This window comes from Cupriavidus sp. 01L45 (assembly GCF_056399885.1).
In genome coordinates, this window is sequence record NZ_JBFTSG010000028.1 from 1 (window position 1) to 55,851 (window position 55,851).

The following is a 55,851-nucleotide window of genomic DNA, read 5'->3' on the forward strand; positions in this document are numbered from 1 at the left end:
GCCAGCAGTTCTGCTAGCTTCTGCCGGTACCAGCTTGCAGGGTCACGAATCTGCCAATTTCCGGGATTCGTGGTGCGACCCCCGGTAGCGGAATCCTTGCCCATTCGGCCATCTGCCGTTACCGGTGCGAAGCACCACGATACATCGCCTGCCAATGGTTTCGTGGTGGGGCGGGCGCGGTGATCAGGGTCTTGGGCATATCAACCCGGTGCCACCGCGCCCACGACGGAACCGGTGCGCCTGCAACTTCGTGGGCGGCCACTACGCGAGCGACAGACGGCTTGAAGCAAGTGATGTCTGCTACCGGGGGCCTCACCACGAATCCCGGAAGCTGGCAGGCTCGTGGTCAGTCAAGCCGGTACCGGCAGAAGCTAGCCGGCACTCTGGGCCGCACGACGAAACCATCGATATTCGAGAGCCTTATTGCTCTGCCCCCGGCAGGGTCGGCTTTCTTCTCGTTAGTCTTCTTTGCCGAAGCAAAGAAGAGTGACCGGCGTCCCCCGCAGGGGGATGTCGTACGCTTTTGGGTGCAAAAACCAACACCACCAAAATAAAGCCATCATCCCCCAAAAAACACACCGAAAAATAGAAACCCCCATCACTCCCCAGAAAACAACCCCATAAATAAAGGCCGAATAAACAAATCCCCAGCATTCCCCCCCGAAGCATCCGGCACCCACCGCTGCAACTCCACCGCCGCATTAATCATCCCATTCACCTGCAACGAAGCAATCGACTGATCCATCGGCCGGATCGACCCATCCTGCATCCCCTGCACCAGAAACCGCGTAAACCGTGCAGACAGCCGGCTCATCGTCAAYATCTTCTCCTTGCGCATCTCCTCCGGCAGCGCCCCATAGATGGTCAGCCGCAGCAGCGGCCCCTTGCTAGAGAACTGATAGCTCACCAGCGCACGCGAGATCGCGCACAACTTGTCCCAGCCCGTGCCCGGCCCTTCCTCCACCTTCGACTGCGCATCCCGGATGACCGCGAACATGCGGTCGAAGCAGGCGGAAATCAGGTCGTCCTTGTTCTCATTGTGGTGATAGAACGATCCCTTGGTGAGATTCAGCCGCGCGGAAATGCGATCCGCGGAGGCGCCGCGATAGCCCAGTTCGTTGAGTAACTCGGTAGCGGCGCGCAGGAAGGCTTCCTGAGTTGTCTCGGGTGTGTCGATCACCGGCAGCGGCGGCGAGGCGGGAGTGGTGTCGTCCCATTTCGAGGAAGGCGACGCAAAGCCGTTGAGCAGCAGATCCACGACCGTTTCCGCGACTTTCGGGTAGTCCTGCGGTTCGTAGCGCTCGACCCATGTCATCGCGCCGCTGGTGAGCGACAGCAGCAAGTGCGCTGCCGCGCTGAGCGCGCTGCGTTGCGCGGGGCTCCGCGGTGCTTCCGCACGCAGCAGCTTGCGGATACGCCGGAACATGTCGGTATACGCCTCGAAGGCAACGTCCGCGTGGGTGTCCGGCAGCGAGCGGATCTCGCGAAAGCTCATCAGCTCCGGGCGCTCTCCCGTTGCCGTCCTGGCCAGCCGCTCGAAGAACAGCGCGATAAACCGGCGCACCCGTGCCTCCGGGCCGGGCTCGTCGGCCGTGGCGTCGGCGATGCCCGCCATCTCGTCAATCGTGCGCATCAGGCAGGCCACCACAAGGTCTTCCTTCTTGCGGTAGTAGTAGGTGATGCTGTTGGTGCTGAGCCCGACTTCCTGCGCAACGTCCGAGAGCGTGGCGCCACGCAAGCCCTTCCGGTTGAACAGGCGGGCAGCCGCGTCGAGAATCGCGTCGCGTTTCTCCACATAACGGCGTGTGGGGCGGGCTTCCGCTGTTTCCTTGAGCATGGAGTGATGTATCTGCATTCGTTGGCCGGAGGCGCGGATCATTTGAGCGGGCGCATTGATCCGGGCGGTCTCGACGGGACTATAAGTGTACCGAACGGATTCACAGGATGGCTCCCGTTTGATGCCGCGCAAGGGCTCGCCAACGTGGCATCCGATCGCCCGGCGTCACGTGCGCTATTGCCTTCCTTCTCCGGCTGACAGCATAATGCAACTTTGTTGCATTATGCCTGGCGGCGCGAGGAGGGCATCGGATGGCCAGCAATACCAGCGGGATCGACCTGATCAACGCGGCGAACGGCACCAACGGCGATCCCGTCATCGACCTGCGGGGCATCGCGTTCACATGGCCCGGGCAGGCCGCGCCTTGCCTGCGGCTCGACCGGTTCCGGCTGGACGCGGGCGAGCAGGTATTCGTCTGTGGCCAGAGCGGCAGCGGCAAGAGCACCTTGCTGTCGGTGCTGGCCGGGGTGCTGGCGCCCCAGCGGGGCAGCCTGCGCGTGCTGGGCACGGCGCCGGATGCGCTTAGCGCGCCGCGGCGCGACCGCTTCCGGGCCGACCATATCGGCCTCATCTTCCAGCAGTTCAACCTGCTGCCCTATCTTTCCGTCGTGGACAACGTGCTGCTGCCGTGCCGCTTCTCGCGCAGCCGTCGCGAGCGCAGCGCGGCGCAGGGCGCGACGCCGCAAGCCGCCGCGCATGCGCTGCTTGCGCAGCTCGACCTGCCGCGTGCGCTGTGGCAGCGTGCCGTGACCCGGCTTTCCGTCGGCCAGCAGCAGCGCGTGGCGGCGGCCCGAGCGCTGATCGGCCGGCCGCGCCTCGTGCTTGCCGATGAACCCACTTCCGCGCTGGACGCGCCGCGACAGCAGGCTTTCATGGACTTGCTGCAGCGGGAATGCGGAATTGCCGGCGCCAGCCTGGTGTTTGTCAGCCATGACGAACGCCTGGCCACGCGCTTCCAGCGGCGGTTGTCGTTGCCGGCGGCCCATGCGCCGCATGCGGCGGGGCCGGCGTGATGCTGATGCTCGCGATGGCCGCGCGCAGCGCATGGAACCGCCGCTTCAACCTGCTGCTGATGCTGCTGGCGATTGCCATGTCCACCGCCATGCTGCTGGGCGTGGAGCGCATCCGGCACCAGGTACGGGCGAGTTTTGCGCAATCGGTGTCCGGCACCGACCTGGTGGTGGGCGCGCGCACCAGCCCGGTCCAGTTGATGCTGTACACCGTGTTCCACCTTGGCGGCACGACCAACAATATGAGCTGGGACAGCGCCCGGCGGCTGGCAGGCCATCCGGCCGTGGCGTGGACCATTCCGCTTTCGCTGGGCGACTCGCACCGCGGCTTCCCGGTGCTGGCGACCACCCCCGGCTACTTCGTGCATTACCGCTACGGCGACCGGCAACCGCTGGTCCTCGCGCAGGGCAAGCCGTTCGCGGCGCTGTTCGATGCCGTGCTCGGCGCCGAGGTGGCAAACCGGCTGGGCTATCGCGTGGGCGACCGCATTGTATTGAGCCACGGGGATGGCGATGGCGACGGGCCGGCGCACGCAGGCCATGCCGGGCATGAGGACAGGCCCTTCGTCGTGAGCGGCATCCTGGCGCGCACCGGCACGCCGGTGGACCGCACCGTGCATATCGGGCTGGAAGCGCTGCAGGCCATCCACCTTGGCTGGGAGGGCGGCATGCCGCTGCCGGGCCTTGCCATCCTCCCGGAGCAGGTACGCAAGTTCGACCTGACGCCCCATAGCGTGACCGGCGTGCTGGTCGGACTGAAGCTCAGGTCGCAAGTCTTCACCGTGCAGCGGGAGATTGCCGAAGACCCGCATGAGCCGCTGATGGCGGTGCTGCCGGGCGTGGCGCTGGATGAGCTATGGCGCGTGACCGGTGTCGCCGAGCGCGCGTTGCTGGTGGTGTCGGGGCTGGTGGTGGTGGTCGGGCTGGCGGGGCTGGTATCGTCCATTCTTGCCGCGCTGGGCGAGCGGCGGCGCGAACTCGCCATCCTGCGCTCGGTCGGCGCACGGCCGGGCGACCTGTTGGCGATGCTGGCGCTGGAAGGGCTGGTGGTGATGCTGGCGGGCGCGCTCCTTGGCCTCGCGCTGGTGACGGTGCTGGCGGCGGTGTCCGGCCCTTACCTGCAATCCGCCTTCGGCGTAACGGTGCCCGCAGCCTGGCCCACGCCCGGCGAATGGCCGCTGCTGGCCGCCACGGTGGGCGCCGGCTTCTGCGTGAGCCTGCTGCCTGGATGGCGCGCCTATCGCCTGAGCCTGGCCGACGGGCTGATGCCGACGACATGAAGACGAGGACGCCAATGCCTGCCCGCTTCCGGCGCACGTTGATTGCGCTCACTGTCATCGCGCTGGCCGGCGGAGGCGCGGCATATTTCTTCCGGCCGCTGTCCGAGCCCGAATCCGGCGCCACTGCGGGCGCCGCCGCGCACGCATCCGCCTATGCAGTAGGCGAGGCGTTGCGCCCTGCCGTCGCGCCTTCCACGCCTGACCCCGCCTTCCGCGAGATAGCGTGGCGAGATCTGCTGCCAAAGGGCTGGGACCCGCTGGCGCCGTTCAAGGGCCTGAAGCTCGACGAGCTCGACGACGCCGATCCCCGCGCGCAGATTGCCCTGTACAAGGCACGGCAGTACTGGAAGAACGCGCCCGTTGAACCCGCGCTGGCTGGCGCGGCGGTACGTCTTGCCGGTTTTGTGGTTTCGCTCGACGCAGAAGGCGAGGCGATTCGCGAGTTCTTGCTGGTGCCGTACTTCGGCGCGTGCATCCACGTGCCACCGCCGCCCGCCAACCAGGTCATCCACGTCCGCACGGACAAGCCGTTGCCGGGGCTGCGCACCATGGACACCGTGTGGATCGGCGGCGCGATGCGGGTCGAGCGGGCAGACACCATGATGGGCTACGCCGGCTATGCCATGGACGGGGCGCGGGTGGAGCCCTATCTCCCGCCCGCGCGGCAATAGCGGAGGCAGCGCGCGCTCCATTCTTGCTCCGGAATCAAGTATCTTCTGCGCGGGACATGGTTTTTCTCGCGGCGGGCAGCGCGGATACTCGGGGCATGTTCGCTGTGAAGGCAAGCAAGGCTTGCGTTGCGGCAAGCCATGGCCCCATCGGCCAGATACAACCCCGAATCAGGAAACAACAATGCCCATTCCCGCCCTTGGCCTCGGTACCTTCCGCCTGCAAGGCCAGACTGTCATCGATTCCGTGCGCAACGGCCTCGACGTTGGCTACCGCGCGATCGACACCGCGCAGATCTACGGCAACGAGGCCGAAGTCGGCCAGGCCATCGCCGAGAGCGGCGTCGCCCGTGCCGACCTGTTCGTGACGACCAAGATCTGGGTCGAGAATCTCTCACGCGACAGACTGGTGCCCAGTCTGAAGGAGAGTCTCGCCAGGCTGCGCACCGACCATGTCGACCTGACCTTGATCCATTGGCCGTCGCCGGACAACACGGTCCCGGTCGCCGAATGCATGACGGCGCTGGCCGAGGCCCGCGAGCAAGGGCTTACCCGTCAGATCGGTGTATCCAACTTCACCGTCGACCTGATGCGGCAGGCGATCGATGCCGTTGGCGCCGGAGCGATCGCCACCAACCAGATCGAGTTGCATCCCTTCCTGCAGAACCGCAAGGTCGCGGACTTCGCGCGCAGCCAGGGCATTCACATTACGTCGTATATGACGCTGGCCTACGGCAAGGCGCTGCAGGACCCGGTGATCCGGGAGATCGCGCAGCGGCACGGCGCCACGCCTGCGCAGGTGGTGCTGGCCTGGGCCATGCGGCTTGGCTATGCGGTGATTCCGTCTTCGACCAAGCGGGCTAACCTGAAGAGTAATCTGGGGGCCGTTGATGTGCGCTTGTCGGAGGCAGAGATGGCAGGGATTGCCGGGTTGGAGAGGGGCGGGAGGCTGACTAGTCCGGAGGGGTTGGCGCCGGTTTGGGATTGAGGCGCCACGGATGGGATGTTACCGAAGCCGGCGCGGCAGCCGTCGCTCAGCCAATCATGTGCGGGCTCGGCCGTTGCCGCCTGGCACCGGTTTCATCCAGGCGATAACCGTGGCCATACACGACCATGATGACCAGGCCATTCCGGGGATGCAGCTCCAGGGTCGCGCGCAGGCGCGACACCAGGCTGGCCAGCGCGCGCGACCGCGGCGGCAGCGCATAGCCCCAGATCGCGCATTCGATGTAGGCGTGGGACAAGACGCGGCCGACGCTGGAAAACAGCAGCGAAGCAAGATCGAACTCCTTGGGGGTCAGGGGCATGCGGCGCCCCTGAAACACGGCCTGGTGCGACTGGCAATCCAGTGAATAGTGGCCGACCGTGATGTCCGGGCTCGGGGCTTGCTGGTGCGAGGCCGCGCGGCGCTGCAGCGCGTGCAGGCGGGCCACCAGTTCGCGCAAGCGCAGGGGGTGGATCATATAGTCGTCGGCCCCGGCTTGCAGGGTATTGACGACCGAGTCCTCGTCACGGCGGTTGGAAACCACCAGCACCGGCACCTTGCAGCGCCCGGCGCTGCGCAGCGCGCACACAGCCTCAACCGCGGGCAGGTCGGCCAGTTCGTGGTCAACCAGCAGGACATCGTAACCGGACTGGTCGATGCCGCGAAAGAACTCGCGGCTTGCGTGGTAGGTGTGGCAATACACCCCGGCGCGGGAGAGGGCCTCTGCCATGATCCTGGCCTTAAGCGACAGATCCGCGAGCAGTGCAATCTTCATAGAATTGTCCAACGGGCATTAGTGCGGTTCGCGGGCCGGCGCGCGCATCGACTGCGATACCTCCGCATTGCGCTGCCGCAGCGTAGCGTCCCGTTCGGGCAGCAACCCGGCGCGCGCGCGCCTCAGCGCCTGCAGGGCGTGGATGTCGGAGGGAAGGGGGGCGGCAGCGGAAGGCATGCCGCCAGTTTACTGGCGGCATGCTGGCAATGAAATCGGACACGTCCTAAATGGTACGAATCCGGTGTGTTTGCTGGCTTCGTTGTACGTCTGGCCTCCGATCCGTGCCGCCAGGTGCTTGGCAGCCCGGTGGCGATATCGCTTTTGTTGACATCCACGGGCGCCTTCTACGCTGCCGACGCCAGTTGCACGGCGCGGGCCGCTTCATCGCCCGTTTCATGAAAGCACGGCAGCGCACCGGCAGCGGCTCAGGCCGCGGCCTTGGTTTCGCTCTCGCCCTGCGGCGTAAATCTCGGGTAATCGGTGTATCCCGCGGCACCGCCGCCGAAATACTTCGAGCGGTCGCCGGCATTGAGCGGCAGATCGTGCTGCAGCCGGTAGGGCAGATCAGGGTTGGCGATAAACGGGCGCCCGAAGCCGATCAGGTCGGCCCAGTCTTTAGTGAGCGCTTCTTCCGCGCGTGCCCTGCTGTAGTTGCCCGAGTAGACCAGCGTGCCGGGATAGATGGCGCGCAGCGCTTCCTTGAACGTGGCTGGCATCACGGGTGCGTCTTCCCAGTCTGCTTCGGCGATATGGATATAGCCCACGCCGATCTGGCCGAGCGCGTGTGCCGCGGCAAGGTAAGTCGCTTCGGGCGTATCGTCGACCGCGCCTTGCAGCGTGGTGAGCGGCGCCAGGCGCACGCCGATGCGGTCCTTGCCGACTACGTCGGTCACCGCTTGCGCGACTTCCTTGAGGAAGCGCAACCGGTTGGCGAGCGAGCCGCCGTATTCGTCGCCGCGGGTATTGGCCTGCGAGTCGATGAACTGGTTGATCAGGTAGCCATTGGCGCCATGCAGTTCGACCCCGTCGAAGCCGGCTGCCAGCGCGTTGCGCGCCGCTTGCGCGTAGTCGGCCACGATGCCGGGGATCTCGTCAATGTTCAGCGCGCGCGGGGCGGAATGCTGGATCATCTCGCCGACACCGCCCTGCGGGCCCTGGCCGGTGGCATCGACAAACACCTTGACGCCCTCGGCGACCAGCGCCGACGACGATACTGGCGCGGTGTTACCCGGCTGCAGCGTGGTATGCGACACGCGGCCGACGTGCCAGAGCTGCGCGAAGATCTTGCCGCCGGCGGCGTGCACTGCGTCGGTGACCTTGCGCCATGCTGTGACCTGTCCGGGGCTGTAGATGCCAGGCGTCCAGGCATAGCCCTGGCCTTGCCGGCTGATCTGCGTGCCTTCCGAGATGATCAGGCCAGCAGTGGCGCGCTGACTGTAATACTCGGCCATCAGGTCCGTTGCCACGTCGCCGGCGGCGGCACGCGAACGGGTCATGGGCGGCATCACGATGCGGTTGCGGGTGGTGATATGGCCGAAGGTGTAGGGGGTGAACAGCATGGTTTCTCTCGCTCGTCGGTTTGGCCAGGCAAGAAGCGGCCACAGGGGGCCGGCCCTGGATGGACCTGGGGCCCGGGCCGCCCGGCGGTATTGCCGGGATGATGTATGGATTATCGGGACGGGCCGCTTTTGCAAAAACCCTGTAACAGGCAAATGATTCTTGCGGCGGGCTCAAGGATGGCCAACTGCCCGTAGTGATACAGGCATCACGCGGTGGCCCCCGGGGCCGTCCTCGGGCAGTTCATGCCGATTTTGCATAAGCGCCCGCCGGGGCTTATGGAACAATGCGTCAACCGACGGATTCCGCTTCCGTCCTTTACCGCTCTCCCCACCCTGGCGCTACCCAACATGAACGACGAAATCGTCTACCTCAACGGCGAACTCACGCCTTTGTCAGAAGCCCGCATCCCCGTGCTGGACCGCGGTTTTATCTTTGGCGACGGCGTGTATGAAGTCGTCCCCATCTATGGCGCCAAGCCCTTCCGCCTGCACCAGCACCTGGCCCGCCTGGCGCGCAGCCTGGCAACCATCGGCATTCCCAACCCGCACGCCGAGCCGGAGTGGATGGCGCTGATCGACCGCGTGGTGCGCGCCAACGGCCTGAGCGACCAGATGGTCTACATTCAGGTCACGCGCGGCGTGGCACGGCGCACCCATGCCTTCCCCAAGGAGGTGACGCCGACGGTGCTGATCATGACCAACCCCATGTCGCTGCCGTCGGCGGACATGCGCGAGAAGGGCGTGGCCTGCGTGACGGCCGAGGACAAGCGCTGGCTGCACTGCCAGGTCAAGTCGACCTCCCTGCTGGGCAATGTGCTGGCGGCGCAGAACGCGGCGGAGCATGGTGTCACCGAGACCATCCAGTTCCGCGACGGCGCGCTGACCGAAGCCTCGGCGTCGAATGTCTGGGTGGTCGGCAAGGGCCGGGTCTCGGCGCCGCCGAAGGACAACCTGATCCTGGAAGGCATCCGCTACGGCTGGATGGAGGAGTTGTGCGCGGCGCTGGATATCTCGCTGGAAGCGCGCCGGATTTCGCAGGACGAGGTAATGGCTGCCGACGAGGTACTGCTGACGTCGGCCAGCAAGGAGATCCTCTCGGTGGTGACCATCGACGGCAAGACCATCGGCAGCGGCGAGCCCGGCCCTGTGTTCAAGAAGCTCTACGCTRCGTACCAGGCAGCCAAGGTGGCGCCGTAGTACGAGAACGGTGTGGCTGGTTGCCCGGCGTGACCGAGCGACTGGCGTTGCCCGTCCGGCCGGCAGAGCAGCAGCGTGCCGGCGGCGGTATCCAGTTCCAGGGCGGCTGCGGCGATCATGCTGCGGCCGTCAGCGCCTGCTGCGCGGTATTCCGGCTCTCCCTGCGCCTGGCGGCCTGCGGACGGGCCTGCCAGTAGGCGTCGTCGGGCGCGGCAGTCAGGGATTGCCCCGCTGCTTCCAGTTTCAGCTCCCCCTGCGTCGACGCGGCCTCTTCCCTGCCTTGCCATGTGCCAGCGCGGGCAGGCCAGACCAATCCCGGCATGGCCTGCGCCTCGCGCTCGCGAGCGAGTGATTCCGGATATGCAAACGCGAAATCCGCACAGCCGGCGCGAAGCGGGGGAGGGCCGCAGCGCACGCGATGGCGGTCGGGATTCGCATTCGCATATACACCCCACGCATCTATGCAAAGACGAATTTCGTCCTTCGGCGGCTTGCTGTGCTGCGCTATCGTGAGGGACTTGTAAGCGACCGCTTGAGACGGACAAAGCCTGCGGACAACGGCGCTGTCGCAAGCGCGGCACCGGGCAGGCATTGCAATGCGCGAATCCAGGACCAATCGATATCGACAGGAGGTTTTTCCAATGGCTACACCGCTGAAAGTGGTCGCCGTCAACGGCAGTACGCAACAGCCCTCGCGCACGCTCGCGTTGGTGCGGGCGTTGCTTGGCGAGCTCGATGGCAAGCTGCTGCTGCACAGCCATATCGTCAACCTGGGCGAGATCGCCCGCCCACTGGGCGCCGCGCTGACGCGCGCCGAACTGCCGCCGGAGATTGAAAACGAGCTGCTTGCGATCGAGTCCGCCGACCTGCTGGTGGTGGCGGCGCCTGTCTATCGCGGGTCCTATCCCGGCCATTTCAAGCATCTGTTCGACCTGGTGGGGCAGGAGGCGCTGGCCGGCAAGCCCGTGCTGCTGGCGGCCACGGGTGGCAGCGACCGGCACGCGCTGGTGCTGGAGCATCAGCTGCGGCCCTTGTTCGGATTCCTGCAGGCGCTGACGCTACCGATCGGCGTGTATGGCAGCCCCGGCGATTTCCAGAACCACCAGGTCAGCAGCGATGCGCTGGCCGAGCGCATCCGCCTGGCCGCCGACCGCGCCGCGCCGTTGTTCGGCGCCAGCCGCAGATCGCCGCTGCAGCGTGCCGCCTGAGGGGAGCGCCGCAGCCGGGATGTCTTCATCCCGGCTTTCGGCAAGCGTTCGTTGCCACGCCGTGTCCTTGGTTCCGGTCCGTCATTGCCTGCTCATGCGCGGTCGGGCCCGATTGTCACGGGCGTAATCTATGCTTGTGAGCGAAAGCCCGCCTCGGCTCCCCCGCCGGCGCGCCGCCCAATTCCTCCAAAGGACAAGCATATGGAAATCCGAGCAGCCAATCAGATCCCCGCCACCCTGATCCCCGGCGACGGCATCGGGCCGGAAGTGGTGGAGGCCACCGTCAAGGTGCTGGACGCGCTGGGCGCGCCATTCTCCTGGGACGTACAGCAGGCCGGCATGGCGGGCATCGCCCAGGGCGGCGACCCGTTGCCCGAGGCTACCCTCGACAGCATTCGCCGTACCGGCCTGGCGCTGAAAGGCCCGCTGACCACGCCCGTCGGCGGCGGCTTCCGTTCGGTCAACGTGCGCCTGCGCGAAGCCTTCAATCTCTATGCCAATGTGCGGCCCGCCCGCACGCTGGTGCCGGGACGCTTCGAGAACATCGACCTGGTGCTGGTGCGCGAGAACGTGGGCGGCTTCTACGTGGCCCACGACTATTACATCCCCGTGGGCGACGACCCGCATGCCGTGGCGGTCTCCACCGGCACCAATACGCGCGACGCCTGCCGGCGCATCGCCCGCTTCGCCTTCGAGTACGCGGTCAGGAACCAGCGCAAGAAAATCACCGTGGTGCACAAGGCCAATATCCTCAAGGCACTGACCGGGATCTTCCTGGAAGCCGCGCGCGAGGTGGCGCAGGACTATGCGGGCCGCGTGGAGATGGACGACCGCATCGTCGATGCCTGCGCCATGCAGCTCGTTCTCAACCCCTGGCAGTTCGACATGCTGCTCTGTACCAACCTCTTCGGCGATATCCTGTCCGACCAGATTGCCGGCCTGGTGGGCGGGCTGGGCATGGCGCCGGGGGCCAATATCGGCGATACCGCCGCCATTTTCGAGGCCGTGCACGGCTCGGCTCCCGATATCGCCGGCAAGGGCATTGCCAATCCGATTTCGCTGATGCTGGCCGCCGGCCTGATGCTCGAACATGCAGGCCGGCAGGACCTGGCGTTGCGGCTGCGCAAGGCGATCGACCTGGCGCTCAATGAGGACCAGGTCAGGACCGGCGACCTGAAGGGCTCGGCGTCCACGCTGCAATTTGCCGACGCGGTGGTGAAGCGGCTGGGTTGACGCACCGGCACATGCTGGGCGCCGCCGACAGGACCAACCCGGATAGTCCCGCCACGCGCTCTTGCGTACCATGGTTGCGCCGCTACCGTCACTCCCGACACAAGCCGGCGCTAACCGAGGGCTTGGCATGCAGACATCGGAACCGTACTTCCACTTCCGTCTCGATTCCAACGACGACCACAAGATCGAGGTCCATCGCTGGCAGGGAGGCGCGGCGCCGCGCGCCGTGGTGCAGATCGCGCATGGCATGGGCGAGCATGCGCTGCGCTACCGGCCGCTGGCCGAAGCGCTGGTGGGCGCGGGCTACGTGGTCTATGCCAGCGAGCACCGGGGGCATGGCGCCGATGCGGCCGCCCAGGATAAGCTTGGTGACTTCGGGCCGCGTGGCTTTGCAGCACTGGCGGACGACATGGCCGTGCTCAGCCGGCACTCGCGGGCGCAGCATCCCGGCCTGCCGCTGATCCTGTTCGGCCACAGCATGGGGTCGTTCGCCACGCAGTGCTACCTGGCCGAGCACAGCGAGTTGCTCGCCGGCGCGGCGCTGTCGGGCACCACCGCGGTGGACCTGATGCTGGAGGCGGCGCGGGCGGGTTTCAAGCTCGAGGATATGAATGCCGGGGTGCCGGACAGCCGCACGCCCTTCGACTGGCTCAGCCGCGACCCGGCACAGGTGGATGCGTATATCGCCGATCCGCTGTGCGGTTTCACCGTCACGCCGGCGTCGCGTGCCTCGATGTTCGCCGAATGCGCGCGCCTGGCCGAGCCGGATACGCTGCGCCGCATCCGTCCGGGGCTGCCCATCTACCTGTTCACCGGCGACCGTGATCCGGTCAATAATCACCTCGCCTGGTTCGAGCCGCTGGTCAGCCGCTATCGCGCGGCGGGGCAGACCGATGTGTCGTCCCACGTATTCGGCGGCGCACGCCATGAGACGTTGAACGAGACCAACCGTGCGGAGGTGATTGCCATCCTCGCCGCGTGGATCGGGCGGGTGGTGTCCGGCCGCTGACGGGCGTCAGGGCAGGAGGCGCGCCTCGGTCACCGCCTGCAGCGCTTCCAGTGTGATGCCTTCCGCCATTGCCTCCACCCGCAAGCCGTCGGGCGTCACGCGCATTACTGCCAGGTCCGTATAGATGCGGCAGACCACGCCGCGTGCGGTCAACGGCAGCGTGCAGCGGCGCAGCAGGCGCGGGCGGCCGTCGCGCGTGGTGTGTTCCATCAGCACCCAGACCTCGCGGGCGCCAAAGGCGAGTTCCATCGCGCCGCCCACGGCCGGCGGGGTGTTGGGATCGCCCCGGGTCCAGTTGGCCAGGTCGCCGTTTTCCGCCACTTCATAGGCGCCCAGGATGGCCAGGTCCAGATGGCCACCGCGCATCATGGCAAAGCTCAGCGCGGAATCGAAGATCGCCGCGCCGGGACGCAGCGTCACCGGCTGCTTGCTGGCGTTGATCAGTTCCGGGTTTTCCTCGCCTGGCGGCGGGCGCGGCCCGAGATGCAGGATGCCGTTCTCGCTATGCAGGAAGACCTCCCGCTCCGGGGGGATCATGTCCCCGACCAGCGTCGGCAGGCCGATGCCCAGGTTGACATAGGATCCCGTGCGGATGTCCTGCGCCGCGCGCCGGGCGATCTGCTCCCTGTTCCATCGCATCATTGTTCGCTCCTGGCGGATTGGCCGTCGGTGGTGACGAGGCGATGGACAAAGATGCCCGGCGTCACGATATGTTCGGGGTTCATGGCGCCGGCCTCGACCATCGTGTCGACCTCCGCCACCACCACGCGCGCGGCGGTCGCCATCACGGGATTGAAGTTGCGCCCGGCCAGGTGATAGTCCAGGTTGCCGAGGCGATCCGCGGTGCGCGCGCGGATCAGCGCGAAATCCGCATGCAGCGGCAGTTCCAGCACGTGCTGCACGCCGTTGATCTCGCGCGTGTCCTTGCCCTCGGCAAGAATGGTCCCGGCGGTGATGGGGCAGTAAAAGCCGCCCAGCCCGGCCCCGGCGCAGCGGATGCGCTCCACCAGCGTGCCTTGGGCCACCAGTTCCAGCTCGACTTCGCCGCGCCGGTAGGCGTCGCGAAAGGCCGTGGCCCCGGCCGTCAGCGGATACGAGCAGACCAGCTTGCGCACGCGCCCGGCTTCGATCAGGCTCGCCACGCCCTCGCCGTCGTAGCCGGCGTTGTTGGAGATCACCATCAGATCCCTGGCGCCATGCGCCAGCACCGCGGCGATCAGGCCGCCGGGCAGGCCGGCGCTGCCGAAGCCGCCCACCATCACGGTGGCGCCGTCGCGCAGATCGGCGATGGCCTCGCCGCAGCTTGCTACCCGTTTGTTGACCAATTCCATGCCCGACACGCTCCCGTTCCGCGGCTTCGCCGCCGCCAAGCCATGCATCATGCGGCGTCCGGATCGATAGGTTCAAGTACAAGAGGCTTAATTATTGATAAGCTAGGCTTATATTGCGCGCACTGGCCATCCCGATGAACCTGGAACTCCGACACTATCGATACTTCGCCGCGCTGGCGGAGGAACTGCACTTTGGCCGCGCGGCGGAGCGCCTCGGCATTTCGCAGCCGGCGCTGAGCCAGCAGTTCAGGTGGATCGAGCAGGAGGCGGGTGCGCCGTTGCTTTCGCGCAGCAAGCGCCGGCTGGCGCTGACGGAGGTTGGCGCTGTCTTCCAAGAGGAAGCGCTGGGCGTCCTGCGGCAGGTCCGGCACGCCGAACTGGCCACCGCCAGCGCGAGCCGTGGCGATGTCGGCAGCGCGTCCATTGGCTACGTGGCATCCGCCGCGCTCTCGGGTTTGCTGCCGAGGCTTGTCTATCGCTTCCGCCAGGACTATCCGGCCGTGCGGCTCGCCATGCGCGAGATGGACATGCCGGCCCAGCTCGACGCGGTTGCGCGCGGCGCGCTCGATATCGGCTTTATCCGCCCGCCGTTGCAAGCCTTGCCAGAGGGGCTGGCCTTGTTCGATATCGCCGCGGAAGCGGTCGTGGTCGCGCTGCATGCCACGCACGCGCTGGCAAGCCGTGCGCGCATCGATGTGGCCATGCTGCGCGACGAGACGTTTATCTGCACGCACACCGAACACGGCACCGGCTTCTACGCCATCACCCTTGCCATCTGCGGCAATGCCGGCTTCCAGCCGCGCGTGGAGGCATTGTCGAGCCAGATGGCCACCATCATCAGCATGGTGGCGGCCGGGTTCGGCGTGGCGCTGATCCCGGCTTCGATGCGCGCGTTCGCGCCGCCCGACGTGGTATTCAAGCCGCTGGCGCGCAACGAGGTGACGTCGCAGCTTGCCGTGGTACATCGCAAGAACGAACGCTCGCCCACGGTGCTGCGGTTGATCGAGCGGTGCAGGCAGGGGAGGGGGCGGCAGCCGAAGTGAATCACACAGGACCGACACTTGCGATCGTTGTGACGACTGTTGCCAAATGGTGGTGGTTGCTGTGATCGGTCGCCTGTTTCTCCTTGAGCGACGAGTCCGATCAGTAACCCGGCGTTCCGGTCATTGTGCATCCGCCTCCAGCCTTCCACTGGTGTCGCCGGCGCGATTCTCTAGCCTCGCCTTCGATAGCGCGACCGCTTCATGGAGCTTTTGCTCCAGCAGTTGCCGGGGCGGAAGCTCGGTCAAGTACTCGGCGACATGAATGCCAGTTTGATCCAGTTCCAGCAGTTCGATGTGCTCGCGTTTCTTGCCAGTGCAGAGGATGATGCCTAGCGGTGGTGCTTCCCCAGGCTCTTGCTCGTGCTTGGCGAGCCAGCGCAAGTAGAGTTCCATCTGTCCCTTATCGGCGGCCTTGAACTCACCCAGTTTYAGCTCGATTGCCACCAGACGCTTGAGGCGGCGATTGTAGAACAGCAGATCGATATAGAAATCGTCGTTGTCGATCTGCAGCCGCTTCTGACGGGCAACAAAGGTGAAGCCTGCACCCAGTTCGAGTAAAAAGTGCTCCAACTCGCGCAGGATGGCATCCTCAAGGTCGCGCTCCAGATAGCGATCCTGCAGGCCCAGGAAGTCGAGGACATAGGGGTCTTTGAGTACCAGGCTGGGGGTCAGTTCGCCCCTTTCTCGCAGCGCCGTGAGTTCTTCGGTTAAAAGCTCATCCGCCTTGCGAGACAACGCGGTGCGCTCGAACAGCAGCGAGTCCAGGCGGTCCTGCAGGGTGCGGGTGCTCCACCCCTCATCGCGGCACATCTGCAGGTAGAACTCGCGCTTTAGCGGGTCATCAATGTAAATCAGGCTGCGGAGGTGGGTCCAACTCAATTGTCTACTCAGTGCGTAGACAATGTCCTCGCTCGGAAAAACCTCAGCGAAGCGCAGCATGTGCCGCAAATTCTTGGCGCTGAAGCCACGACCATGCTCCGCCTCCAACTGCCGCGACAGGGAAACGACGATCTGCTCGCCGTACCCGGCGCGCTCGCCGCGAAGCACCTCCGAGCCGATGCGCTGGCCGACGCGCCAATATAGTATCGTCAACGCGGCGTTGACCGTGACGGCAAGCCCCGTGCGGGCCTCGCAAATCAGGCGACGTATGTCGCCGACAAGCGCCTCGGCGTTGACCTCCTCGCCGGGCGGAGGGGCAGGCGTTGCAGTTCGCTTGCGCGTCATTGTGAACGGCCTACCCGCTGCGTTTCCAGCATCGATATGCGGGGAGTGATCCGCAAGAATTGCATTCGATCCATCGTCCCTTCTCCTCAGCCGTTGATTTGCGCCCAAGCTACGGCGGGGTAGCGTGACCAGTCACCAATGCAGTGGCACACCACGGCAGATGCTGCGGCACCTAGATCGTTTCAGCTACACGGTCGAATTCATCTTGCGGGATTCTATCAGTGCGCGCTTTCGTCAGGATGGCCGTTGGGTTTTGGCTAGAGGAGCCGCGTTTGCAGAAGACGTTCGCGCAGGTCGGGGATACCGGTTTGCAGTCGAACTCGACTGGCGTTGTATCTTGACCGGGCGACTGCAGCCGCCCCGACGTCGAACAGGACAGAATATCGGATTGAGTGCAGGGCATTGCAGGCAGGCTGCTGCGCCGATTGCAATGCCCCGCCGCTCAGGCTCAGGCCTTCAACTGGTCCCGGACCGGCAACGCGCGGATGCGCTTGCCCGTAGCCGCGAAGATCGCATTGCACAGCGCGGGTGCAATGGTCGGCACGGCCGGTTCGCCGACGCCGCCGAGCGGTGCGTCGAACTTGCCCGGCACCAGGTGCACGTGGATCTGGCGCGGCGCCGACGGCGCGCGCATTACCTCGTACTGGTGGAAGTTGTCCTGCTGGGCGCGTCCGTCCTTGAAGGTGATCTCGCCCGTGGTGGCCAGGCTGATGCCCATGATGCAGGCGCCTTCCACCTGCGAGCGGATGCGGTCCGGGTTGACCTGCGCGCCGCAGTCCACCGCCATGTCGATGCGGGGGATGCTGATGCCGCCATCGTCGCCGACCACCACCTCGATCACCGCCGCTACGTAGGTCACGAAGCTGTAGCAGACTGCCAGTCCCAGCCCGTGTCCCTTCGGCAGCTTCCTGCCCCACCCGGCTTCGCGCGTGGCCAGTTCGATCACGCCGCGCAGGCGGCCGGTATCGAGCGGATACTGCTGCGGCGATTCGCCGTAGTTCCAGGCGTCGGACAACTGGGTCGGGTCGATGCGGCGGTCCGGGCCCAGCAGCGCCAGCAGGTAGTCGCGATGATCGCGCCCCGCAGCCGTGGCCAGTTCCGCCGCGAACGACTGGACCGCGAACGCGTGGGGGATATTGGACACCGAGCGGAACCAGCCGATGCGGGTGTGCGCTTCCACCTCCGGATTCTCCACGCGCACGTTGGGGATGTCGAACGGCATGTTCACCGCGGACATGCCGAGCTCGAAGGCGGCTTCGTTCTTTGCGCCGGCCACGAAGGTGGAGGTGATGGTGGATGCGGCGGTGCGGTGCAGCCAGGCCTGCGCGCGGCCGTCGGCGCCGAGCATCGCCTCCATGTGCTCAACCGAAACGGTGTGGAAGTAATCGTGATGCAGGTCGTCGTCGCGCGTCCAGGTCACCTTGACCGGCTTGCCACCCATGGCCTTTGACAGCAGCGCGGCCTCGGCGGCGAAGTCCGGCTTGGACTTGCGGCCAAATCCGCCGCCCAGCAGCGTCACGTGCACCGTGACGTCCTCGGGCTTCAGGCCCAGATGCCCTGCGACCGTTTCACGCGTGGCCTGCGGCGCCTGCACCGATGCCCAGACCTCGCATTTGCCGCCGGCGACGCGCGCGGTGGCAACCGGCGGCTCCATGGTGGCGTGCGCGATGTGCGGCAGGTAATACTGCGCCGTGATCCGCTTGCCGGGACCGGCCAGCGCGGCCATGGTGTCGCCCTGGTTCCGCACCACCTTGCCGGGCTGGTTCGCGGCCTTTTCCATCGTCGCCCGGAACGCGCCAGACTCGTAGCTGGCATTGGGGCCATCGTCCCAGCGCAGTTTCAGCGCCTCGCGGCCCTTGATGGCCGACCAGGTATTGCTGGCGATCACCGCCACGCCGCCCAGCGGATGGAACATCGCAGGCGCGGGGCTGCCGGTCAGTTCGACCACCTTGATCACACCGGGCACTTTCATGGCCTGCGCGGCATCGACGCTGGCCAGCTTGCCGCCGAACACCGGCGGGCGCGCGATCACGGCGTAGAGCATGCCGTCCAGCCGCACGTCGATGCCGTACTGCGCGCGGCCCGTGGCGATGGCGTGACCATCGATATTGCGCGTGCTGTTCTTGCCGATATAGCGGAACTGGGCGGGATCCTTCAGCTTGAGGCTGGCGGGGGCGGGTACCGGCAGGCGCGAGGCGTCCTTCGCCAGCGCGCCATAGCCGAGGCTCTTGCCGCTGGGCATGTGGACCACGGCATGGTTGCGGGCCTGCACTTCGTTCACTGGCACGCCCAAGCGCGCGGCGGCGGCGGCCTCCAGCATCGTCCGGGCGCTGGCGCCGACGCGCCGCATGGGCTCGAAGAAATGCCGCACGCTGCGCGAGCCGTCGGTGTTCTGGTTGCCGTAGCGGATCTCGTCGCCCGGGGCCTGCACCACCAGCACCTGCGCCCAGTCGGCCTCGAGTTCGTCAGCCACCACCATCGGCAGGCTGGTGCGCACGCCCTGTCCCATCTCCGAACGGTGGCACACGATGCTCACCTTGCCGTCCTCGCCGATGGAGAGGAAGACCAGCGGGCTGTCCACCGCGCCGCCGGGCATGCCGTCGCGGCCGTATTTTTTGGGTTCGTCGGCCGCCAGCACGATGCCGTCCAGGCCCACGGTGAGCGTGAGCCCGGCAACGGCGCCCATGCCCTTGAGCCAGCGGCGGCGCCCGGCGGATTGCGGGCTGCCGGCGTGGTCCGGCTGGGCCTGTGCCACGGCGAGAACGTTTCGTTCGCTCATTTTGCGCTCCTCTTGCCAGCTGGCTGGGCAACCGGTTTCGCGGCCACGTTCGATCTGGCGACGTGCTGGATGGCGGCGCGGATGCGCGTATAGGTGCCGCAGCGGCAGATGTTGCCGCTCATGGCGCCGTCGATGTCTTCCTCGCTCGGGTGCGGGTTCGCGTGCAGCAGCGCAGTGGCCGACATCAACTGGCCGGCCTGGCAGTAGCCGCACTGCGGCACGCCGAATTCCTCCCAGGCTGCCTGCAAGGCCTGCCCGATCTTGTCGGCCGACAAGCCTTCGATGGTGGTGATCTTCTTGCCCGCTACGGCCGAGATCGGCGTCACGCACGAGCGGATCGGCTGTCCATCCATATGCATGGTGCAGGCGCCGCACAGCGCCATGCCGCAGCCGAACTTGGTGCCGGTCAGGCCGATGTGATCGCGCACGGCCCACAGCAGCGGAGCATCGTCGGGCAGGTCGATCTTTTGCGGCACACCGTTGATCGTGATTGTTCTCATGTGTATTTTTGCGGGGAAGGTGCAACGGGGAAGAGGGCTGGCGTGCGGGCCAGTGCCTGCGCATTCCTGCGCTGCCGCGTGTGTGAGGGCGGGGGAGTGGTTCGTGTGGTGAGAGTGGACCGCCCGGCCGGGCGCCATGCCGCTGCGGCAGCGTTGCGCAACGCGCATTGTGATCCCGGCCGTTGATTCACGGAATGGCGGAGTCGGGATTTCTTAATTCCAGAAAATGGAATTGTGGTGGTGGGGGCGAAGCGGGGAGGGGGGGAGGGGAGTGTTCTTGCGCGGCGGCATCCAATGCCGCGGCACCAGGTCACATGGTGCCGCGGCGGGATACCAACTGCGGGTACTGCATCAGGCGTTGGCGCCGTCGGTGAAGGTATCCAGCTTGCCGGTGCGGGCGCCATCGGTGTAGGCATCGAAGGCGCGGGCCGGGAAGGCCGAGACACCGGTGCGGTCCAGGCCAGCGATGCGGGCGCCTTCGGTGAAGGTATCCAGCTTGCCGGTGCGGGCGCCGTCGGTGTAGGCATCGAAGCCGCGGGCCGGAGAGGCCGAGACACCCGTGCGATCCAGGCCGGCGATGCGGGCGCCGTCGGTGAAGGTATCCAGCTTGCCGCTGCGGGCACCGTCGGTAAAGGCGTCGTGGGTGCGGAAGTCGTAGCCATACTTGTCGGCGGGCACCGTGGTGCGGAACGCATAGCCGTACTTGTCGCCGGGGAGCAGGTCCTTGGCGGTCGCGGCGTGGGCGGCGCCGATGGCGGCGAACGACAGCACGAGGGTGGAAGCAAGCTTGAGGGCGATGGTCTTGGTCATGATGTTCTCCGGTTTCTTAAAATTCGTTGAATTTCATTGATTATTCGTTGCATCTGCCAGAACGTTGCTTTGTTTGCTGCGCGCCGTTCATGTAACGAACTATAGGAGAGCCATCGGTGGCTATGACTTGGTTTCTCAGGATGGATTGTTCAATATTTTTGAATTAAGGGGGCAGGCGCGTTGCGCGCTCGCCTCAAGCCCCGGGCTGTGCTACCCGGCTGGCGGCGATCAGCGCCGGCGCGACCATCTGTGCCAGCAGCCGCAAAGTCGCAACTTCCCCCTCCGTCCATGCGCCGCGCGCCGCGAGGAAGTTAAAGGTGCCCACGCAGCGGCCGTCCTCGCACACCGGCACATTGACTACCGCCGACAGGCCAAGGCCGCGGATGACGGCGATGTCGTCGAACACCGCCTCAAGCGCGGCGTCGCCTTCGCCCACGAAGACCTCGCCCTGATGCAGCACCCATCGCGTCCATGGCGTATCGGCCTTGCGCTTGCTGCCGCCCACGGGATAGGCGGCCTTGTCCGAGGACCACAGCCGCACCACTTCCGAACTGGCGCGCCGGTAGGCATTGATGGTGAGCAGGCCGGGGCCGAGCAGTGCGGCGGTGGCGTTGCCAATCGCATCGAAGGCACTGGCGGGGCTGGTTGCGCGGGCCAGCGCGCCGCACAGCGAGGCGAGCAGTGGCGCAGGCAGCGACACAGTAGCGTGAGCGGGGGCGGCGGCAAGGTCAGGAACATGATCGGTCACAGCTTCACTCCCCCTTGATGCCGAGGTCGTGGATCAGCTTGCCGTAGCGGTCGGCATCGCGGCGCAGGATGGCGCCGAACTGCTGGGGCGTGGAGGTGGCGGTTTCCACGCCGATGGCGTTCATCTTCTCCTTCACTTCCGGCATCGACATGATCCTGTTGATCTCCTGGTTCAGACGCGTCACCAGAGCGGGCGGCATGCCAGCGGGGCCGAAGGCACCGTACCAGACGGACAGCTCATAGCCAGGCACGGTTTCCGCCACGGTCGGCACATTGGGCAGCAGCGGCGAGCGCTTGCTCTCGGTCACGGCGAGCAGGCGCAGTTTGCTGGCTTTGACGTGTGGCAGGGTTTGCGTGCCGGCGGAGAACAGCAATTGCGTCTGCCCGGCCACGGTATCGACCACGGCAGGCGCACCGCCCTTGTACGGCACGTGCAGCATCTGCACGCCGGCCATCTTCTCGAACAGTACTGCGCTCAGGTGGTTGGTGGACCCGGGGCCGGCGCTCGCGTAGGCGAGCTTGCCGGGATTGGCGCGCGCGTAAGCGATCAGCTCCTTGACGTTGTGCGCCGGCACCGATGGGTTGACCACCATGGTGTTGGTCACGTAGGCGAGCAGGCCCAGTGGCGTGAAGTCTTCCACGCCGCGAAACGGCATGTTGGGCATCAGCGCGGGGTTCATCGCGTGCGTGCTCATGGAGCCGACCAGCAGGGTGTAGCCGTCGGGCTTGGCGCGCGCGACCATGGCCGAGCCGATGTTGCCAGATGCGCCGGGCTTGTTGTCGACAATTACCGGCTGGCCGAGGGAGCGGGTCAGGTGTTCGGAGAGTACGCGTGCCAGGATGTCGGTGGAGCCGCCGGCGGCCCACGGCACGATCAGGGTGATGGGCTTTTGCGGATAGGGATCGGCCGCGCCGGCCCCGGAGGCGGCGCAGAACAGCGAGAACGTGGCAAGGCCCAGCAGGCAGCGCTTCAAAACGGTTTTCATCTCTTTCCTTCTCCGATTGCTATGCGAACCGCCTGATGCGATCCGGTTTGATTCGATTACTGCTTGCCTTGCCGGACCGCTGGTCTGCTCCGACGGCCCTCAACGCTCTCAACGCCCCACCGCATATCCCTGCATGCCCCGTGCATTGGCGCCGGCACGCAGCACCAGCCGGCCCTGCGCATCGCGCTCTCTGGTGCAGGCGGACATGCGGCCCTCCGACCATGGCTCTCCCACCTTCACCTCATGCCCGCGCGCGCGCAGCGCCGCGATGGTGTCTTCAGGCAGCCGCGATTCCACGCTGAGCCGGTTGAGGACCACCGAGCGTGGCCAGAAGGACCCGGGAAAATGATCGATATGCCAGGCGGGCGCGTCGATGGCTTCCTGCAGGTTCATGCCGTGCACGGCGTGGCGCAGGAAGAAGGCGACGGACCATTGGTCCTGCTGGTCGCCGCCGGGCGTGCCGAACACCATGTAGGGCTCGCCGTCGCGCAGTGCCAGCGAAGGCGAGAGCGTGGTGCAGGGGCGCTTGCCCGGCGCCAGCGTATTGGGCAGGCCCGGTTCGAGCCAGGTCATCTGCAGGCGGGTGTTGAGCGCGAAGCCAAGCTCGGGAATCACCGGGCTGGACGACAGCCAGCCGCCCGACGGCGTGGCGGCGACCATATTGCCGTGGCGGTCGATCACGTCGATGTGGCAGGTGTCGCCGACAAAGATCTCGCGCTCGGCCCACTCCGCTACCGGGGGCATTGCCGCGAAAGTGGGCTCGCCCACGCCGAAGCGCACATCGGCTTGCCGCAGCGTGCGTTCCGCCGCGCCGAGATCGGGCAGGCGGGGCGTGCGGCCCCCGACGATGCCGGGCAGGATGTCGGGCGAGGCGCGCTCGCCAATCTGGCGCGCGCGCGCGGCCAGGTAGGCGGGATCGAGCAGGCCGGCCAGCGGCGCGTCGCCAAAGCGGGGATCGCCGTACCACGCCAGGCGGTCGGCCATGGCCAGCTTGGCCGCCTCGGCGATGCGGTGGACGAACTCGGGCGAGGTGGGCGCGTGGGCGGCAAGGTCGGCGTGGCGCAGCATGCCGATCTGCTGCAGGAAGGCGGGGCCCTGGCTCCAGATGCCGCACTTGGCCACCGTATAGCGGCCGAAATCCAGCGTTGCGGGTGCTTCCACGGTAGGCGTCCAGTCAGCCATGTCTTCATGGCGGAGCAGGCCCTTGTGGCGCTCGCCGGTGGTGTCGCGCACGGCCTGCGTGCGACAGAAGCTGTCGATTTCCCTGGCGACGAAGCCGCGGTACCAGCAATCCAGCGCGGCGTCGATCTGCTGCTCGCGGGTGCCGCCGGCGGCCTCGGCCGTTTCCACAATGCGCGTATAGGTCCGGGCTACGCCAGGCGTCGCATGCAGGCTGCCGGGGCGCGGCACGCGGCCATCCGGCAGCCAGACGTTGGCCGAACTGTGCCACTCGTTCTGGAACAACTCGCGCACCGCCAGGATGGCTTGCGAGATGCGCGGCACCAGCGGGAAGCCGTCGCGCGCATAGGCAATGGCGGGCGCCAGCACATCCGCCAGCGTCCAGGTGCCGTAGTCGCGCAGCATGGTGAGCCATGCGCCGAAGGCGCCAGGCACGGTGGCGGGCAGCAGGCCGATGCCGGGCACCAGGTCCAGCCCCCTGGCGCGCATTGCGGCCGGGTCGGCCAGTGCCGGCGCGGGACCTTGGCCGCAGACGGAGCGCACCGCGCGTTCGCGCTCRCTCCACAGCAGGATCGGCACTTCGCCGCCCGGGCCGTTCAGGTGCGGCTCCACCACCTGCAGTACAAAGCCGCCGGCCACCGCCGCGTCGAAGGCATTGCCGCCGCGCTCGAGCACGCTCATGGCGGTTTGCGAGGCCAGCCAGTGGGTGGACGAGACCACGCCAAAGGTACCGACGATTTCCGGGCGGGTGGTGAACATGGAGGCTCCGTGGGGTCCGGGCAGGGCGGCGAAGGCAGCGCAAGCCGAAGGGGGTGGTTGCCTTGAAGTATAGGGTTATTGGATAACCGTTTGTCGCGTATTTCTTATTGTTGTATGAGAAATTGGTTATGCATAAAAATCCCCCGATCCTGCTGGAATGCAGATTCCGACGCTAAGCCGGTCCCCTCGTCCGCCAGCTGCGGCACGATCTGCCGCGCCGCCAAGTTGACCATGCCCATCTTTACTACACTCAGGACAGCGGCCCCTGTCATTCGACGCACTGCCGGAAGCCTTGTTTGGCGGGTATCCATTAGCGCTGCGCTGGTAGCCGCCGAGCAAACGCCTGGAGAAGCGCGGGTTACGATACTTCGCGCAATGCCTACGGAAGTTGATACCCGGCGGGCACGCTCCCGTGCGCACCACCAAGGAGCTTCAGGATGGCTGGGGATCTCCGTAAGCAGACCGATAACGGTGAACAAAAGCCCATTGCACTTGCATTGCAGGGTGGCGGCATGCACGGCGCGTTCACGTGGGGAGTCCTCGACCGGCTGCTCGAGGATCAGAGATTTACCATCGAAGGCGTCAGTGCAACGAGCGCGGGGGCGATGAATGCCGCCGTGCTCGCCCATGGCTTGCTGCAAGGCGGGCACGGGCAGGCGCGCCAGGCGCTCCACGATTTCTGGCTAGCGATCGCGCAATCGGCAGCGCGGTACAGCCCGGCGCGCTGGGTGCCGTGGCTGAAAGGGACACATAGCTTTGGGCTGAATCACTCGCCCTTGTACGCGATGGCGGATATCGTTCTTCGTATCCTGTCGCCATACCAGTTCAATCCCAATAACTCGAATCCGCTCCGGGACGTGCTGGAGAAGCAGGTCGATTTTGCGGCATTGCGCAAGCATTGCCCGATACAGATTTATCTGTGTGCGACCAATGTCGAGACTAGCAGGATACGCATCTTTTCAAGCGAGGACATTTGCATTGAGGGCGTGCTGGCTTCGGCCTGTCCGCCAACCCTGTTCCAGGCCGTGTCCATCGATGGCGAGTACTTTTGGGATGGCGGCTATGTGGGTAACCCGGCAATTTTCCCGCTGATCTATCACTGCAATACAAGCGATGTCGTGATTGTCCATATCAATCCGATCGTACGCCGTGGCGTGCCGACCACTGCCGCCGACATCCTCAATCGCGTCAATGAGGTAAGTTTCAACTCGTCGCTCATGCGAGAAATGCGCGCGATAGCCTTCGTGACTTCGCTCATCCAGCAAGGCAAGGTTGATCGGAGCGAAATGAAGGAAATGCTGATCCACTCCATCCGTTCCGATGAGACGATGAGCGCCCTCGGCGCGTCGAGCAAGTACAACGCCGACTGGGACTTCCTTTGCTTCCTGCGTGACAAGGGGAGGGCTGCGGCCGAGGCATGGATCACGGAAAACTACGACAATGTTGGCCAGCGCTCTAGCATTGACATCAAAAAGGAATTCCTTTGAGGATGACGGCCGGGCAACCGGGAAGCGCTATCGCTTCAGGTCGGATCGTCCAGTAGTGCCTTGGCTTGCTGCCAGTCAGCCGTGTCGAAGCCCTCACTGAAGGTTCCATGGATCGGGGCAAGGGTCTGGCGCGCGGCGCTCATCTTTCCCTGCCTTCGCCATAGCTGGGCAAGGCTCAGCGCGGCCTGCAGCTCCAGTGACCTGGAACCCTGATCGCGGGCGACGGCGATTGCCTTGTGAAAGCAGGCCTCGGCTTCGTCGTGGCCAGTGAGTGCGCGGGATTGGAGTATCAACTCTCCCTTGAGCCGATGCAGCGTCGCTTCGTCAAGCAGCTCTCCCGTGTCTTGCGTCAAGGCTAGCGCCTCGGCCAGCACGTCCAGCCCGGCCTGGAAGTCCCCGGCTCTCCCAAGCGCTTCAGCGAGCAGGGCCAGAAAGTTCGGCCTGCCCAGTGCCGCGCCAGTTGCCTCGTAAGCGGCGAGGCCCTGGTGTATTTCGGCAATCCCCTCTTCCAAACGGCCTTGTTCCGTCAGCGCCCAGCCTTGCAGAACGGTTCCCCACGCCAGATAGATGGGAAAGCCCTCCTCGCCCGAGATCGCGATCGCGGCCTCTGCGTACTCGCGGGTCAATTGCACCTCACGCCGACATTGGTGCACTTCGGCTGCGAAGACGAAGCAAAGCGCGAGGTTAAAGGCGTCGGGGCGCTTCCTGGCCAGAACCAATGCGTCCTGGCAGCGCGTGCGAGCCAGATCCGGCAGGCCCAGGTACCACAGGATCCAACCCAGCGTGCTTGTGGCATGTACGGCCGGGTCTCGCCCGTAACCCAGAAGAAAATCGTATGCCGACGGGTCCGGCCGTTGCAGTGACAGCACCTCTTCCATATGGGTGCGGGCCACGCCGGGCTGGCCCAGGCGGAACGTGGTGGCGCCGAGTACACGATGCGCCTCCGCGAGCTGCCCAGGCTTCTGCGTGTCCAGAGCCATGGCAAGCAGCCGTTCCCCAAGCGGCTGCGCAACCGTGTACTGCGCCCGCAATTGGTAGAACGCCCACAGTCCTAGCTGCGCCGAGAAGAAACTGGGCGTTTGCCCACCCTGTTCGCACAATGCCAGTGCGCGCCTGTAAGTTGCCTCCACCTCGGGAGCGGCCTGACCCCGCGTGGCTATCAAGGCCGGTCCTAGCGTTAGTAGCAGTGTGAGTTCCTCGCGTGCGCGCTCGGGCGTGTCGGGCAGCCGCTCGAGCAGTTCCACGGCCGTGCCCAGGTGACGGATTGCTTCCATCTGGGCAGAACGCTGCAGGGCCTGCTCGCCGGCGCAGTGCAGGTACTTGACTGCCTTCGGGATGTTGCCGCTGTGGCTGTAATGATGTGCCAGCTCGCTGCAGTAGTCCTTTAACCGACTCTGGAACAGTGTCTCGATGGCCTCCGCGGTGCGCTCGTGCAGCGCGCTGCGCTGCTCGGTAAGCAGCGAGTTGCCGGCAACTTCCTGGGTGAGCGCGTGCTTGAAGGCGTACTCCACCTCCGGGAATACAGGTCGTTCGTAAATGAAATCGCCCGCCTGCAGGGCGGCCAGAAGCGGGCGCAATTCGTCGTCAGCCAGCGCAGTGACATGCCGGATGAGACTCAATGGGAACTCCTTGCCGATCACGGCCAGGCTTTGCAGCAGTTCCTTCTGGACGAGGGGGAGCCGGTCGATGCGGGCGGCGAGCACGCCCTGGACGGTGGTGGGGATATGCAGCGAAGTCGGCGCTCTCTCGATGCGGTAGCAGCCAGGCTGGCCAACCAGGGCATTCTCCTCAACCAGGGTCTGGACCACTTCCTCCATAAAGAACGGGTTGCCTTCCGTCTTGTCCAGGATCAGCCGTTTCAGCGGCGCGAGAGCGCGATCCTCGCCCAGCAGCGCGGTGAGCAGCCCCTGGGCTTCGGCCGGGCCCAGCGGCTCAAGATGCAGCTGGACGCAGTAACTCCGGGAGCTCCAGTCATGGGAGTACTCCGGGCGGTAGTTGACGAGCAGGGCGATCCTCGCACCCGGCACATAGTCCAGGAGGATATTGAGGAAGGCCTCGGTTTCGCTGTCCAGCCATTGCAGGTCTTCGAACAGGAGCTCGAGAGGCTGGTTGAGGCTTTCGCGGACCAGCAGGCGTGCAACCGCTTCAAACGTGCGCTGCCGCCGGATGGCAGCGTCCATGGTCGGCAGTGCCGAGCCGGGCTCGACGGAGCCGAGCAGGTAGAGCAAATAGGGCAAATGGTCTTCCAGCGTCCTGTCGAGGGTAAGCAGTCTGCCCGTGACCTTCTCGCGGCAGCTTCGGTCGTTGTCCTGCGGGGTGATCTGAAAATAGTTCCTCAGGAGCTCGATCAGCGGGAGATAGGCGAAGGCCTTGCCGTGCGAAACCGAGAAGGTCTCCAGCACCATGCAGCCTTGCTGTGATCGTGCCTTGAACTCGTGGAACAGCCGCGATTTTCCTACCCCGGCCTCTCCCATCACTTCGGCGACCTGCCCATGCCCCGCCTTGGCCAGTTCCAGGACCTTGTGCAACGCCTCCATTTCGGCCTGGCGTCCCACAAAGCGCGCCAGGCCGCGATGCGCCGCCACTTGCAGGCGAGTGCGCAATGCGCCGAGGCCCAGCACCTCATACACCGCAAGCGGATCCCGGACGCCTTTTACGTGGGTCGTCCCCAGCGGCTTGAATTCGAAATACCCTTCGGCGAGCCTATGGGTCGACTCGCTGACAAGGATGGACGCCGGTGTGGCAACGCCTTCCATGCGCGAGGCGATGTGGATTGTGTGCCCCACGGGATCGTAGTCCGTGTGCAGATCGTCCTTGCGGATCGAGCGCACCAACACCTCACCCGTGTGGATTCCGACGCGGATCTGAAGCGGTATGCCCTGATCCAGACGCACCCGGTCACTGTGGCGACGCATTGCCTCCTGCATGCGCAGCGCCGCATACAAAGCCCGCAGGGCATGATCTTCATGGGCAATGGGAGCGCCGAACAGAGCGAGAATGCCGTCTCCCAGGAACTTGGCTACGTAGCCCTCATAGTGGTGCACGGCATCCATCATCAGCGTCACCACGGGGTCGATCAGGTGACGCGCCTCTTCCGGGTCCAGGTCCTGGATCAACGCCGTCGAACCAGCCATATCGGCGAACAGCGCCGTGATGGTCTTGCGCTCGCCGGCCGTTCCGCCCCTGGCTTCCATGGCTGCCTGCTCCGCCCGGATGCGCTCGGCCAGATGGGGCGGCGTGTAGTGGACAGGGGCCGAAGCGGCCGTCGCAGGTCCTGGAAGCGATGCTGACGGGGCGTCATCCAGGGGCGAGCCACATCCGCGGCAGAACTTCGCCGCAGGGCCGGACTCCTCGCCACAGCGCGGGCAGATCCGCGCAAGCCTGGCCCCGCACTGCTCGCAGAAGTTGGCCTGCGCGAGGTTCGCGAACCCGCAATTTGTGCAGCGCATCACCCCTCCTGACTGCCATCGCCTGCCTCGGATCATTAGACGCGCCATTGGCCGCCTTAGCAAGTTCAGGGCGCGTCGTGGCGGCGCTAGTAGAATCAACGTCTTGCTAGACGATCAGGTCCAGGACTCCAATTGCCGTCCCCAGTCGACAAACTTCAGCACAACCTCATCTCCCGCCTGCGCCTCAAGCATCTGGCGCTGCTGCTGGCGCTGGACCGTCAGCGCTCGGTGTCGCGCGTCGCGGCCGAGATGGACCTGACCCAGCCCGCCGTGACCAAGGCGCTGCGGGAGATCGAGGAGATCTTCATGGTGCCGCTGTTCGCGCGCTCGCGGCGCGGGCTGGAGCCTACCGGGACCGGCGCGGCCGTGCTGGCGCATGCGCGGCTGGCGATGGCGGATACGGAGGCGCTCGGGCGGGAACTGGCGGTGATCGGCGCCGGCCTGCACGGGCGGCTGCGCATCGGCGTGATTCCGTATGTGGCGCCTGTGGTACTGGATGCAGCCTGCTCGCACGGCTTGCAACAGCAGCCGCGCGTGGCGGTGCTGGTGCGCGAGGGCACCACGGACGAACTGGTGGCGGCGCTGCGCGCGCACGAACTGGATTGCGTGATCGCGCGGTCTTTCTACGCGCCGGGCGACGACATCGTGCAGACGCCGCTTTACCGCGAGGAACCCGCGCTGGTGGTGCCAGTGGCCGCCGCGGCGCGGCTGGCGCGCGGCAAGCTGGACTGGCCGCGCCTGGCCGCGCTGGACTGGATTTTGCCGCCCTCGCATACGCCGATCCGGCGCACCATCAATACGTTGTTCGCTACCGCCGGCGCAGTGCCACCGACGCCGATGGTGGAGACGTATTCGATCAAGACCATCGCCACACTGATGCGCAACCAGCCGCGCGCCATCACCATCGTGCCGCGCGCGGTGGCTGCCGAACTGGCTGCCAGCGGCAGCGCCGCGGTCTTGCCGCATACGTTGACGTGGGACCTGCCGGCGGTGGGGGCAATGTGGCTGCGCCGTACGGAGCACAGCGAGCCGCTGCTGACGCTGGTGCACGCGTTGCAGCAGGCGGTGGGGGTGAAGGGATGAGGCCGGACCTGAAACGCAAGCGGCCGGCTGCGCCCTTCTAAGAGCGCAACCGGCACAGCCAGGCGGGTTGCGGGCCGTTGCGGCCTTCTTATTCGATGATCTCGAACTCCCCGAAGTACTCCTCGTTGAGCGTCAGCCCCAGCCCCGGCAGATTGTCGTCAAGCTGCAGGTACCCCTTGTCCGGCGCCGGGTCGCCCTTGAAGATGTAGTAGAACAGCTCGTTGCCCACCTCCACGTCGTGCACCGGGAAGTACTCGGACATCGGCGATGCGGTCGAGGCCATGGTGAGGTGGTAGTTGTGCATCTGGCCCGCATGCGGGATCACGGGCACCGACCAGGCTTCCGCCATGGCATTGATCTTCTGCGCGGCGGTGATGCCGCCCACGCGGTTGGTGTCGTACTGGATCACGTCCACCGCGCGGCGTTCCAGCAGGTCCTTGAAACCGTAGGAGGTGAATTCGTGCTCGCCGCCGGAGATGGGGAACGGGCTCATCTTCTTCAGCTCGGCATAGCCTTCGATGTCGTCGGCGATCACCGGTTCTTCCAGCCAGCGCGGATTGAATTCGGCCAGGCGCGGCAGCATGCGGCGCGCGTATTCGAGCGTCCAGCCCATATAGCATTCCAGCATGATGTCGACGCTGTCGCCCACCAGTTCGCGCAGCAGGCGCACCTGCTCGATGTTCTTCCGCATGCCGGCGGGGCCGTCCTTGGGACCGTAGCCGAAGCGCATCTTCATCGCGGTGAAGCCCTGGTCGAGATAGCTCTGCGCCTCGGCCAGGAAGGCGTCGCGGTCATCGTTGTTGTAGAGCTTGGAGGCGTAGCACCAGATCTTTTCCTTGGTGCGCCCGCCCAGCAGCTTGAACACCGGCTTGCCCACCGCCTTGCCCATCAGGTCCCACAGCGCGATGTCTACCGCCGAAATTGCTGCCATGCCGATGCCCTTGCGGCCCCAGGCGTGGGTGCGGCGGTACATCTTCTGCCACAGGTACTCGTTGTCGAACGGGTCCTGGCCGATCACGATCGGGGCCAGGTACTGGTCGACGATTTCCTTGGCCACGCGCGGTGCGAGCGCGCAGTTGCCGATGCCGACCAGGCCGGTATCGGTTTCCACTTCCACCACCAGCCAGCCGTGGAAGCGGAACGAGCCCATGGCGTCGCCACGCTCGAACAGGATGTCGGTGGCATTGGTGCAGAAGTGCGCTTGCGGGGGCACGGTCTTGCCCTTCCATTCAAAGACGCGGGCGCGGACGTTGGTGATTTTCAAGATAGTCTCCGTTGGATAGTGGCCGGTGGCGGGCGGCAGGTTCAGGGGGCTGCGCGCTGGCTGCCCATCTGGCAGGCGATGCGGAAGGCTTGCAGCGTGGCGCCGAGGTCGGCGCGGCCTTGCTGCGTGATGTCGAAAGCGGTGCCGTGGGCCGGCGTGGTGATCGGCACGGGCAGGCCGCCCTGCACGGTGACGCCGCGCGAGAAGCCCATCAGCTTGATGCCGATCTGGCCCTGGTCGTGATACATCGTGACGATGGCATCGAACTGCCTTTGCTCCGGGCTGCCCTGCACCTTGAGGAAGATGGTGTCGGCGGGGAAGGGGCCATCCGCCGCCACGCCGCGTGCCCGCGCATCGGCGACCGCCGGTGCGATGAAGTCGATCTCCTCGCGGCCGAAGGCGCCGTTGTCGCCGTTGTGCGGGTTGAGGCCGCACACGGCAATGCGCGGGCGAGCCATGCCGGCCCTGCGCAGGGCCTGGTCGATCAGGTCGATGGCGGCGCCCACGCTGTCGCGGTTGATCATGGCGGGCACGTCCTTGAGCGCAACGTGGGACGTCACGCGGGAGGTCCACAGGCCGTCGAGCACATTGAACTCGCAGAAAGCGCCGTCGTAGCCGAGCTTCTCGGCGAACCAGTGCAGCTCATCGTTGTGCCCCATGCCGGCGGCGTGCAGCGAGCTTTTGTTGAGCGGGCCGAACAGGATGGCGTCGGCCTTGCCAGCCTGCGCCAGCTCCAGCGCCACGGCCAGGGTGCCGAGGCTGTAGCGGCCGCCTTCCGCGCTGGCCACGCCGCGCCGGTAGGCGGGTTTGCCGTCGAGCTGCCAGTGGAACAGGCGCGGGGCGCTGGCGCTATCGCCGCCAGCGAACGCGAGCGAATCGGTTTCGCGCAGCGCGATATCCACGCCGGCCACCTGCATGCCGTGGCGCCATTCGTCGCGGTCGGCAATCAGCAGGATGTCGGCCTGCGCCGCGGTGGCAGGGTCGGCCAGCAGCCTGGCGATCAGCTCGGGGCCGATGCCGGCGGGGTCGCCGAGCACCATGGCGATTCGGGGTCGTTGGGTCATGGGAGTCTTGAGGGAAAGGGGTTCAGTCCAGCTTGACGCCGAGTTCGGCGATCAGCTTGCCGTAGCGCGCATATTCGGCGCGCGAGAAGGCATCGAACTGGGTGGCGGTGAGCGTGCCCGGCAACGCGCCCACATCATTGAGACGGCGCAYGGTGTCGGGATCCTTGAGTATGGTGGCCAGCGCCGCGCTCAGCTTCTGCAGCGTGGCGGGCGGCGTGCCGGCCGGGGCGTAGACGCCGTACCAGGCATTCATCTGGATGCCGGGCACGCCGGCTTCGGCCAGCGTGGGTACGTTAGGCAGCAGCGCCGAGCGCTGGTCGGCGGTGACCGCCAGCGCGCGCAGCTTGCCGGCCTTGATGTGGTTGATGACGGAGGGCATGGTCTCGAAGCTCATGTCGACCTGGCCGCCCATCAGGTCCACCAGCGCGCTGCTGCTGCTCTTGTATGGCACGTGCAGCAGCTTGCCGTGGATCTGGCGGGCAAACGCCGCACCGGCCAGGTGCTGGGTGCTGCCGACGCCGGAGGAGCTGTAGCGGAATTTGTCGGGGTTGGCCTGGATCTGCGCCACCAGCGCTTTTACGTCTTGCGCCGGCACCTGGTTGTTGACCACCAGCACATTGGGCACCGACGACACCAGGGCCACCGGCGCCAGGTCCTTGAGCGGGTTGAACTGCAGCTTGAGCAGGTGGGGCGCGATGGCCTGGGAGGTGACCACGCCCATCAGCAGCGTGTTGCCATCCGGCGCTGCCTTGGCGGTGATGTCGGCGGCGATGGTGTTGGAGGCGCCAGGCCGGTTGTCCACCACGACCGGCTGCTTGAGGATGGCGGCCAGCTTGTCGGAGACGATGCGCGCCATCACGTCGGTGCCGCCGCCCGGCGCCGCGCCTACCATCATCCGTACAGGGCGGGTGTCCTGCGCGTGGACGCCGGTTGCCATGGCGGTTGCCAGTCCAATCACGCCGGCAAAGGCGCCGGTCATCCATCGTTTCATTGTTGTCTCCATGTCTTGTTATGGGCCTGCGCCGGAGCGCGGATGGGGCAACTATAAGGATGGGAGCGATGCGTGACTACTGACGTTTATTGAATGGGTGATTACTTTAAGGAATACCTCGCAACGGATGCCAGGCGCCGCTCAGACTTCCGCCTGCCCGGCGCGGAGCAGCTTGATCAACTGGCCCGCGGCGGCGGAAAGCGTGCCCCCGCGCCGGGTCACGACCCCAAAGGTCTGCTGCCGGGACCGCATCGTCACCGGCAGGATGCGAAGCATCTTTTGCCGGGCGAACAGTTCGGCCACGCTGGTCGGCAGCAGCGAGACCAGTTTCGCGCTGCGCTGCAGCAAGGCCACGGTGACGAAGCTGGAGGAGGTGGTGATCGCATTCGCCGGCATGCCCACGCCGACCATGTCCAACTCGCGCTGCAACAACTCGTGCATCGGCATCTGGCCGGGATAGACGATCCACCGGTAGCCGGCCAGGTCGGCAAAGGTGAGCGTCCTGGCGCGCGGCGCGGCATGGCTGTAGCCCACCACTGCCGAGATCGGTTCGTCGCCAATCGCCTGGTAGTGGTACCTGGCGGGCTGGTCGCTTACCAGCGCGCGCCCGATGACGAGGTCCAGGCGCCCGTCGTCCAGCAGCGTGAGCATGCGCAGGCTGGTGTCTTCGACGATTTCGATGGACAGGTTCGGTTGTTCGTCCTGCATGGTCTCCAGCGCCGGCACCAGCACATCCGGGACCGCGCCCATGATGGCGCCGACGGCCAGGTGGCCGCCCTTGCCGGAACGGATCTCGGCCATGTCCTGGCATAAGGCGGTGAGATCCGTCGCCAGCAGCCGCGCATAGCGGATCACGCAGTGGCCGAACTGGTTTGGCCGCATGCCGGTCTTGGAGCGCTCGAACAGCGGCGCGTCCAGCATGCCTTCCAGCTCCTGCAAGGCCTTGCTGGCCGCCGACTGCGTCATGGCCATGGCCGACGCAGCCTGGTGCAGGGATTTGTGGTCGTCCAGCGCAATCAGCAATTGCAGTTGCTTCATGCGCAGGCGGGACATCAGAACGTCAAGCGTGGCCTTCATGGGAACCCGGGGCGAAAGCTACGTGAGTCGCAAAAGCGATCACGAGATGGAAAGGTTTCAATATACATCGCGGCCTGGCGCACCGTATATTGCATCCCTGTCACAAGCCCCCTCGACGTGGGGCTCCGGCCGGACCCGGCGCCGCCGGCAAGAACAAGGAGGAGAGACCATGAACATGCCCAAAGCCAATGCCGTCTACCGTGGTGTATTCCCGGTGGCACCCACCATCTTCGACGAACAAGGTGGCCTTGACCTCGACGGCCAGCGCCGCTGCATCGATTTCATGATCGACGCCGGCTCCGACGGCATCTGCATCCTGGCGAATTTCTCCGAGCAGTTCGTGCTGACCGATGACGAGCGCAGCCTGCTGATGACGACCGTGCTGGATCACGTGGCCGGCCGCGTCCCGGTGATCGTCACTACCACGCACTTCAGCTCGCGCATCTGCGCCGCGCGCAGCCGCGCCGCGCAGGACGCGGGCGCCGCCATGGTGATGGTGATGCCGCCGTATCACGGCGCCACCATCCGCGTGCCGGAGCGCGCCATCCACGAATTCTTCACCACGGTGTCCGGCGCGATCGATATTCCCATCATGATCCAGGATGCGCCCGTGAGCGGCACCACGCTGTCGGCCGCGTTCCTGGCGCGCATGGCGAAGGAGATCGCCAACGTCTCGTACTTCAAGATCGAAGTGCCGCAGTCCGCTGCCAAGCTGCGCGAACTGATCGAGCTCGGCGGCGATGCCATCGTGGGCCCGTGGGATGGCGAAGAGGCCATCACGCTGATGGCCGACCTCGATGCGGGCGCCACCGGCGCGATGACCGGCGCGGGTTTCCCCGATGGCATCCGCAAGATCGTGGATGCCTACCAGGCCGGCGACTCGGAGCTCGCCGCGCAGCACTACCAGCAATGGCTGCCGCTGATCAACTACGAGAACCGGCAAGGCTGGCTGGCGACGGCCAAGGTGCTGATGAAGGAGGGTGGCGTGATTGCTTCCGACGCCGTGCGCCACCCCTTGCAGCCGATGCACCCGGCCACGCGCGCCGGTTTGCTGAAGATCGCGCGCAGGCTCGATCCGGTGGTGCTGCGCTGGGGCAGGTGAGCGGCTGGCAAGCATTGGACAACTGGCGGCGCTGCTAACGCGCCGCCTTTTCATTTCAAGGACAGAGCATGAATATCTCAGGCGAATTGCTGATCGGGCGCCAGTCTGTGCGCGGCACTCACGGCGAGATCCGGGCTGTCGATCCGGCGACAGGGGAAACGCTGGGGCCGGCCTTCGGCGGCGCCACGCCGCAGCAACTGGAGCAGGCTTGCGCGCTGGCCGCGCAGGCCTTCGATGTCTACCGCGAAACCTCGCTCGAACAACGCGCCGCGTTCCTGGAGAAGATTGCCGCCAACATCCTTGATCTTGGCGACGCGCTGATCGAGCGTTGCGTCAGCGAGAGTGGCCTGCCGCGTGCCCGGATAGAAGGCGAGCGCGGGCGCACCGTGGGCCAGCTCCGCTTGTTTGCCGCTGTGGTGCGGCAGGGGGATTTCCTCGACCTGCGCATCGATCCCGCGCAGCCGGAGCGCAAGCCGCTGCCGCGTGTGGACCTGCGCCTGCGCAATATCGCGCTGGGGCCGGTGGCCGTGTTCGGCGCCAGCAATTTCCCGCTGGCGTTCTCGGTGGCCGGTGGCGATACCGCATCGGCGCTGGCAGCCGGCTGCCCGGTTATCGTCAAGGCGCATCCGGCCCATCCCGGCACATCGGAGCTGGTTGGCCGCGCAATCCGGAAGGCCGTGGACGAGTCGGGTTTGCCCGAGGGAACGTTCTCCCTGCTGTTCGATTCCGGCCTGCGGATCGGCCAGGGGCTGGTGAGCGATCATCGTATCAAGGCGGTCGGCTTCACCGGCTCGCGCGCCGGTGGCACCGCGTTGATGCAACTGGCCGCGGCCCGCGCCGAGCCGATCCCGGTCTACGCGGAAATGAGCAGTATCAACCCGGTGCTGTTGTTCCCGCACGCGCTGGGCAGCCGTGCCGACGCCATCGGCAAGGCCTTCGCCGCCTCGCTGATGCTCGGCGCGGGCCAGTTCTGCACCAATCCGGGCCTGGTGCTGGCGGTGGAGGGGCCGGATCTCGATCGTTTCCTGGCGGCGGCCGAAGCGGCGATCGCGCAAGCCCCGGCGTCGACCATGCTGACTCCGGGCATCCACCGGGCATACGGCGCCGGCGTCGAAGGCCTTGGTTGCCATCCGCAGGTCAGCACCATTGCGCGTGGCCAGGCCGGCGCGCAATACCAGGGGCGGGCGGCGCTGTTCTCGACCACCGCCGAGGCCTTCCTCGCGCACGAAGCACTGCGCGCGGAAATCTTCGGCGCGGCGTCGCTAGTGGTGCGGTGCCCCGACCTGGCCGCCATGCAGCGTGTGGTGGAAGCCCTGGAGGGGCAACTGACCGCGGCCATCCATATCGATGAGGCCGACTACGATGCCGCGCGCGGCTTCCTGCCCGCGCTGGAGCGCCGCGTTGGCCGGATCCTCGTCAATGGCTTTGGCACGGGGGTGGAGGTGAGTCATGCGATGGTGCATGGCGGACCGTATCCTTCCACCTCGGACGGCCGCTCCACGTCGGTCGGGAGCCTGGCCATCGCGCGCTTCCTCCGGCCCGTGTGCTACCAGGACATGCCGGCCGCCCTGCTGCCGCAGGCGCTGCGCACCGGTAATCCGCTCGGGCTTGCGGTGCGGGTGGATGGGGAGGCACAGGCCGGGCGACAAGCGCCATAGCCAGCTTGGTTCCAGGCGCGCAAGCGTAAGCGTGGCGCGGGTCTCAGCCTGCGCCGCGGCCTCCCCGCGAGGCGCTACTTCACGAAACCAAGCACCTCGCGGAAGCGTTCGTGCCGGCTCGTCCGCATCCATTCGAAGGCAATCATCTCGACCGTGGCGGCGGTGGCCCCGTCCCTGCGCATCCTGTCGATGGCCGCGTCGCGGCTGGAGGCCTTGCGCGAGCCAATGGCATCCAGCACGACGGTCACGCTCAGTCCGTGGCCGAGCAGCCCGGTGACCGTCTGGAAAACGCAGACGTGGGCTTCGCAGCCGGCTACCACCACGCTCTTCCTCCCGGCAGGGAGTGCGTCGAGCAAGCCGTCCCGGCAGCCATCGAAGTGGTCCTTGGCCACGGTCTGATCGCATAGTCGCCTGATCTCGTCGAGATTCCCGCCCAGGCTGCCGGGGCTTTGCTCGGTGCCGATCACCGGCACGCCCAGTACCCGCGCGATATTGGCCAGGCGCACGGCTTCCGTTACGACGCGATCGCTTTCATGGATCGCGGGCATCAGGCGGGCCTGGAGATCCACCAGCACCAGAACAGATTCAGCGGCGTTGTGCAGCATGCGCATTCCCTTTGTGAGTTGGTGTGGCAAGCGCTTCCCCTTCCTGCATGCGAGGCCTGGATGGAACCGCAGCAGGTTCAGGGCGCATCATCGCGCCTGGACGGGACTTCCGGCAAACCGATCACGACCGGCGCGCCGGGCATTGTGCAGCCTTGCGATCTTGTGCATGTCGTAGTCGTACGTCAGCCCTGCCGCGTTGATGCCGGGCCGCAGTGCCGGCTCGTCGACCACGCTTTCAACCAGTTGGCCGTCAACGAGCATCTTCAAGTGGTACTGACGCAGCGACGCTTCGTAGCCTTGTGCGGACACTATTATGGTGGGTTTCTGGCAATCCACCCAAGATAAGCAGCTCTTTGGGGCTGCATAATTTGGGTGGATTGGGTGTTTCCCTGGTGTCCCATGCCCAGGGCGGCGGCGACCCGCACGCGGCGATTGCGCGTAGACCCGCGTTACGGCAGCTTGGCACGCAATCGATCCCACCATGTGGGGGGCAATTCCACATACTCACTTGGAGATGCCCCTAAGTTGTAGGTTACTCTGTCATCACCCCAAACGATCCCGGGGTCTAGGTCGTTGTAAGTGCGCTCTGCCAGTAGCTGCTCGGTTTCAGCGTCATAAAGGCGGAAGCGCATTCCATATTGGCTATTCAAGAAGCATATTTCTCCACTATAAAGACTACCTTCCTTTATACGCTCACATTCGTGCGCCGTTCCCCGTAGCGCCACACCCCATAGATACGGCACCAAGACCAGCGCAAGCAGTGCGGTACCTGCTAACCAATATTTCCGCTTGCCCCCCTTCATTCGCTTCATTGATCAAATTCCAGGACCTTCGGGGGGTACAGTGGTACCCTGTATAAATTTGAGTACAACACCAAATCCCCGCCTTGTTTGTGCCGCAATTGCAAATCCCGATAATCTCTATTTCTTATCGGATAATAGACAGTGTTTTTGGAAACAACGCCGGCGCGCGCAACTGTATAATTTAGCCAATCCGCCGTTGTTACCTCCCCAATTACAGTCGAGGCGAGAACAATAATAAAACCGGTCTTGTTCCAATGGCAAAAATATTGAGTTCCATTTTGGATAATTATTGGTTTTTTTTCGGTTCTGTCGTGAAAGGTAAATACGTCGCGCATATAAATGTACACTTCGGTGACCGTCAGGCGGGTGCGCGTGTGTGCTATGCGATGATAAAAAAATCCACCAAGTGCGGCATAAAACGAAAAGGCACCAAGGGAACCATAGAGATCGTCCATCCAAAGCCCATTTGGGTGCGCTACGCCTTTAGGCCACATCAGGAATTTTGATATATTATCGCTATCAACGGAGTTTTTCTGATACTGATACTCTTGATGCCACTGCTGTATGTCTTCTCTGGATTTATTCCATGTATCCACATGGTATGGTGAAGGATCACGGCGGGAGCACATCAATTTTAAAATGTTATGCGCATCTAAATTAAATGGCTTTTCGTTTATAAGTTAATCGAATTTTTCCTTGGCGCGTGGATATTTCAATATCCAAGCCAACTTAAACATGGTTGTATCAACCATACTCGATGGGAACGGCTTGCAGTCTTGATTGATGCCTCTAATTGCCCCCTTGTCGGTGTTGGCATAGTTCAAATCACCGGCCAACCACTTGCGCATGACCTTAGCCGACATGGGCCATTCGATGCGCTCCATAGCGCCCGGTATATCTTGCAAGTCAAACAGTTTAACGCGTGGCTTTTTTACCGCTGGCGCAGCGGGTGCGGGGGCTGGTTTCGGTGGTGGTGGCGTATTCAGTCATTCGTGAAAGTCTAGAAAGCCTTCGATCAAGCTTTTCGGCGGGCGCCTGGGCTTTGGCGGCTTTTTTGGCGGAGGGGGCGGCGGTGGTTGATTTCGCAGCGGCGACGCGGTTCGATCCGTCGAAAGTGCGAATTCTTCTGCGTCTAAGACTGTGCAGGTCTTGCTGCCAAGATTCCACAGCGGACGAATGGTGCTTTTTTCTAAGAACGGAAATTGCTTTTCTGATGTATCCATAAAGACGAACTCCATCGACTAGCCTTCGCTTATAGCAGAGACGTCTGTGGAACAAAATCAGAAAATCCTATTTTGAAGGCAAAGAATGTAAATTCTTGCAAACAGGGGCGGCGCGTTGAATGAAGCGCGCCCGCGCTGGCTACGCGCAATAGGGCAGGCGCCCGCCGCATCATCGCTTCCGACTGCGGCTGTTGTGGTTTTGCTGGAACAGAGGCACTCACGGCTTATACCCCGTGCGGTGGCGCATACGGGCCACACACCAATCCACCCAAGATAAGCGTCAACAAGGTTTATAGGCAACGTCTATATCCGCCAGTCTACGCCCGGGCAAGCGCAGTACAACCTGGAAAGCCAGCGTCGGCAATATGGATTGGTGGATCGGGGCGGGGCCCGGGCACTGGGCTGGGAAGAGGTTGATGTCATTGGTGACGCGATCTGGGTTGCTCGGGATCGGGCATGCGCCGGCGCGGCTTTGAGCGCTTGCTTGGGCAGTTGCGCGACGGCACAGTGGGCGCGGTGTTTGCCATCGAAGCTTCGCGGCTGGCTCGCAATGGCCGCGACTGGCATACGCTGTTGGAGTTCTGCAGCCTGGTCAACGCCTTGCTGATTGACGCCGATTCCAGGAGGAATCTGGCAGGCATTTGCGAATGCTATTTCGATCGCGTCGTCGAACGGATCGGTACTGCTTTTCCCGATTCCATCCCTGATATCGATCGCCCGCAACGCAATTGACCCATGAGTCTGCAATCCGTAATGGCCTTCCTGGCGCAACGGATGCGGCCATCCGGATTTCGCCCGAGCACCCGGCGCGGCTCGTCAGGGCGCAGTGGGTAGATGTGGCGCAAAGGCCAGGCATGACGCCGGAAAACGCGCACGCAAAGCGGCTTCAAAAAGCACCTGATGTAACATGACTCCCCAATCTGCCCAAGGAGAGGGAATGTCTAAAGGTTTGGTATTGCTGGCCGCCGCGCTGACGGCGCAAGCGCTAATGCTTTCGGGTTGTGCCGGTGGCGTTAACGCGAGTTCCATACAGGCGTCGGAACCAAGGCGCGTGCATTCCAATGCCAGTGTCAGCGACCTGGTGCTGTGCCTGAAAGGCAGGCTGGGGGATGACGCCAGCGTGGTCGCATACCCGGAGCCGGGGCGGGTCGATATCCGGGTCGGGCGCGCCCAGGATTCCGATTACCGGTTTTTTCACCTGATCAGCTTGCGTCGGGCCCAGGAAGGCTCGGATGTCGAGATCCGCAGCGCGGATGAATGGCATCCCTGGCTGAGTGCCAGCCGGATAGCGGGGATGGTGGATGACTGTGTACCGGGAAAGGCGCGCTGAATAGCCTTTCCTCCATGCGCTCGCTGAAAGCGCGGCGCCTGCCGGGTCAGCGCTGCGTGGCGTGGGCCCGCGCGCTGTCCGCGTTGCCCGGATCCGCATGGCGGCCGGTGCGGCTGGTTCCGGGCGTATCGTCCGCCGCGCCGAAGCGGGGCGGGTAGAGCGGGTGCCGCAGTGCCGCGTAGACAAGCACGACGGTGGCAATGGCGGTGATCCAGTCGATCAGGTCTTTCATTGGCGTTCCTCCACGTTGCCTGCATGGCGCGGCAGTTCCGTATCCAATGACAGTAGCCAACCGGCGCGGCCCGGGCAACGAAGCTTTGGTGCAATCCATATGCGCTGGCGCCGCGGGGAACCTACAAGATCAGTTTATAGCCCTCATGGCTGGCCACAAAGCCGAGCCTTTCATAGAACCGGTGCGCGTCCGGACGGCCCTTGTCCGTAGTCAGCTGGACCAGCGCGCAGCCGCGAGCCCTGCACGCCGAGATTGCCCATTCGAGCATCTGTTGGCCAATCCGCGCGCTACGGTAGGGTGCGGCGATCCGGACTGCTTCGATCTGCCCCCGCCATGCCCCTCTCCGGGCAATGCCCGGTATGAACGATATCTGCAGTGTGCCGACTACCGCATCTCCATCCATGGCGACCACGAGACGCTGATTCGGGTCGGCTTCCACGGCTTTAAAGCCGGCAACGTATCGTTCGTCCAGGGGCGAACCGACAGTCTCCCGCTGGCTGCCAAGCGCATCGTCCGCCAGCAATCCGACGATGGCGGGAAGGTCGGCCGGCAATGCGGTGCGAAAAATGATGTGTTCCATATCTGAACCGTGGGGAGCGCTGGCGCCAGGGGAAAGGCAAGTATATCGTCGCATACTGAAGCCCCGGGCGATCGCCGGATCGCCCGGGGTTGCCGGCAAACCGCCTTCGCGACCCTGGCTCGCGAGGCGAGCCGTCATGCTGGGAGGCTGAAATGCGCAAGCTGTTCTTCACCACGGGATCGCCGTTCGCCCGCGCCGTGCGCATCGTGCTCGTCGAGAAGGGGCTGGATTTTGAGCGCGAGGAAACCTTCACGACGCCCAGCGTCGAGGAACGCGCGAGGATCACGCCAACCCTTCAGGTGCCTGCCCTGATCGACGGCAAGCTGACGCTATGGGACTCGGCCGTGATTCTGGATTACCTCATGTCGGCCTATCCGGTTGCGGCGGTGCCCGAAGGCATGCGGCCCCTGGCCGCCCGTTATGTGCGCTCCGGGGAAGAATGGCATGACAAGCTCGTTCTCGCCACGCTGCAAACCTTAGGCGTGTCGACGACGACGGTGTCGCAGCTGCAATGGTCCGGCATTCGCCACGAAGAAAACAGCCATGCGGCCCGGTGCGCCATTCGCAACCAGCATCTTCTCGATTGGTTCGAGTCTCAGCTCATCGGCACTGCGGACGGCTTTGTCCCTGGCGTGGTATCCGCCCAGGATATCCTGCTCGCCTGCATTTGCCAGTTCATTGAAACTCGCCCGTTGCGGTTGTCCTGGCGCGCTCCGGATCGCCCCAAACTCGTTTCGCTGATCGCTCGCATGGAACAGCGGCCGTCCTTCCAGCAGGAAGCCGCGCTTTGGTGGGAGCCAGGGGTCACTTACGCCACTGCCGCCGAGGTGGAGTGGGCGAAGCGAAAAACCATTTACAGTGGACCTGGCTTCAGCGAGTGGGCGTCACAGCGCGCGGATTAGCGAATCCGGCCCAGGCACCTGGCCCGACGCTTCAAGCGCCGTACTCGTCGCCGCTGGATGGGGCGTACGGTAAAACCTGCTCGTGTTCGTCGGGCAGGTTGCGCGCGACGATGGCTCTCGCGGCTATCGTCGCACTCAGGTTGAATTCCGGACAAACTGCGTCAATGCCGCGCCGGGCACGCGTGTTGCAGCCAGAGGATTTCAAACGCCTCGGGCGTCATCGCCACCCCGTCAAACTCCGGATCCGCGTTGATCTCGTCGAGAAGCGGTACGGGGACGAGCCCAAGGTGGGTTCTTCCGGTTGTTGCCCCGACGCTTGCGAAGCCTACGCTTCCATCCGGGAAGAACTCCAGTTTCCGGGTCTCGAAGCGCTTGCCATTGAGCTCCGACACAAGGCGAACCGGCTCCGAGGAAAGCTCGTGCCTCCAGATGACGTCGATGTATTCCACGGAAATCCCCCTTGGCGAAATGCAATCTAGTCCTTGCTGGTCGCTTTCGATCGTTACGGGTACGAATGCAGGTACGCCAGCAGGTCCTCGATCTGCCGCTCGTTGCCGAGTCCCCAAAAACGCATCTTGGTACCGGGTACAACCTTGCCCGGCGACCTGAGAAAATCGCTCAGCGTCTTTTCAGACCATACGATCCCTGATTTCTTCATTGCCGGAGAGTATGTGTAGTCGTTGGTTCCTCCGGCGGTCCTGCCAAAGATGGCATTGAGCTGGGGACCAAACGCACCGCGCGCGGATGGCCCGACGCTGTGGCAAGAGGCGCATCGCGTGGTGAACAACGCCTTTCCGGCCTGTACGTCCCCCGCAGCGTGCGCCGATGTTTGGATGGCTAGTGCCAGAGTCAACAATGCGGCTGTTTTCATGGCGCTTGTTCGGAATAGGGGAGGCGCAGCATTATATAGCGCCTCCTGGCACCGGAAAGAGCGCGTGCCGCTGACGCAGTATCAATGCAGCGCTTGCGTGGCCGGCGGGCGCTCAGGCGGAGACGAGGCCTCAGTCATCCCGCGTCAACACTTCGAGCAGCTCGATCTCGAAGATCAGGTTCGAGTTCGGCTTGATGTGAGCCCCGACCTGTCTCTCGCCATAGGCGAGATGGGCCGGCACATGCAGCTTGCGCTTGCCGCCGACTTTCATGCCCATCAGCCCGATATCCCAGCCTTTGATGACGCGCCCTGTCCCGATGACGCACTGGAAAGGCTTGCCGCGATCGTGGGAGGAGTCGAATTTGGTGCCGTCCTCCAGGTAGCCGGTGTACCGGGTGGTGATCAGGGCGCCCTTGACGACCGCTTTGCCGTCGCCGGGCTGGATATCTTCAACTTGTAGTTCGCTGCTCATCGCTTGCTCTCGTTCATGGTCCGACGAGGCAGAGTTTACAGCGACTGTGCCGCCGCGCTATCGCTGTTCGGGAGGGATCGTCGCGATGCCCGCGGAAAACCGCGCATGAGCGGAAGGATCCACCGGCCTGTGCTTGATCTTGGCGCTGGCGGGATCCTTGCCGAGGAAGTTGTCGTTCTTCCAGTTCTTCGATGGCCTGACTGGCCTTGGCGCGAAGCCGCCTCCACAATTTGGGCAGACATTGCCCAGGACTTCGTCCACGCATCCGGCACAGAATGTGCACTCATAGCTACAGATGCGTGCTTCCAGCGAAGCTGGCGGGAGCGCCTTGTTGCAGTGTTCGCAGGTTGGCCTGAGTTCCAGCATGTTCCCTTCCTCCGTATCGGTAGCCGCGTTAGCCGTGATAGCCGAAGCGGTAAATTCGCTGCCATACTAACCACAAGCAAGATCGGCTGCTATTCGAAAAATGGACAAATATGGAAAAAAATGTGCCATGAAGCGTATCTATCTTGTACTGCCACCGAATGTACACATCCTCGATCTCGGCGGACCGATGCAGGTCCTCGGCTCGGTGGCGGCGCTTGGCATTTCGCCAGTCGAACTGGTCTGCGTGGGGCCGCTGAAGGAACTGACAAGTTTCCAGGGTCTGGCGCTCAGCGCGGTGCGGCCTTTGCCAGCCCGGCTGGTGGCCGGCGATGTCGTCATCGTGGTGGGTTTCAAGCTGGCGGTTAGCGCGCTGTCCACGCCGGAACAGCAGCAGATCGTCCGTTGGCTGCAAACCGTGGCGAAGCCCCGGCTCGGCGAGATCACGCTTGCCAGCGTCTGCACCGGCGCCTTCCTGCTCGGGGAGGCCGGCCTGCTCGACGGCCGCAACTGCACCACGCACCATGATCACCTGGCGCGGCTGCAGCAGCGCCATCCGCTGGCCCGCGTGCTGTCCAACCGGCTGGTGGTCGACGATGGCGCGCTGATCACCTCGGCGGGTGTCGCGGCGGGCATCGACCTCGCGCTGCACCTGATCCGGCATCGGTTCGGCACGGCCGCCGCTATCCGCGTCGCGCGGGAGAACGTGGTCCCGTTCCGCCGGCTGGGCCAGGACCCGGCGCTTGAGGTGCCGCTGCGCTACCGCGATCACCATCATCCGGTCATCCATGCCGTGCAGGACTTCCTGACCGGGCAGCCGGCCAGCGCGTTGCCATATCGTGAGCTGGCCGAACGCTTCGCACTGAGCTATCGGCATCTGGCCAGGCTGTTCCAGCAGGAGTGCGGCGTTACCCTCAAGCAATACCAGCAGCAGCTACGGCTCGATCTGGCGCGCCGGCTGTTGAAGGACAGCGACTGGGCCGTGGAGATCGTTGCCGAGCGTTGCGGCTTTGCCAGTCCGCAGGCCTTCCGCGCGGCGTGGCGGCGGGAGGAGCCGGTTGCGCCCTCGCTCTGGCGGGCGCAACCTTGACGCCGCCTGGCTTATTGCGCGCCGTGCTCGCCCAGTGCCGGAACGTGGTCGTCGCTTGCCGGCAAGCCAAGGGAGAATTTGACGGGGAAGCCGAGCGTGATGGCTTGCTCCCCCGGCAATGCACGGATCATGCCGCGTGCCTGCACATGCGGGTCGGCAAACAGCTCCTGCGCGCTTAGCGAAGGAGAGAAGGGAAGGTCCACCGCAGCGAAGGCGTCGGCCCACTCCGCGAGCGTTCGTGTCAGGAAGATGCCCGTGAGCAGGCCGTTCACCTCTGGCTTGTGCTGCTGTCGGCCCGCGCGGGAACTGAACCGGGCATCGAGCAGCGCCGGGAACGCGGCGCCAAGGGCATCGCACAGGTTCAGCCAGAACTTGTTTTCGAGGATGCCCATGGCAAGGTGCCGGCCATCGCGTGTCTCGAAGATATCGTTGTCCGGCATCACGGTGGGCGATTCCTGGGGGCGATCCTCGTAGCCGCGCGCGGCCCATGCGCCATGCGCGGTCCAGGACAGGATGGCATCATGGATCGAGACATCGAGATGCTGGCCGTGGCCATTCTGGCGCGCGCTCATGATGGCCACCGCCAGCGAGAGCGCGGCGTAGCCCGAGGCCGCGTAGTCGGAGACGCGGGCACGCGGGCGCGAGACCTTGTCCGCCACCTGGACCGGGACGGACCAGTAGCCCGCCAGGGCGAGATAGTTCAGGTCGTGGCCGGCATGGTCGGCATAGGGGCCGGTCTGGCCGAAGCCGGAGATGGAGCACAGCACGATGGCGGGATTCACTTCCGCGAGCATGTCATAGCCCAGGCCGAGACGCTGCATCACGCCGGGCCGGAAGCCTTCGACAACGGCGTCCGCATCCCGCACCAGGCCGAGGAATGCGCTACGCCCTTCCGCGGATTTCAGGTCGAGCGCGATGGATTGCTTGCCGCGATTGAACTGGGCAAACACCGCGGGGCCGAGTTGCCGGGAGGTGTCGCCAATGCCGGGCTGCTCCACCTTGATGACATCCGCGCCGAGTTGCAGGAGCAGGCTGGTGGCGTGCGGGCCCGGCAGCAACTGGCTGACATCGATGATCTTGACGTCCTTGAGGCAGGACCACTCTGGTTTCATGGTGCTTTCCGGGTGAGGTGGATTCAGCTTACGTCGCCGTTCATGCCGATCGAGCGGATCAGCGTGCCGTAGCGGGCGCTGTCGGCGGCTACCGCTGCGTTGAACTGGGCCGGGGAGGCGCTGCGGCGCAGCTCGCCCGCGTTGGCCTTGATCTGCGCATCGAGGCGCCCGCTGGCCTGCAACTCGCTGACGGCGGCAAAGAGCCGCTGGGTGAGTTCGGCGGGAAGGCGCGCGGGGGCAAACAGGCCGGTCCAGTTATCGAGGACGAAGCCGGGCGGCATGGCCTCGGCAAACGTCGGTACCTCAGGGAAATAAGCCGAGCGCGCGGATGACGACACCGCCAGCGCCCGGACCTGCCCGTTGCGCAGGTATTGGGTCGCGGTGCTCAGCACGGGCATGCCGAACTGGGTCTGGCCGCTGAGCATGGAGGTAATGATCTCTGTCGCACCCTTGTACGGGATATGGACGGCTTCGGTGCCGGTCTGGTGCAGCAACGTTTCGACGGCCAGATGCGCGATGCTGCCTTTGCCGCCCGATCCGTAGTTGAGCTTGCCGGGGGCGCGTTTCATCGCGGCGATCAGGTCGCCCGCGGTCTTGTAGGGCGCATCCGCGGGGACCACGAGCGCGGTCGGCCCGCCGGAGATCGCCGCGATGGACGTGAAATCGTGCGCGGGATCGTATGGCATGTTGCGATACATATGCACATTGATGACATGCGTATTCGCGAGAATGCCGAGCGTGTATCCGTCCGCCGCGGCGCGCTTCAGGGCGCCGGCGCCGATGATGCCGCCGGCGCCGGGCATGTTCTCGACCACCAGCGGCTGACCCAGTTGCCGCCCCAGTTCGGCCGCCAGCGTCCGCGCGATATTGTCGGGGGCGCTGCCTGCCAGGAACGGGACGATCAGGCGGATGGGACGGTTGGGATAGGCGGCGGCGCGCGCCGGGGCCAGCACGCTGCTCAAGGCGGCCGCGCTTGCCGCGGCAAGCCAGGTTCGGCGGTTCATGGGTTGTCTCCTTTTTGGGGCCGCGCAGTCTTGCCGCGCCGGCTCGTCAACGTTTGCTTGTGCCTGCCCGCTCAAGCTTGCGCCTGCATGGGCTCGAGAATTGCCCGGGCGATGGTATTGCGCTGGATCTCGCTGGTGCCAGTGAAGATCCGGAACATGCGCAGCTTGCGGAAGGCCTGCTCGACCGGATGCCCTCGGGTGACACCGACATTGCCGTGGATCTGCACGGCTTTGTCGGCTACCTCGAAGCAACGCTCGGAGATATAGAGCTTGCACGCCGCGGCCTTCATGCGCAGGTCGGCACCGCTATCGGCCAGCGCCGCCGTCTGCGCGATCATGCTCTCGCAAGCCCACAGCGCGGCGGCCATGTCCGCCAGCATGTGCTGGATTGCCTGGAAGCGCGCAATGGGTCCGCCGAACTGGCGCCGCTTGCCGGCGTATTCGAGCGAGGCTTGATAGGCCGTGGTGGCCAGCCCCAGCATGGTAGGGCAGTGCAGCAGCCGGTTGACGTTGATCCGCGACATGCCGAGCTTGAAGCCGTTGCCTTCTCCGCCAAAGATATTGGCGCGCGGCACCCGTACATTGGTGAACTCGATATCCGCATCGATATGCTGGCCCGACATCGGCACGTATTCGGTACTGACCTTGACGCCGGGCAGGTCCAGGTCGATCAGCACGGCCGTGATGGCCGGCGGCGAGGCTGTGGCATCGGTCACGCACATGACGATGGCGAAATCGGCGAATGGCGCACCGCTGATGTAGTGCTTGCGGCCATTGACGACCAGCTCGTCGCCATCCGCCACGGCGGTGGTCGAGATGCTCTGGGCGTCCGAGCCGGAATGCGGCTCGGTGAGGGCAAAGCAGGTCGACTTCTCGCCCCGGATCACCGGCTGGAAGTAGCGCGCGAGCTGTTCGGGCGTCGCGTACTTGAGCATATTGCCGACGCGCGGCGGGCCGCCCAGGTCCCCCAGCACATGCGGCGCCAGCACGGCGCCGCTGGCGGCCAGGTCCGCTTTCAGCGCGCACTGCTCGGCGATATTCAGGCCCTTGCCGCCCAACTGGACCGGCAGGCAGGCGGCATAGAGCCCCAGCTCGCTGGAACGGCGCCACACGCCGCGCAGCACATCCCTGGGCCAGACGTCTTCCGAGCCGAGGCCAAGCTCCCGTTCCAGCGGCAGCAATTCCTCGTCGATATAGCGGCGGATCGCGGCGCGGGTCTCGATGAGCGTGGGGTTGGTCAGATGGTCGAACATGGCGATTCTCCTTAATTCACGCGGCGGGACACGCCTTGCCAGTACGGCTCGCGTACCAGTTTCCGGGCAAGTTTTCCGCTGGCGTTCTTGGGCAGGTCGGCAACGAAGTCGATGGATCGCGGCGACTTGTAGTCCGCGATCCGTGCGCGGCAGTGCGCGATGAGGTCGTCGGCGCTGGCTTGCCGGCCGGGCCTGAGCGCGACGACAGCCTTGACGCTTTCGCCCCATGTGTCGTCAGGCACGCTGATCACRCAGGCTTCCATCACGTCGGGGTGCAGGTACAGGGTAGCCTCGACCTCGGTCGGGTACACATTGAAGCCGCCGGAGATGATCATGTCCTTCTTGCGGTCGACCAGGTAGATGTAGCCTTGCTCGTCGACTCGGGCCAGGTCGCCCGTGCGCAGCCAGCCGTCGGCAAGCGCCTCGCGCGTCAGCGCCGGCTCGCCCCAGTAGCCCTGGAACACATCCTCGCCGCGGATCACCAGTTCGCCGATTTCGTCACCGCGCACTTCACGTCCCTGCTCGTCGACCACGCACACCTGCGTCTCACCGAGGGCCCGGCCGCAGGACGCCAGCCGTTCGGGCCGGTGCGCCATTGCCTCGGCATGGTCGGCTGTGGAGAGGCGGGTCACGCCGGAGGTGGACTCGCTCGCCCCGTAGCCTTGCGAGAGGATGGGGCCGATACGCTCCCATGCCTCGCGGATACGGGCCGGCGCCATCGGCGCGGCGCCGTAGGCCAGCGTCTTGAGGCTGCTCAGGTCGGCGCTGGCCAGGGTTGGCTCGGCCAGCAGCATGTTGATCATGGCCGGCACCATGAACACATGGGTGATGCGCAGCCTGGCCACTTCCGCCAGGAAATGCGCGGGCTCGAATTTGTCGAACAGGACCAGGGTCGCGCCGGTGTACAGGTAGGGCTGCATTAACATGCCTGAGGCGTGCGTGACCGGCCCGATCAACGCCAGGCGATCGCCGGGCCGGGCGGGGTTGTCCATGCCGAGCAGCATCTTGCGCAGCGCCGCGAGGCGGTTGCCGTAGCTCTGCATGGCCGCCTTGATCTTGCCGGTGGAGCCCGAGGAGAAATGCAATACGGCGAGGTCATCGGAGAGCGGCGCGGCATCGACGGGTGCATCGCTTGCGCCTGACAGCAGCGACTCGTAGTCGGCATAACCTGCTGCGGGGCCGCCGATGGCGATGAAGGTCTCCACCGACCCGAAGCCCGCGGTTGCCGGGGAGTAGCCGGTATAGCCCGGCCCCGCGATCATGACCCGGGGCGTGCAGTTCTCGGCGACATCCGAGGCTTCCGCGGCGGTGAAGCGCGGGTTCAGCGCCGCCTTGACGAGGCCGGCCTTATACAGGGCGCACTCGATCTCGACCAGTTCCGTACGGTTGCGAGACTGAATCGCCACGCGGTCGCCCTTGACCAGGCCGAGGCCCAGCAGCGCGTTGGCCAGGCGGTTGGAGCGCTCGTCCAGCTGGCGGTAGGTCAGGACCCGGTCCTGATAGAGGACCGCGGCGTGGTCCCCCCAATAGCGTGCGGCGCGGCGCAGGAAGAAAGCGAAACCCATTTTGTGTCTCCGTGGTGATTCTTTGCCGTAGTCTGTAAGATGCGTGGCATCACCACAATGCCGTACTGGCTATAAAGACATAACCAACAGGAATGTCAGAATGGAGACGAGGGATCTTGAGTACGTGCTGGCTGTGGATGCCCACGGCGGCATCGGCCGCGCCGCGGAGTCGCTGGGCATCAGCCAGCCAGCCCTGACCAAGGCGGTGCAGCGGGTGGAAGGGCAGATCGGCCTGCCCCTGTTCGAGCGCACGGTCCACGGCATGACCCCGACGCAAGCCGGCGCGCAGTTTATCGAACGCGCCCGGAGAATCCGGCTGGAGTATGAGGATGCGCTCAAGGAGATGCAAGGCATCCGGACCGGCGAGCAGGGCATCCTGCGCCTGGGCTATTCGCCTTCCATACCCAACGCGCTCTTCCTGGGCGCCTGCCGCCAGCTTGTGAAGGAGCGGCCGGTCGCCAGGCTTCGCCTGCGCAGGCGCATGGCGCGGGAACTGATGGATCTGCTGCTGGCGGGCGAACTGGACCTTGCCGTCGCGCCGATGCAGAAGCAGCGCGCGAGCGAGTTCGCGGTGGAAGAATTGTTCGACGACCGCCTTGTCGTCGTGGCTGATGGCGCGCACCCGCTGCTGCGCCGGCGCAAGGTGAGGCTGGCGGATCTGGTGGGCCAGGAATGGTTGCTTCCCGCGCCGCATATCGCCCTGCGGCAGCAGGTCGACGCGGCCTTTCGCAAGCAGGGGCTTGCCGAGCCGAACTTGCGGATCGAGACTGATTTTGGCAGCGCTTCGTTGTTCCAGCTGGTGAGGGGCACGCAGATGTTGAGCGTGTCGGGCGGGGATTCGGAGGCGATGCAGATTGGCCTGCGGCCGTTGAACCTGGGGCTTGAAGAGCTGGATTTGCGCCGGCGCGTGGGGGTGATCTCGCGGGCTGGGGCTTATCTTTCGCCGCTTGCGCAGCGGATGACGGTGTTGTTGCGGGAGCAAAGCGGTCAGGGGGGGGATTTGTAGGCGCCCGCAGGGCGGGGGGGCTCTATATGTGTGGCTGATTGCTGTGTTCCTGCCCGGCAACTGCAACTGCTTAACGTCAACGGCTTAAGGTCAAAGGCGGTTTCACCCCCCTGCGGGGGGCGACTGCAGTTCCTGTTGGGCGGCCCGGTACACGCCCGGCGTCATGCCCGTCCAATGGCGGAAAGCACGATGGAAAACTGCGGGTGAGCTGAAACCCAGTGCATAGGAGATCTCGGCCAGAGAGACATCCTTACGCGCAAGATTCAGGATAGCCAGGTCTCTGCGCAGATCGTCCTTGATGCCCTGGAAGGACAGGTTCTCGTCCTGCAACCTGCGGATCAGCGTCCGCGAGGACATGTGGAGCTTGCTCGAAACGTCGTCCAGTGTTCGCCCCAGGTCCGCATACAGTAGCTCGCGCACCTTCAGTCGCATGACGTGCTCGTGATAGGAGGTGAAGATCCAATCACGGGGCGCTCGTTTCAGGAATTCGCGTACGTCGGCCGTGTTGCGTTCCGCCCGAATTCTTCCAAGCTCCGCGCGGAACGTGATATGTGAGAACTGCCCCCCAAAATCAATGGGGGCCGGGAAGAGAATCGGATAGTCGGCTGCAAAGGAGGGGCGTTGGAAAACAAACACCACCCTCTGCACGGGGACCTCCCGACCGACGAGCCATGAAACAATGCCGTGCGTGAGTTTCAATATCAAGGCATGGCCGAAGCGGTTCACGCCAATCTTCGTGGAGCGGGGAATCAACTCCAGGCTCATGCTGTCTCCAGCTTGCGCGAGATTCAGGCGGTAGTCGTCCAACAGCAAATTCCAGACCTGCGTGAAACGGTACAGCGCCACACGGATCGTTGGCGCATCCATTACTGCACGGACGATGTACTTCAGGGACCCGGTCCGTATGGGACGGCTCCATAGCCCCATCATTTCGTCACCTGTCGCGGCGGCGCTCTCCTGGTACAGCCTGACGAGTTGATCGTGCGTGAGTCGGGAGGCGGGATGGCTGATGAACTCCTTGACAATACCTGCCTGCTTCAAACACTCGTCCAGAGTCGGCTCTGAGCACAAGGCTCGCAAGCTCAGCAGTAAGTCTTGCACCAGTTCGAGCGAGACCGTTGCCGTTGACACGGATCCAGCCGCCTTGTCCGTCCGACCTCCATTTGCTGTGATGCTCAAGCTGTCCATGGCACCCTCGCGCAGCAGCAAGGGCCGCCGGTCCCACGCGCCAGCGCCGCGTGTTTGAAGGCAAAGGGGGATTGCAGTGCCGCAAAAATGCCCGCTTGATCCCTTCCTGGTGAACGCATCCGCTTGCGCCTCCTGAGGCGGCCTCTTCCTGTTGAACTGAGCAATACCGGTTTCCGGACCGACCGGGGCATGCGCGCCTTGGCGCAGCCCTTCCCCCAGTCTACCTGAGTCCGCTCCGTTGGCTAGTCGAATGTTGGCAGTTTTTGCATATTCGCCGTCGCCATTGGCAATTGGGGGATGGAACGAAGCCACCTATTCTTCGGTGAAAGGAAAAGGAGACGACAACATGGTGCAACCGGGAAACATGATGCGCATGCCCTTGCTCATCAATTCAATCCTCACACATGCCCTGGAAAGCAGTGCGGATCAGGAGATCGTGACCGCGCTTGATGACGGTAGCCTGCATACGTACACATACCGGGAGTTTGGGCGCAGAGTGAAGGATCTGGCTGTCGGCATGGGGCATCGAGGATTGCTCCCGGGCCATCGCGTGGCGACATTGGCATGGAATACCTATCGCCACTTGGAGATCTACTATGCCACCGCCGGCATCGGAGCGATCTGCCATACGGTCAATCCACGCCTGAGTCGCGAGCAGATCGAGTTCATCATCAACGACGCCCAGGATGTCGTGGTGTTCTACGACGGGCACTTCGCAGAATTGGTTGAGCAACTGGAGCCGCGGTGCCCGTCGGTGGCACATTGGGTTCTGCTCAACGAGGACGCCGATCAAGACCATGCCGGGATGCACTACGGCGCCTGGTTGGGAAACGACGTTCGAAATTTCGAGTGGCTGGAGTTCGACGAGGACACTGCATGTGGGCTGTGCTACACGTCTGGCACCACCGGGGCGCCGAAGGGCACGCAGTACTCTCACCGATCGACCGTTCTGCATGCCTATGCATCCAGCCATCCAAACGCGCTGGCGATCTCCTGCAGCGATGCGGTCATGCCGCTGGTTCCGATGTTCCACGTCAATGCGTGGGGATTGCCGTACTCCTCCCTGATGTCCGGGGCCAAGATCGTCCTACCCGGATCGAACATGCAGGGCGAGCGGCTCTACGCCTTGTGCGAGCGTGCCGGCGTGACGCTATCGGCGGGTGTGCCGACGGTATGGAAAGGGGTGCTGGACCATGTCGAAAGCCGGGCACTGACATTTAGCACGCTCCAGCACATCGTCATCGGTGGCGCCGCGTGCCCGCCGCACATGATTGCATCCTTTCGCGCACGTAACGTGACAGTGCGCCACGCGTGGGGCATGACGGAGGTCTCGCCGCTGGGAACCGTCTGTCAGCTACTACCCAAGCACGCGTCGCTGCCCGGCGACGAGACGCTGCAGGTGCTTGCATCGCAGGGGCGGCCGCTGTTCGGCGCACGCTTCAAGGTTGTCGATGAGGAAGGTAAGCGGTTGCCCCATGATGGGGTGTCCACCGGGCACCTCATGGTCCAGGGCAACTGGGTCATCTCCCACTACTACGGCAAAGCCGAGCCCGCCACCGAGGACGGCTGGTTCCGCACTGGCGATGTCGGAAGCATCGATGCGGATGGCTACATGCGCATCACGGATCGCAGCAAGGATGTCATCAAGTCCGGGGGCGAGTGGATCTCGTCAATCGAGATAGAGAACATTGCGATGGAGGAACCCGGCATCGAACTGGCGGCCTGCATCGCCGAGTCAAGCGAGAAATGGGGCGAGCGCCCGGTTCTGTTTGTCGTCCCCAAACCGGAAGGTTGCCTGTCTGCCGAGCAGATCCTCGCACGCTATCAGGGGCGCGTCGCGAAATGGTCGATTCCCGACAAGGTCGTGTTCATCGAGCGCATGCCGATGACGGCCACAGGAAAGATACAGAAAGCGGCGCTTCGCTCGTTGCCGCTGCCGACCAAACCTCAATAGCACGACGGTCGTGCTCCTCCCCCTTCATCCATTCCAAAGGAGTCGTTCCATGACTGAACCCTTCTTGCTGACGTCCGAGCAGGGCAACATCGGCATCATCACGCTCAACAAGGCGCGCAAGCGCAATGCACTGGACGAGCGCGCAATCGCCGAGATCGACGCCTATTTCTCCAGCATCCCCAGCCACATCCGCGCCATTCTCATGACGGCGCAGGGAGATCATTTCTGTGCCGGTCTGGATCTCAAGGAACACCACGATAAGGAGCGCAGCCCGGTTGACTTCATGCGCGTGTGCCAGGGATGGCATCGGGCTTTCGACAAGATCCAGCACGGTGGCGTCCCTGTCATCGCTTGCTTGCAGGGGGCCGTGGTGGGCGGCGGTCTGGAACTGGCAAGCGCCGCGCACGTGCGTGTTGCCGACAAGAGCACCTTCTTTGCATTGCCAGAGGGGACGCGCGGCATTTTCACCGGCGGAGGGGCGACGGTACGCACCGCCAAGATCATCTCGGCCACCCGGATGGTGGAAATGATGCTGACCGGGCGTGTGCTGGATGCAGAAGAAGGCGAGCGCCTGGGCCTGGCCCACTACGTCTGCAATACCGAGGCCAACCCCAAATCGGCGTACGACCTGGGCCTGGAGCTGGCGCGGAGGATCGCAAGCAACGCGGTGCTGTCGAACTACGCGATCGTCAGTTCCATCAACCGTATCGCCGACATGGCATCGACCGAAGGGCTGTTCGCCGAAGGGCTGATGGCCGCTGTCGTGCAAACCGGGCGAGACGTGCAAGAGCGGCTGGGCGAGTTCGTGGACAAGAAGGCCTACAAGGTTCGGCCGAATGGCTGATCGGCGTCAGCGTGTGGATGCAGGAAAAAAAAGACGACAAGGACGGAGACAAACAATGCTATCGAATGAAGAGATCTGCCGGCGACTTCCCGGCCACCCCGACTATGAGCGGCTGAAGACGCTGCGCCGGCGCGTGGCCTTCTGGTTCGCCGGTGTGTGC

55 protein-coding genes and 1 pseudogene (1 of these 56 only partly in view) are annotated in these 55,851 nt (G+C 64.8%); 21 read left to right on the forward strand and 35 right to left on the reverse strand.

Translation table 11 applies throughout. The features are described from left to right. Positions 1–598: 598 nt before the first annotated feature. Positions 599–1,837: a TetR/AcrR family transcriptional regulator gene (locus AC1DT6_RS19585; RefSeq protein WP_477114821.1), complete on the reverse strand. Its 1,239-nt coding sequence runs from the start codon at positions 1,835–1,837 to the stop codon at positions 599–601. A gap of 251 nt (positions 1,838–2,088) precedes the next feature. On the opposite strand from AC1DT6_RS19585, the gene AC1DT6_RS19590 reads away from it, so the two are divergent. The 4 genes from AC1DT6_RS19590 to dkgB all read left to right on the forward strand — a co-directional run bounded on the left by AC1DT6_RS19590 (position 2,089) and on the right by dkgB (position 5,783). Then, complete coding sequence (locus tag AC1DT6_RS19590; protein ID WP_477111416.1) at positions 2,089–2,850, forward strand: ATP-binding cassette domain-containing protein; 762 nt, start codon at positions 2,089–2,091, stop codon at positions 2,848–2,850. Beyond that, entirely contained in the window at positions 2,847–4,127 is a 1,281-nt protein-coding gene (locus AC1DT6_RS19595; RefSeq protein WP_441625108.1) for an ABC transporter permease, read from the forward strand. Before AC1DT6_RS19590 ends, AC1DT6_RS19595 begins: the two co-directional genes overlap by 4 nt. A 14-nt stretch (positions 4,128–4,141) precedes the next feature. Beyond that, positions 4,142–4,798: a DUF3299 domain-containing protein gene (locus tag AC1DT6_RS19600; protein ID WP_441625110.1), complete on the forward strand. Its 657-nt coding sequence runs from the start codon at positions 4,142–4,144 to the stop codon at positions 4,796–4,798. 181 nt (positions 4,799–4,979) lie between these two features. Continuing rightward, positions 4,980–5,783: a 2,5-didehydrogluconate reductase DkgB gene (gene dkgB / locus AC1DT6_RS19605; RefSeq protein ID WP_477102242.1), complete on the forward strand. Its 804-nt coding sequence runs from the start codon at positions 4,980–4,982 to the stop codon at positions 5,781–5,783. Positions 5,784–5,829: 46 nt separating this feature from the next. Here dkgB and AC1DT6_RS19610 read toward each other — a convergent pair whose 3' ends face one another. From AC1DT6_RS19610 to AC1DT6_RS19620, 3 genes are all read right to left on the reverse strand, one after another. Further along, positions 5,830–6,555, reverse strand: coding sequence for a response regulator transcription factor (locus AC1DT6_RS19610; RefSeq protein WP_441625114.1), 726 nt, complete (start codon positions 6,553–6,555; stop codon positions 5,830–5,832). 18 nt (positions 6,556–6,573) lie between these two features. Continuing rightward, positions 6,574–6,732 carry a hypothetical protein gene (locus AC1DT6_RS19615; protein ID WP_441625115.1) on the reverse strand — a complete coding sequence of 53 codons (159 nt, stop codon included), beginning with the start codon at positions 6,730–6,732 and terminating at the stop codon, positions 6,574–6,576. Between the two features lie 248 nt (positions 6,733–6,980). After that, a complete protein-coding gene (locus AC1DT6_RS19620) occupies positions 6,981–8,114 on the reverse strand; it encodes an alkene reductase (RefSeq protein WP_441625117.1) in 1,134 nt (377 codons plus the stop codon). A 348-nt stretch (positions 8,115–8,462) separates the two neighbouring features. Here AC1DT6_RS19620 and AC1DT6_RS19625 point away from each other — a divergent pair, with 348 nt between their 5' ends. Then, positions 8,463–9,311: a D-amino acid aminotransferase gene (locus tag AC1DT6_RS19625; protein ID WP_477114822.1), complete on the forward strand. Its 849-nt coding sequence runs from the start codon at positions 8,463–8,465 to the stop codon at positions 9,309–9,311. Positions 9,312–9,426: 115 nt separating this feature from the next. Here the strand turns inward: AC1DT6_RS19625 and AC1DT6_RS19630 are convergent, their stop codons facing one another. After that, a complete protein-coding gene (locus AC1DT6_RS19630) occupies positions 9,427–9,633 on the reverse strand; it encodes a hypothetical protein (protein ID WP_441625121.1) in 207 nt (68 codons plus the stop codon). Positions 9,634–9,952: 319 nt separating this feature from the next. Here AC1DT6_RS19630 and msuE point away from each other — a divergent pair, with 319 nt between their 5' ends. The 3 genes from msuE (at position 9,953) to AC1DT6_RS19645 (ending at position 12,761) form a co-directional block, all read left to right on the forward strand. Beyond that, on the forward strand, positions 9,953–10,519 hold the full coding sequence (gene msuE / locus AC1DT6_RS19635) for an FMN reductase (RefSeq protein WP_441625123.1): 567 nt from the start codon (positions 9,953–9,955) through the stop codon (positions 10,517–10,519). A 201-nt stretch (positions 10,520–10,720) separates the two neighbouring features. Then, on the forward strand, positions 10,721–11,752 hold the full coding sequence (locus tag AC1DT6_RS19640) for an isocitrate/isopropylmalate dehydrogenase family protein (RefSeq protein ID WP_477102245.1): 1,032 nt from the start codon (positions 10,721–10,723) through the stop codon (positions 11,750–11,752). Positions 11,753–11,879: 127 nt separating this feature from the next. Continuing rightward, entirely contained in the window at positions 11,880–12,761 is an 882-nt protein-coding gene (locus AC1DT6_RS19645; protein ID WP_441625127.1) for an alpha/beta fold hydrolase, read from the forward strand. Between the two features lie 6 nt (positions 12,762–12,767). Here AC1DT6_RS19645 and AC1DT6_RS19650 read toward each other — a convergent pair whose 3' ends face one another. Next, positions 12,768–13,403 (reverse strand): 3-oxoacid CoA-transferase subunit B, encoded by a 636-nt coding sequence (locus AC1DT6_RS19650; RefSeq protein ID WP_441625129.1) that lies wholly within the window; start codon positions 13,401–13,403, stop codon positions 12,768–12,770. Then, the gene (locus tag AC1DT6_RS19655) at positions 13,400–14,086 is read right to left on the reverse strand and encodes a CoA transferase subunit A (RefSeq protein WP_441625306.1); all 687 of its coding nucleotides are present in this window, start codon (positions 14,084–14,086) and stop codon (positions 13,400–13,402) included. Before AC1DT6_RS19655 ends, AC1DT6_RS19650 begins: the two co-directional genes overlap by 4 nt. 140 nt (positions 14,087–14,226) lie before the next feature. On the opposite strand from AC1DT6_RS19655, the gene AC1DT6_RS19660 reads away from it, so the two are divergent. Further along, entirely contained in the window at positions 14,227–15,135 is a 909-nt protein-coding gene (locus AC1DT6_RS19660) for a LysR family transcriptional regulator (RefSeq protein WP_441625131.1), read from the forward strand. 120 nt (positions 15,136–15,255) lie between these two features. Here the strand turns inward: AC1DT6_RS19660 and AC1DT6_RS19665 are convergent, their stop codons facing one another. The 7 genes from AC1DT6_RS19665 to AC1DT6_RS19695 form a co-directional block, all read right to left on the reverse strand. Then, entirely contained in the window at positions 15,256–16,359 is a 1,104-nt protein-coding gene (locus tag AC1DT6_RS19665) for a PDDEXK nuclease domain-containing protein (RefSeq protein WP_441625133.1), read from the reverse strand. 448 nt (positions 16,360–16,807) lie between these two features. Continuing rightward, positions 16,808–19,138: a xanthine dehydrogenase family protein molybdopterin-binding subunit gene (locus AC1DT6_RS19670; RefSeq protein ID WP_441625135.1), complete on the reverse strand. Its 2,331-nt coding sequence runs from the start codon at positions 19,136–19,138 to the stop codon at positions 16,808–16,810. Continuing rightward, complete coding sequence (locus AC1DT6_RS19675) at positions 19,135–19,638, reverse strand: (2Fe-2S)-binding protein (RefSeq protein WP_045235768.1); 504 nt, start codon at positions 19,636–19,638, stop codon at positions 19,135–19,137. The genes AC1DT6_RS19670 and AC1DT6_RS19675 overlap by 4 nt, the downstream gene beginning before the upstream one ends. A 351-nt stretch (positions 19,639–19,989) precedes the next feature. Continuing rightward, positions 19,990–20,448 (reverse strand): hypothetical protein, encoded by a 459-nt coding sequence (locus AC1DT6_RS19680; protein WP_441625137.1) that lies wholly within the window; start codon positions 20,446–20,448, stop codon positions 19,990–19,992. Between the two features lie 193 nt (positions 20,449–20,641). Beyond that, entirely contained in the window at positions 20,642–21,196 is a 555-nt protein-coding gene (locus AC1DT6_RS19685; protein ID WP_441625139.1) for a GAF domain-containing protein, read from the reverse strand. A gap of 4 nt (positions 21,197–21,200) precedes the next feature. Then, entirely contained in the window at positions 21,201–22,181 is a 981-nt protein-coding gene (locus AC1DT6_RS19690; protein WP_447431782.1) for a Bug family tripartite tricarboxylate transporter substrate binding protein, read from the reverse strand. Positions 22,182–22,289: 108 nt separating this feature from the next. Continuing rightward, positions 22,290–24,119, reverse strand: coding sequence for a gamma-glutamyltransferase family protein (locus AC1DT6_RS19695; protein WP_441625143.1), 1,830 nt, complete (start codon positions 24,117–24,119; stop codon positions 22,290–22,292). 437 nt (positions 24,120–24,556) lie between these two features. Here AC1DT6_RS19695 and AC1DT6_RS19700 point away from each other — a divergent pair, with 437 nt between their 5' ends. Then, the gene (locus tag AC1DT6_RS19700) at positions 24,557–25,606 is read left to right on the forward strand and encodes a patatin-like phospholipase family protein (RefSeq protein WP_441625145.1); all 1,050 of its coding nucleotides are present in this window, start codon (positions 24,557–24,559) and stop codon (positions 25,604–25,606) included. A gap of 35 nt (positions 25,607–25,641) precedes the next feature. Here the strand turns inward: AC1DT6_RS19700 and AC1DT6_RS19705 are convergent, their stop codons facing one another. Beyond that, positions 25,642–29,055, reverse strand: a complete 3,414-nt coding sequence (locus tag AC1DT6_RS19705; protein ID WP_477111417.1) for an adenylate/guanylate cyclase domain-containing protein — start codon at positions 29,053–29,055, stop codon at positions 25,642–25,644. Between the two features lie 132 nt (positions 29,056–29,187). Between AC1DT6_RS19705 and AC1DT6_RS19710 the strand changes: the two genes are divergently transcribed. Then, positions 29,188–30,138 (forward strand): LysR family transcriptional regulator, encoded by a 951-nt coding sequence (locus AC1DT6_RS19710; protein ID WP_441625149.1) that lies wholly within the window; start codon positions 29,188–29,190, stop codon positions 30,136–30,138. An 88-nt stretch (positions 30,139–30,226) separates the two neighbouring features. Here AC1DT6_RS19710 and AC1DT6_RS19715 read toward each other — a convergent pair whose 3' ends face one another. The 4 genes from AC1DT6_RS19715 to AC1DT6_RS19730 all read right to left on the reverse strand — a co-directional run bounded on the left by AC1DT6_RS19715 (position 30,227) and on the right by AC1DT6_RS19730 (position 34,534). Further along, positions 30,227–31,402 carry an L-rhamnonate dehydratase gene (locus AC1DT6_RS19715; RefSeq protein WP_441625151.1) on the reverse strand — a complete coding sequence of 392 codons (1,176 nt, stop codon included), beginning with the start codon at positions 31,400–31,402 and terminating at the stop codon, positions 30,227–30,229. 41 nt (positions 31,403–31,443) lie between these two features. Next, positions 31,444–32,466: a 4-hydroxythreonine-4-phosphate dehydrogenase PdxA gene (locus AC1DT6_RS19720; RefSeq protein ID WP_441625153.1), complete on the reverse strand. Its 1,023-nt coding sequence runs from the start codon at positions 32,464–32,466 to the stop codon at positions 31,444–31,446. Between the two features lie 22 nt (positions 32,467–32,488). Continuing rightward, complete coding sequence (locus AC1DT6_RS19725; protein ID WP_477114823.1) at positions 32,489–33,457, reverse strand: Bug family tripartite tricarboxylate transporter substrate binding protein; 969 nt, start codon at positions 33,455–33,457, stop codon at positions 32,489–32,491. Positions 33,458–33,598: 141 nt separating this feature from the next. Next, positions 33,599–34,534: a LysR family transcriptional regulator gene (locus tag AC1DT6_RS19730; RefSeq protein ID WP_441625157.1), complete on the reverse strand. Its 936-nt coding sequence runs from the start codon at positions 34,532–34,534 to the stop codon at positions 33,599–33,601. Positions 34,535–34,703: 169 nt separating this feature from the next. Here AC1DT6_RS19730 and AC1DT6_RS19735 point away from each other — a divergent pair, with 169 nt between their 5' ends. Next, on the forward strand, positions 34,704–35,636 hold the full coding sequence (locus AC1DT6_RS19735) for a dihydrodipicolinate synthase family protein (protein WP_441625159.1): 933 nt from the start codon (positions 34,704–34,706) through the stop codon (positions 35,634–35,636). Between the two features lie 68 nt (positions 35,637–35,704). Beyond that, on the forward strand, positions 35,705–37,294 hold the full coding sequence (locus tag AC1DT6_RS19740; protein ID WP_441625161.1) for an aldehyde dehydrogenase (NADP(+)): 1,590 nt from the start codon (positions 35,705–35,707) through the stop codon (positions 37,292–37,294). Between the two features lie 74 nt (positions 37,295–37,368). On the opposite strand, the gene AC1DT6_RS19745 is transcribed toward AC1DT6_RS19740, so the two are convergent. The 5 genes and pseudogenes from AC1DT6_RS19745 to AC1DT6_RS19765 form a co-directional block, all read right to left on the reverse strand. Further along, on the reverse strand, positions 37,369–37,899 hold the full coding sequence (locus AC1DT6_RS19745; RefSeq protein WP_441625163.1) for an isochorismatase family protein: 531 nt from the start codon (positions 37,897–37,899) through the stop codon (positions 37,369–37,371). A gap of 87 nt (positions 37,900–37,986) precedes the next feature. Then, positions 37,987–38,208, reverse strand: a complete 222-nt coding sequence (locus AC1DT6_RS19750; protein ID WP_441625165.1) for a hypothetical protein — start codon at positions 38,206–38,208, stop codon at positions 37,987–37,989. Positions 38,209–38,348: 140 nt separating this feature from the next. Then, positions 38,349–38,711, reverse strand: a complete 363-nt coding sequence (locus tag AC1DT6_RS19755; protein ID WP_441625167.1) for a hypothetical protein — start codon at positions 38,709–38,711, stop codon at positions 38,349–38,351. Continuing rightward, positions 38,708–39,607, reverse strand: a pseudogene (locus AC1DT6_RS19760) (DUF6402 family protein). Before AC1DT6_RS19760 ends, AC1DT6_RS19755 begins: the two are co-directional and overlap by 4 nt. Positions 39,608–39,688: 81 nt before the next feature. After that, positions 39,689–39,940, reverse strand: coding sequence for a hypothetical protein (locus AC1DT6_RS19765; protein ID WP_441625173.1), 252 nt, complete (start codon positions 39,938–39,940; stop codon positions 39,689–39,691). Positions 39,941–40,381: 441 nt separating this feature from the next. Between AC1DT6_RS19765 and AC1DT6_RS19770 the strand changes: the two genes are divergently transcribed. Both AC1DT6_RS19770 and AC1DT6_RS19775 read left to right on the forward strand, forming a co-directional pair. After that, positions 40,382–40,657 carry a recombinase family protein gene (locus AC1DT6_RS19770; RefSeq protein WP_441625175.1) on the forward strand — a complete coding sequence of 92 codons (276 nt, stop codon included), beginning with the start codon at positions 40,382–40,384 and terminating at the stop codon, positions 40,655–40,657. 205 nt (positions 40,658–40,862) lie between these two features. Beyond that, positions 40,863–41,255 carry a hypothetical protein gene (locus AC1DT6_RS19775; protein WP_477102250.1) on the forward strand — a complete coding sequence of 131 codons (393 nt, stop codon included), beginning with the start codon at positions 40,863–40,865 and terminating at the stop codon, positions 41,253–41,255. Between the two features lie 46 nt (positions 41,256–41,301). On the opposite strand, the gene AC1DT6_RS19780 is transcribed toward AC1DT6_RS19775, so the two are convergent. Continuing rightward, positions 41,302–41,487, reverse strand: a complete 186-nt coding sequence (locus AC1DT6_RS19780; protein WP_441625179.1) for a hypothetical protein — start codon at positions 41,485–41,487, stop codon at positions 41,302–41,304. A 121-nt stretch (positions 41,488–41,608) separates the two neighbouring features. Beyond that, positions 41,609–42,067, reverse strand: a complete 459-nt coding sequence (locus tag AC1DT6_RS19785; RefSeq protein ID WP_441625181.1) for a GNAT family N-acetyltransferase — start codon at positions 42,065–42,067, stop codon at positions 41,609–41,611. Between the two features lie 152 nt (positions 42,068–42,219). Here AC1DT6_RS19785 and AC1DT6_RS19790 point away from each other — a divergent pair, with 152 nt between their 5' ends. Beyond that, complete coding sequence (locus AC1DT6_RS19790) at positions 42,220–42,969, forward strand: glutathione S-transferase family protein (protein WP_441625183.1); 750 nt, start codon at positions 42,220–42,222, stop codon at positions 42,967–42,969. A 161-nt stretch (positions 42,970–43,130) separates the two neighbouring features. Here AC1DT6_RS19790 and AC1DT6_RS19795 read toward each other — a convergent pair whose 3' ends face one another. The 4 genes from AC1DT6_RS19795 to AC1DT6_RS19810 all read right to left on the reverse strand — a co-directional run bounded on the left by AC1DT6_RS19795 (position 43,131) and on the right by AC1DT6_RS19810 (position 44,678). Then, the gene (locus AC1DT6_RS19795; RefSeq protein WP_441625185.1) at positions 43,131–43,418 is read right to left on the reverse strand and encodes a DUF6881 domain-containing protein; all 288 of its coding nucleotides are present in this window, start codon (positions 43,416–43,418) and stop codon (positions 43,131–43,133) included. Between the two features lie 53 nt (positions 43,419–43,471). Beyond that, complete coding sequence (locus AC1DT6_RS19800; protein WP_441625187.1) at positions 43,472–43,840, reverse strand: c-type cytochrome; 369 nt, start codon at positions 43,838–43,840, stop codon at positions 43,472–43,474. A gap of 130 nt (positions 43,841–43,970) precedes the next feature. Further along, positions 43,971–44,312 (reverse strand): FKBP-type peptidyl-prolyl cis-trans isomerase, encoded by a 342-nt coding sequence (locus AC1DT6_RS19805; protein WP_441625189.1) that lies wholly within the window; start codon positions 44,310–44,312, stop codon positions 43,971–43,973. Positions 44,313–44,369: 57 nt separating this feature from the next. Beyond that, complete coding sequence (locus AC1DT6_RS19810) at positions 44,370–44,678, reverse strand: DUF1272 domain-containing protein (protein ID WP_441625191.1); 309 nt, start codon at positions 44,676–44,678, stop codon at positions 44,370–44,372. Between the two features lie 127 nt (positions 44,679–44,805). On the opposite strand from AC1DT6_RS19810, the gene AC1DT6_RS19815 reads away from it, so the two are divergent. After that, entirely contained in the window at positions 44,806–45,765 is a 960-nt protein-coding gene (locus AC1DT6_RS19815) for a GlxA family transcriptional regulator (protein ID WP_441625193.1), read from the forward strand. Positions 45,766–45,776: 11 nt separating this feature from the next. On the opposite strand, the gene AC1DT6_RS19820 is transcribed toward AC1DT6_RS19815, so the two are convergent. The 4 genes from AC1DT6_RS19820 to AC1DT6_RS19835 form a co-directional block, all read right to left on the reverse strand. Further along, entirely contained in the window at positions 45,777–46,877 is a 1,101-nt protein-coding gene (locus AC1DT6_RS19820; protein ID WP_441625195.1) for a CaiB/BaiF CoA transferase family protein, read from the reverse strand. A gap of 23 nt (positions 46,878–46,900) precedes the next feature. After that, complete coding sequence (locus AC1DT6_RS19825) at positions 46,901–47,881, reverse strand: tripartite tricarboxylate transporter substrate-binding protein (protein ID WP_441625197.1); 981 nt, start codon at positions 47,879–47,881, stop codon at positions 46,901–46,903. 71 nt (positions 47,882–47,952) lie between these two features. Further along, complete coding sequence (locus AC1DT6_RS19830; protein WP_441625199.1) at positions 47,953–49,134, reverse strand: acyl-CoA dehydrogenase family protein; 1,182 nt, start codon at positions 49,132–49,134, stop codon at positions 47,953–47,955. 11 nt (positions 49,135–49,145) lie between these two features. Continuing rightward, positions 49,146–50,699 (reverse strand): AMP-binding protein, encoded by a 1,554-nt coding sequence (locus tag AC1DT6_RS19835; RefSeq protein WP_441625201.1) that lies wholly within the window; start codon positions 50,697–50,699, stop codon positions 49,146–49,148. Positions 50,700–50,799: 100 nt separating this feature from the next. Between AC1DT6_RS19835 and AC1DT6_RS19840 the strand changes: the two genes are divergently transcribed. Further along, the gene (locus AC1DT6_RS19840; RefSeq protein WP_441625203.1) at positions 50,800–51,705 is read left to right on the forward strand and encodes a LysR family transcriptional regulator; all 906 of its coding nucleotides are present in this window, start codon (positions 50,800–50,802) and stop codon (positions 51,703–51,705) included. Between the two features lie 102 nt (positions 51,706–51,807). Here AC1DT6_RS19840 and AC1DT6_RS19845 read toward each other — a convergent pair whose 3' ends face one another. Continuing rightward, positions 51,808–52,893 (reverse strand): AraC family transcriptional regulator, encoded by a 1,086-nt coding sequence (locus tag AC1DT6_RS19845; protein ID WP_477111418.1) that lies wholly within the window; start codon positions 52,891–52,893, stop codon positions 51,808–51,810. Positions 52,894–53,239: 346 nt separating this feature from the next. Between AC1DT6_RS19845 and AC1DT6_RS19850 the strand changes: the two genes are divergently transcribed. The 3 genes in view from AC1DT6_RS19850 to AC1DT6_RS19860 are tightly spaced (at most 55 nt apart) and all read left to right on the forward strand, a layout consistent with a single transcriptional unit that may run on beyond the window. Next, positions 53,240–54,847: a long-chain-fatty-acid--CoA ligase gene (locus AC1DT6_RS19850; protein WP_441625308.1), complete on the forward strand. Its 1,608-nt coding sequence runs from the start codon at positions 53,240–53,242 to the stop codon at positions 54,845–54,847. 49 nt (positions 54,848–54,896) lie between these two features. After that, on the forward strand, positions 54,897–55,691 hold the full coding sequence (locus AC1DT6_RS19855; RefSeq protein WP_441625207.1) for a crotonase/enoyl-CoA hydratase family protein: 795 nt from the start codon (positions 54,897–54,899) through the stop codon (positions 55,689–55,691). A 55-nt stretch (positions 55,692–55,746) separates the two neighbouring features. After that, positions 55,747–55,851 carry the beginning of a DUF485 domain-containing protein gene (locus tag AC1DT6_RS19860; RefSeq protein WP_441625209.1) on the forward strand. It continues 213 nt past the right edge of the window, so the window shows 105 of its 318 coding nt (coding positions 1–105); it begins with the start codon at positions 55,747–55,749; its stop codon lies off the right edge, out of view.

Bases quoted from the DNA above. Each gene is read 5' to 3' on its own strand.
- AC1DT6_RS19620 (WP_441625117.1), bottom strand. From the start codon at position 8,114: ATGCTGTTCACCCCCTACACCTTCGGCCATATCACCACCCGCAACCGC.
- AC1DT6_RS19825 (WP_441625197.1), bottom strand. From the start codon at position 47,881: ATGAACCGCCGAACCTGGCTTGCCGCGGCAAGCGCGGCCGCCTTGAGC.
- AC1DT6_RS19765 (WP_441625173.1), bottom strand. From the start codon at position 39,940: ATGGAGTTCGTCTTTATGGATACATCAGAAAAGCAATTTCCGTTCTTA.
- AC1DT6_RS19780 (WP_441625179.1), bottom strand. From the start codon at position 41,487: ATGAAAGACCTGATCGACTGGATCACCGCCATTGCCACCGTCGTGCTT.
- AC1DT6_RS19855 (WP_441625207.1), top strand. From the start codon at position 54,897: ATGACTGAACCCTTCTTGCTGACGTCCGAGCAGGGCAACATCGGCATC.
- AC1DT6_RS19845 (WP_477111418.1), bottom strand. From the start codon at position 52,893: ATGGACAGCTTGAGCATCACAGCAAATGGAGGTCGGACGGACAAGGCG.
- dkgB (WP_477102242.1), top strand. From the start codon at position 4,980: ATGCCCATTCCCGCCCTTGGCCTCGGTACCTTCCGCCTGCAAGGCCAG.
- AC1DT6_RS19720 (WP_441625153.1), bottom strand. From the start codon at position 32,466: ATGACCCAACGACCCCGAATCGCCATGGTGCTCGGCGACCCCGCCGGC.
- AC1DT6_RS19705 (WP_477111417.1), bottom strand. From the start codon at position 29,055: ATGCGCTGCACAAATTGCGGGTTCGCGAACCTCGCGCAGGCCAACTTC.
- AC1DT6_RS19770 (WP_441625175.1), top strand. From the start codon at position 40,382: ATGCGCCGGCGCGGCTTTGAGCGCTTGCTTGGGCAGTTGCGCGACGGC.
- AC1DT6_RS19700 (WP_441625145.1), top strand. From the start codon at position 24,557: ATGGCTGGGGATCTCCGTAAGCAGACCGATAACGGTGAACAAAAGCCC.
- AC1DT6_RS19630 (WP_441625121.1), bottom strand. From the start codon at position 9,633: ATGCCGGGATTGGTCTGGCCTGCCCGCGCTGGCACATGGCAAGGCAGG.
- AC1DT6_RS19820 (WP_441625195.1), bottom strand. From the start codon at position 46,877: ATGAAACCAGAGTGGTCCTGCCTCAAGGACGTCAAGATCATCGATGTC.
- AC1DT6_RS19800 (WP_441625187.1), bottom strand. From the start codon at position 43,840: ATGAAAACAGCCGCATTGTTGACTCTGGCACTAGCCATCCAAACATCG.
- AC1DT6_RS19600 (WP_441625110.1), top strand. From the start codon at position 4,142: ATGCCTGCCCGCTTCCGGCGCACGTTGATTGCGCTCACTGTCATCGCG.
- AC1DT6_RS19690 (WP_447431782.1), bottom strand. From the start codon at position 22,181: ATGAAAACCGTTTTGAAGCGCTGCCTGCTGGGCCTTGCCACGTTCTCG.
- AC1DT6_RS19850 (WP_441625308.1), top strand. From the start codon at position 53,240: ATGGTGCAACCGGGAAACATGATGCGCATGCCCTTGCTCATCAATTCA.
- AC1DT6_RS19590 (WP_477111416.1), top strand. From the start codon at position 2,089: ATGGCCAGCAATACCAGCGGGATCGACCTGATCAACGCGGCGAACGGC.
- AC1DT6_RS19660 (WP_441625131.1), top strand. From the start codon at position 14,227: ATGAACCTGGAACTCCGACACTATCGATACTTCGCCGCGCTGGCGGAG.
- AC1DT6_RS19840 (WP_441625203.1), top strand. From the start codon at position 50,800: ATGGAGACGAGGGATCTTGAGTACGTGCTGGCTGTGGATGCCCACGGC.
- AC1DT6_RS19650 (WP_441625129.1), bottom strand. From the start codon at position 13,403: ATGATGCGATGGAACAGGGAGCAGATCGCCCGGCGCGCGGCGCAGGAC.
- AC1DT6_RS19645 (WP_441625127.1), top strand. From the start codon at position 11,880: ATGCAGACATCGGAACCGTACTTCCACTTCCGTCTCGATTCCAACGAC.
- AC1DT6_RS19670 (WP_441625135.1), bottom strand. From the start codon at position 19,138: ATGAGCGAACGAAACGTTCTCGCCGTGGCACAGGCCCAGCCGGACCAC.
- AC1DT6_RS19790 (WP_441625183.1), top strand. From the start codon at position 42,220: ATGCGCAAGCTGTTCTTCACCACGGGATCGCCGTTCGCCCGCGCCGTG.
- AC1DT6_RS19755 (WP_441625167.1), bottom strand. From the start codon at position 38,711: ATGAAGCGAATGAAGGGGGGCAAGCGGAAATATTGGTTAGCAGGTACC.
- AC1DT6_RS19815 (WP_441625193.1), top strand. From the start codon at position 44,806: ATGAAGCGTATCTATCTTGTACTGCCACCGAATGTACACATCCTCGAT.
- AC1DT6_RS19680 (WP_441625137.1), bottom strand. From the start codon at position 20,448: ATGACCAAGACCATCGCCCTCAAGCTTGCTTCCACCCTCGTGCTGTCG.
- AC1DT6_RS19740 (WP_441625161.1), top strand. From the start codon at position 35,705: ATGAATATCTCAGGCGAATTGCTGATCGGGCGCCAGTCTGTGCGCGGC.
- AC1DT6_RS19830 (WP_441625199.1), bottom strand. From the start codon at position 49,134: ATGTTCGACCATCTGACCAACCCCACGCTCATCGAGACCCGCGCCGCG.
- AC1DT6_RS19810 (WP_441625191.1), bottom strand. From the start codon at position 44,678: ATGCTGGAACTCAGGCCAACCTGCGAACACTGCAACAAGGCGCTCCCG.
- AC1DT6_RS19735 (WP_441625159.1), top strand. From the start codon at position 34,704: ATGAACATGCCCAAAGCCAATGCCGTCTACCGTGGTGTATTCCCGGTG.
- AC1DT6_RS19675 (WP_045235768.1), bottom strand. From the start codon at position 19,638: ATGAGAACAATCACGATCAACGGTGTGCCGCAAAAGATCGACCTGCCC.
- AC1DT6_RS19805 (WP_441625189.1), bottom strand. From the start codon at position 44,312: ATGAGCAGCGAACTACAAGTTGAAGATATCCAGCCCGGCGACGGCAAA.
- AC1DT6_RS19730 (WP_441625157.1), bottom strand. From the start codon at position 34,534: ATGAAGGCCACGCTTGACGTTCTGATGTCCCGCCTGCGCATGAAGCAA.
- AC1DT6_RS19785 (WP_441625181.1), bottom strand. From the start codon at position 42,067: ATGGAACACATCATTTTTCGCACCGCATTGCCGGCCGACCTTCCCGCC.
- AC1DT6_RS19615 (WP_441625115.1), bottom strand. From the start codon at position 6,732: ATGCCTTCCGCTGCCGCCCCCCTTCCCTCCGACATCCACGCCCTGCAG.
- AC1DT6_RS19640 (WP_477102245.1), top strand. From the start codon at position 10,721: ATGGAAATCCGAGCAGCCAATCAGATCCCCGCCACCCTGATCCCCGGC.
- AC1DT6_RS19610 (WP_441625114.1), bottom strand. From the start codon at position 6,555: ATGAAGATTGCACTGCTCGCGGATCTGTCGCTTAAGGCCAGGATCATG.
- msuE (WP_441625123.1), top strand. From the start codon at position 9,953: ATGGCTACACCGCTGAAAGTGGTCGCCGTCAACGGCAGTACGCAACAG.
- AC1DT6_RS19775 (WP_477102250.1), top strand. From the start codon at position 40,863: ATGTCTAAAGGTTTGGTATTGCTGGCCGCCGCGCTGACGGCGCAAGCG.
- AC1DT6_RS19745 (WP_441625163.1), bottom strand. From the start codon at position 37,899: ATGCTGCACAACGCCGCTGAATCTGTTCTGGTGCTGGTGGATCTCCAG.